The organism is Chryseobacterium sp. CG10_8, assembly GCF_058117085.1.
The window spans coordinates 1-43546 of the sequence record NZ_JBYVEB010000013.1 but is presented as its reverse complement, the minus strand read 5'-3'; the positions used below and the strand labels follow the sequence as shown (position 1 = coordinate 43546).

Annotated in this window: 39 protein-coding genes; 31 read left to right on the top strand and 8 right to left on the bottom strand. The window is 36.3% G+C overall.

Translation table 11 applies throughout. The features are described from left to right. Window positions 1-206 precede the first annotated feature (206 nt). Window positions 207-4856 carry a DNA polymerase III subunit alpha gene (dnaE, locus tag AC4AGG_RS04200; RefSeq protein ID WP_489770731.1) on the bottom strand — a complete coding sequence of 1550 codons (4650 nt, stop codon included), beginning with the start codon at window positions 4854-4856 and terminating at the stop codon, window positions 207-209. Window positions 4857-5087: 231 nt separating this feature from the next. On the opposite strand from dnaE, the gene AC4AGG_RS04195 reads away from it, so the two are divergent. Beyond that, complete coding sequence (locus tag AC4AGG_RS04195) at window positions 5088-7157, top strand: alpha-ketoacid dehydrogenase subunit alpha/beta (RefSeq protein WP_489770730.1); 2070 nt, start codon at window positions 5088-5090, stop codon at window positions 7155-7157. A gap of 369 nt (window positions 7158-7526) precedes the next feature. Here the strand turns inward: AC4AGG_RS04195 and AC4AGG_RS04190 are convergent, their stop codons facing one another. From AC4AGG_RS04190 to tnpA, 4 genes are all read right to left on the bottom strand, one after another. Beyond that, window positions 7527-7970, bottom strand: a complete 444-nt coding sequence (locus AC4AGG_RS04190; protein ID WP_489770729.1) for a hypothetical protein — start codon at window positions 7968-7970, stop codon at window positions 7527-7529. A 158-nt stretch (window positions 7971-8128) separates the two neighbouring features. Beyond that, entirely contained in the window at window positions 8129-9133 is a 1005-nt protein-coding gene (locus tag AC4AGG_RS04185) for a glycosyltransferase family 2 protein (protein ID WP_489770728.1), read from the bottom strand. Window positions 9134-9324: 191 nt separating this feature from the next. Beyond that, on the bottom strand, window positions 9325-10485 hold the full coding sequence (locus AC4AGG_RS04180; protein ID WP_489770727.1) for a THUMP domain-containing class I SAM-dependent RNA methyltransferase: 1161 nt from the start codon (window positions 10483-10485) through the stop codon (window positions 9325-9327). 196 nt (window positions 10486-10681) lie between these two features. Further along, on the bottom strand, window positions 10682-11146 hold the full coding sequence (gene tnpA, locus AC4AGG_RS04175) for an IS200/IS605 family transposase (protein ID WP_489770726.1): 465 nt from the start codon (window positions 11144-11146) through the stop codon (window positions 10682-10684). 41 nt (window positions 11147-11187) lie between these two features. Here tnpA and AC4AGG_RS04170 point away from each other — a divergent pair, with 41 nt between their 5' ends. Both AC4AGG_RS04170 and AC4AGG_RS04165 read left to right on the top strand, forming a co-directional pair. Further along, complete coding sequence (locus tag AC4AGG_RS04170; protein WP_489770725.1) at window positions 11188-11913, top strand: class I SAM-dependent methyltransferase; 726 nt, start codon at window positions 11188-11190, stop codon at window positions 11911-11913. Then, on the top strand, window positions 11910-12599 hold the full coding sequence (locus AC4AGG_RS04165) for a ZIP family metal transporter (RefSeq protein ID WP_489770724.1): 690 nt from the start codon (window positions 11910-11912) through the stop codon (window positions 12597-12599). The genes AC4AGG_RS04170 and AC4AGG_RS04165 overlap by 4 nt, the downstream gene beginning before the upstream one ends. A gap of 49 nt (window positions 12600-12648) precedes the next feature. Here AC4AGG_RS04165 and AC4AGG_RS04160 read toward each other — a convergent pair whose 3' ends face one another. Next, window positions 12649-14067 (bottom strand): OmpP1/FadL family transporter, encoded by a 1419-nt coding sequence (locus tag AC4AGG_RS04160; protein WP_489770723.1) that lies wholly within the window; start codon window positions 14065-14067, stop codon window positions 12649-12651. A gap of 27 nt (window positions 14068-14094) precedes the next feature. Beyond that, window positions 14095-15066 carry a prolyl-tRNA synthetase gene (locus AC4AGG_RS04155; protein ID WP_489770722.1) on the bottom strand — a complete coding sequence of 324 codons (972 nt, stop codon included), beginning with the start codon at window positions 15064-15066 and terminating at the stop codon, window positions 14095-14097. A gap of 143 nt (window positions 15067-15209) precedes the next feature. Here AC4AGG_RS04155 and proS point away from each other — a divergent pair, with 143 nt between their 5' ends. The 3 genes from proS to AC4AGG_RS04140 all read left to right on the top strand — a co-directional run bounded on the left by proS (window position 15210) and on the right by AC4AGG_RS04140 (window position 18842). Further along, complete coding sequence (proS, locus tag AC4AGG_RS04150) at window positions 15210-16685, top strand: proline--tRNA ligase (RefSeq protein ID WP_489770721.1); 1476 nt, start codon at window positions 15210-15212, stop codon at window positions 16683-16685. Between the two features lie 144 nt (window positions 16686-16829). Continuing rightward, window positions 16830-18173 carry a DUF937 domain-containing protein gene (locus tag AC4AGG_RS04145; protein WP_489770720.1) on the top strand — a complete coding sequence of 448 codons (1344 nt, stop codon included), beginning with the start codon at window positions 16830-16832 and terminating at the stop codon, window positions 18171-18173. A 66-nt stretch (window positions 18174-18239) separates the two neighbouring features. After that, window positions 18240-18842: an IMPACT family protein gene (locus AC4AGG_RS04140; protein WP_489770719.1), complete on the top strand. Its 603-nt coding sequence runs from the start codon at window positions 18240-18242 to the stop codon at window positions 18840-18842. Here AC4AGG_RS04140 and AC4AGG_RS04135 read toward each other — a convergent pair. Continuing rightward, window positions 18839-19534, bottom strand: coding sequence for a zinc metallopeptidase (locus AC4AGG_RS04135; RefSeq protein ID WP_489770718.1), 696 nt, complete (start codon window positions 19532-19534; stop codon window positions 18839-18841). The genes AC4AGG_RS04140 and AC4AGG_RS04135 overlap by 4 nt on opposite strands. Window positions 19535-19637: 103 nt before the next feature. Here AC4AGG_RS04135 and AC4AGG_RS04130 point away from each other — a divergent pair, with 103 nt between their 5' ends. From AC4AGG_RS04130 to AC4AGG_RS04010, 25 genes are all read left to right on the top strand, one after another. Further along, a complete protein-coding gene (locus AC4AGG_RS04130; RefSeq protein ID WP_489770717.1) occupies window positions 19638-20762 on the top strand; it encodes a GNAT family N-acetyltransferase in 1125 nt (374 codons plus the stop codon). 13 nt (window positions 20763-20775) lie between these two features. Beyond that, complete coding sequence (locus AC4AGG_RS04125; RefSeq protein ID WP_489770716.1) at window positions 20776-20967, top strand: hypothetical protein; 192 nt, start codon at window positions 20776-20778, stop codon at window positions 20965-20967. A 109-nt stretch (window positions 20968-21076) separates the two neighbouring features. After that, the gene (locus AC4AGG_RS04120; RefSeq protein WP_489770715.1) at window positions 21077-21448 is read left to right on the top strand and encodes an NADH-quinone oxidoreductase subunit A; all 372 of its coding nucleotides are present in this window, start codon (window positions 21077-21079) and stop codon (window positions 21446-21448) included. A gap of 32 nt (window positions 21449-21480) precedes the next feature. Next, on the top strand, window positions 21481-22038 hold the full coding sequence (locus AC4AGG_RS04115) for an NADH-quinone oxidoreductase subunit B (RefSeq protein WP_489770714.1): 558 nt from the start codon (window positions 21481-21483) through the stop codon (window positions 22036-22038). Between the two features lie 2 nt (window positions 22039-22040). Next, a complete protein-coding gene (locus AC4AGG_RS04110; RefSeq protein WP_489770713.1) occupies window positions 22041-22535 on the top strand; it encodes an NADH-quinone oxidoreductase subunit C in 495 nt (164 codons plus the stop codon). 66 nt (window positions 22536-22601) lie between these two features. Then, entirely contained in the window at window positions 22602-23825 is a 1224-nt protein-coding gene (gene nuoD, locus AC4AGG_RS04105; RefSeq protein ID WP_489770712.1) for an NADH dehydrogenase (quinone) subunit D, read from the top strand. A gap of 130 nt (window positions 23826-23955) precedes the next feature. After that, complete coding sequence (locus tag AC4AGG_RS04100; protein ID WP_489770711.1) at window positions 23956-24465, top strand: NADH-quinone oxidoreductase subunit NuoE family protein; 510 nt, start codon at window positions 23956-23958, stop codon at window positions 24463-24465. Window positions 24466-24553: 88 nt separating this feature from the next. Next, on the top strand, window positions 24554-25906 hold the full coding sequence (gene nuoF / locus AC4AGG_RS04095; RefSeq protein ID WP_489770710.1) for an NADH-quinone oxidoreductase subunit NuoF: 1353 nt from the start codon (window positions 24554-24556) through the stop codon (window positions 25904-25906). Window positions 25907-25930: 24 nt separating this feature from the next. Further along, complete coding sequence (locus tag AC4AGG_RS04090; protein WP_489770709.1) at window positions 25931-26764, top strand: hypothetical protein; 834 nt, start codon at window positions 25931-25933, stop codon at window positions 26762-26764. A gap of 63 nt (window positions 26765-26827) precedes the next feature. Beyond that, entirely contained in the window at window positions 26828-27850 is a 1023-nt protein-coding gene (locus tag AC4AGG_RS04085; protein ID WP_489770708.1) for an NADH-quinone oxidoreductase subunit G, read from the top strand. 23 nt (window positions 27851-27873) lie between these two features. Then, window positions 27874-28935 carry an NADH-quinone oxidoreductase subunit NuoH gene (nuoH, locus tag AC4AGG_RS04080; RefSeq protein WP_489770707.1) on the top strand — a complete coding sequence of 354 codons (1062 nt, stop codon included), beginning with the start codon at window positions 27874-27876 and terminating at the stop codon, window positions 28933-28935. Between the two features lie 115 nt (window positions 28936-29050). Next, entirely contained in the window at window positions 29051-29599 is a 549-nt protein-coding gene (locus tag AC4AGG_RS04075; protein WP_489770706.1) for a NuoI/complex I 23 kDa subunit family protein, read from the top strand. Continuing rightward, window positions 29599-30096 (top strand): NADH-quinone oxidoreductase subunit J family protein, encoded by a 498-nt coding sequence (locus AC4AGG_RS04070; RefSeq protein ID WP_489770705.1) that lies wholly within the window; start codon window positions 29599-29601, stop codon window positions 30094-30096. The genes AC4AGG_RS04075 and AC4AGG_RS04070 overlap by 1 nt, the downstream gene beginning before the upstream one ends. Before the next feature lie 4 nt (window positions 30097-30100). After that, window positions 30101-30430 carry an NADH-quinone oxidoreductase subunit NuoK gene (nuoK, locus tag AC4AGG_RS04065; protein ID WP_489770704.1) on the top strand — a complete coding sequence of 110 codons (330 nt, stop codon included), beginning with the start codon at window positions 30101-30103 and terminating at the stop codon, window positions 30428-30430. Window positions 30431-30436: 6 nt separating this feature from the next. After that, window positions 30437-32332, top strand: a complete 1896-nt coding sequence (gene nuoL / locus AC4AGG_RS04060) for an NADH-quinone oxidoreductase subunit L (protein ID WP_489770732.1) — start codon at window positions 30437-30439, stop codon at window positions 32330-32332. A gap of 2 nt (window positions 32333-32334) precedes the next feature. Next, the gene (locus AC4AGG_RS04055) at window positions 32335-33828 is read left to right on the top strand and encodes a complex I subunit 4 family protein (protein WP_489770703.1); all 1494 of its coding nucleotides are present in this window, start codon (window positions 32335-32337) and stop codon (window positions 33826-33828) included. A gap of 179 nt (window positions 33829-34007) precedes the next feature. Then, the gene (locus tag AC4AGG_RS04050; protein ID WP_489770702.1) at window positions 34008-35396 is read left to right on the top strand and encodes an NADH-quinone oxidoreductase subunit N; all 1389 of its coding nucleotides are present in this window, start codon (window positions 34008-34010) and stop codon (window positions 35394-35396) included. Window positions 35397-35472: 76 nt separating this feature from the next. Beyond that, window positions 35473-35928 (top strand): NUDIX domain-containing protein, encoded by a 456-nt coding sequence (locus tag AC4AGG_RS04045; RefSeq protein ID WP_489770701.1) that lies wholly within the window; start codon window positions 35473-35475, stop codon window positions 35926-35928. Window positions 35929-36092: 164 nt separating this feature from the next. Continuing rightward, window positions 36093-36713 (top strand): TetR/AcrR family transcriptional regulator, encoded by a 621-nt coding sequence (locus AC4AGG_RS04040; protein WP_489770700.1) that lies wholly within the window; start codon window positions 36093-36095, stop codon window positions 36711-36713. A gap of 14 nt (window positions 36714-36727) precedes the next feature. Beyond that, the gene (locus AC4AGG_RS04035; protein WP_489770699.1) at window positions 36728-37972 is read left to right on the top strand and encodes a TolC family protein; all 1245 of its coding nucleotides are present in this window, start codon (window positions 36728-36730) and stop codon (window positions 37970-37972) included. Between the two features lie 84 nt (window positions 37973-38056). After that, window positions 38057-39028 carry an HlyD family secretion protein gene (locus AC4AGG_RS04030; RefSeq protein ID WP_489770698.1) on the top strand — a complete coding sequence of 324 codons (972 nt, stop codon included), beginning with the start codon at window positions 38057-38059 and terminating at the stop codon, window positions 39026-39028. A gap of 209 nt (window positions 39029-39237) precedes the next feature. Continuing rightward, window positions 39238-40152, top strand: coding sequence for an ABC transporter ATP-binding protein (locus tag AC4AGG_RS04025; protein ID WP_489770697.1), 915 nt, complete (start codon window positions 39238-39240; stop codon window positions 40150-40152). 107 nt (window positions 40153-40259) lie between these two features. Further along, window positions 40260-41003, top strand: a complete 744-nt coding sequence (locus AC4AGG_RS04020) for an ABC transporter ATP-binding protein (RefSeq protein ID WP_489770696.1) — start codon at window positions 40260-40262, stop codon at window positions 41001-41003. 112 nt (window positions 41004-41115) lie between these two features. Next, window positions 41116-42222 (top strand): ABC transporter permease, encoded by a 1107-nt coding sequence (locus tag AC4AGG_RS04015; protein ID WP_489770695.1) that lies wholly within the window; start codon window positions 41116-41118, stop codon window positions 42220-42222. Window positions 42223-42366: 144 nt separating this feature from the next. Continuing rightward, window positions 42367-43488 carry an ABC transporter permease gene (locus AC4AGG_RS04010; protein ID WP_489770694.1) on the top strand — a complete coding sequence of 374 codons (1122 nt, stop codon included), beginning with the start codon at window positions 42367-42369 and terminating at the stop codon, window positions 43486-43488. Window positions 43489-43546: the final 58 nt, after the last annotated feature.

Below are 43546 nucleotides of genomic sequence, written 5' to 3'. Positions count from 1 at the left end.
ATTTTTTTTAATAATTAAGTTTAGGGTAAATATATAAAATTTATGCATGAAACAGCAAATATTTTATTTAATTACTAACTTTATCAGTAGTTTTACTTCAAAAACGTATAAATAATAAAAATATAATCTACAAGATAAAAAAAATCAGCATAAATTAAAAGACTCACCTTGACTAAAAAAATCAAAAAAATTTACACTTAGTCTTTCTAATTAAGATAGATCCTATACTTATCTACTTCATGAAAAATATTGAGAAGTTCTTCCTTGATGACTAAATGAGATTGCAAAGTATGTAACTCAATAAAATTTTGATTTTGAGAATCATATACTTCAAATTTAATCTTACCCGAACCTTCCTGTTGAAGTAAGTTCTTCTTAAAAAACTCAATATCGTCTTCCCTCAAGTCGTCAAGATTAACAACCACCGTCAATTCCTTAGCAAATGCTTCAATTGCTTCTTTTAATTCTGAAACATCAACCACGTTCAAGAAAACACGTCCATCTTTAGAAATTGAAAATTTAACCTTCAAGATAACGAATCTTTGTAAATCCAATCGATCTCTTAATCGAAGATAATCTTTGTCTCCAAGCCTGAAGCTATAACTTCCAGAGTAATCTTCCAACGTAAGGAATGCCACTTTTTCGCCACTTCTAAATCCGTCTCTGACCGTATATTCGGTAATCAATCCAGAAACCGTAAGCTCTCTAAGACTATCATTAATTTTTCTTTTCTCTTTCCAATCTTTGGTTTCCTCAAAAAGCCTAATTTGGTCTGGTCCGAAATTTCGGTCTCGATAAGCATCCAGTTCATCCAAATTAAGAAATCCAAATTTTCCTCTTGGCTCAACAACTTTGATTTCCTCTTCTATAATATCATCACCTTCTTCTAAGGTAGTTTCCAAATCCAAAATTTCATCTTCTGTCTCCTCTTCTTCTGAAGTGAGAATTTTCTTTTCAATCTTTGCTAAAGATTCATCTTCAGGAATAATAGTGTCTATTTTTTCAAGATTTTGTTTTTTGGAGAACATCCCCTGAATAAACTGATACTGAAATTTGAATTCATCCAAGGGATGCGCAGAAATATAGAATCCAATAATCTCCTTTTCCTTGTTAAGCTGGTGCATATTCTGCCATTCTGGACAAGGATTAATTTTCGGAAGTTCAATTTTAACTTCTTCGGCAAAGTCTGCAAAAAGGGAATTTTCCATTTCATTTTGACTATCCTGAAAACTTTGTCCATACCTCAACAAACGTTCGAGAACAGTACGATTTGCCTGGTCGATATCAAAATATTGTGCTCGGTGATATCTATCCAATTCATCGAATGCTCCTGCAATCACCAAACTCTCTACTACCCTCTTGTTAATCTGCGAGTACGGAATTCTTTCAAAAAAGTGAAATACATTTTCGAACTTTCCATTTTTCCTTTCCAAAGTAATCGCCTCACTCGGTCCTTCCCCGATTCCCTTAATTGCTCCAAGTCCAAATCTAATTTGACCATTCGCATTAACAGAAAACTGATACTGACTTTCATTAACATTCGGCCCCAAAACATCAACCCCAATATTTTTACAGTCCTCCATAAAGAGGGTTATCTGCTTGGTATTATTGAGGTTGTGCGTCATCACACTCGCCATATATTCTGCGGGATAATTGGCTTTAAGATAAGCGGTTTGATAAGCAATCAATGCATAACAAGTAGAGTGAGACTTATTAAAAGCATATTCAGCGAAAGCTTCCCAGTCCTTCCAAATTTTGTTCAATTTTTCTTCATCTAATTGATTGGCTTTTCCACCTTCAACGAACTTGGGATACATCTTGTCCAAAACATCTTTCTGCTTCTTACCCATCGCTTTTCTCAAGGTATCCGCTTCACCTTTGGTAAAGTTGGCTAATTTCTGAGAAAGCAACATTACCTGCTCCTGATAAACGGTAATTCCATAGGTTTCAGCAAGGTATTCTTCACACTCAGCAAGGTCATACTGAATTTCCTCAAGACCATGCTTCCTATTGATAAAGTTCGGGATATATTTAATCGGACCTGGCCTATACAAAGCGTTCATCGCAATAAGGTCGGCAAAGTTAGTTGGTTTAAGCTCCCTCATGTATTTCTGCATTCCGGGACTTTCATACTGGAAGATACCTACTGTTTTTCCTTCTTTGAATAGCTGATAAGTTTTTTCGTCATCCAAAGGAATTTCGTCTGGATTAATATCCACACCATGACGGTCTTTGATTAAAGTAATAGCATCTTTGATAATACTCAAAGTACGAAGTCCCAAAAAGTCCATCTTCAAAAGACCTGCACTTTCTGCAACCGAATTATCAAACTGAGAAACAAGAATATCCGCATCTTTCGCAGCCGTGGTAATAGGAACCAAATTAGAAATATCTTCTGGCGTAATAATTACACCGCAGGCGTGGATTCCCGTATTTCTGACTGCTCCTTCCATCTTTTGAGCCGCAGCCAAAACATCGTAACGAGCATCACTCTTATCCTCCAGAATCTTCTTCATTTCGTCCACTAAAACCTTGTCTTCTGGAGCTAATTTTTCGTATTTTGAAAAAGCTTTGGCGATATTCATTCCTGGAGTAGGCGGAATAAGTTTCGCAATATTGTTGGTATCAGGAATCGAAACATCCAAAACACGACCTGCATCTTTAATTGCAGATTTTCCTCCCAAAACCGAATAGGTTATAATCTGCGCAACATTACTTTGACCATATTTTTCCACTACCCATTTAATGATTCGGTCTCGTCCTTCATCATCAAAATCGATATCAATATCGGGCATAGACACCCTTTCAGGATTAAGAAAACGCTCAAAAAGGAGTTGATATTCGATGGGGTCAACATTGGTAATTCCAGTACAATAAGCAACCGCAGAACCTGCAGCAGAACCTCGACCAGGACCTACCCAAACACCCATTTTTCTTGCTTCATTACAGAAATCCTGAACAATCAAAAAGTATCCTGGATAACCTGTCTTTGCGACAACTTCTAATTCGAAGTCCAAACGCTCTGCAATCTCTGGGGTAATTTCTTTATATCGTGCTCTCGCACCTTCATAAACAAGATGACGGAGAAAAGCATTCTCCCCTCTTTTCCCTCCATCTTTTTCGTCCTCTGGATCTTGAAACTCTTCAGGAATTTCAAATTTTGGAAGCAAAACATCCCTTTTTAAAGTATAAGGTTCAAATTTTTGTAAAAACTCGGTATAAGATTCGAACGCATCAGGAAAATCACGAAAAGCAGACTTTAATTCGGTTTCGCTTTTAAGATAATAATCCGTTGTTGGCAATCCTCTCCTTTTTCCAAATCCCTTTCCAACAGGCGTTGTTAATTTTTCACCATCTTTGATACAGAACAAAATATCCTGAACATTGGCATCCGATTTTTCGGTATAATAAGTCTCGTTCTGAGCTAAAATTTTAATTTCATGTTGGTCAGCAAACTGAAGCAAAACTTCGTTAAGATGCTCCTCTTCTTCCGCACCATGATTCTGAATCTGAACATAAAAATCATCACCGAACGCTTGTTTCCACCAAAGAAATACTTCCTCTCCTCGTTGCTCTCCATATTCCAAAATCGCACTCGGAATATCCCCATTAATTCCCGCAGAAACGGCAATCAAATTTTCTTTGTACTCCTCAATCATCGTCTTGGAAATCCTTGGAACTCCAAAATAGAAACCATGAACATACCCTAAACTCGAAAGTTTGGCCAAATTTTTATACCCTTTAAGATTCTTTGCTAACAAAACAATATTCGTTCTTCGGTCTGGGTCATCCTTCGTAAACTGTTTTTGCTCTGGTCTATCAGAAAGATAAAACTCACATCCCAGAATAGGAATCAGCTCTTTTTTTCGTGGTTCTGGTTCATCGAATTTTTTACCTTCTGCTTCAGCTTCCTCCTTTTTTTCCAACCATTTTTGATAGTCACCTTTAATTTTAGAATTAGCTTTTTCTACTTCCGAAACAAACTTGAAAGCACCCATCAAATTCCCCAAATCGGTCATTCCCACCGCAGGAAAATTATTCTTCAAAGCCTGATCGACCAACTGCGAAATCGAAGTCGAAGACTGCAAAGAACTATAGATACTATGATTATGAAAATTAAAATAGTCCCCTAAATCAATATCAGCAGCGTCTCCAAAATCCGATTTTTTCTTTTTGGACTTATTGACTTGCTTTCGAATTTCGATTTTGAAAGGGGTAATAGGGTTAGGATTTTTAGTCCTAAACGCCGTAATCGAAGTTTCAGGTAGTTTGAGGTCAGTAGCTTCAATAACTCCAATCCTCAACATTTCGAAAAACACTTGCGCCGTCGCATTAACGTCGGCAGCAGCATTGTGCGCTTCATCAAATTTTTCTCCGTAAAGTTTTTCGTAGATTTCCTCCAGCTTAGGAGATTTATAGCGCCCACCTTTTGCTGGAATAGCGCAGAAATCCGTACCAAAAATCATGGTATCGGCTTTCGGAAGGTCTTGTAGCTGGTTTTCAACTTGCTTTCTGAAAAACTCGGCACCAATAATTTTGTAATCGAACTCTACATTTTGTCCAACACCAAATTTTGCCTTTTTTAAAACTTCATTAAATTCAATCAAAACCTCCTCCAAATCGCGACCTTCTTCCTTCGCCATTTTTGTAGTAATCCCGTGAATTCTTGAAGCATTGAAGGGAATATCATAACCTTCTGGTTTAATGATATAATCCTTATTCTCAATCAATTCTCCAGCTTCATCATGCAGTTGCCAAGCAATCTGCACCATTCTTGGCCAATTGTCAGAGTCCGAAACGGGAGCGTTAAAATTCTGCGGTAAACCTGTGGTTTCTGTATCAAAAACTAAATACATTCTAAAATTTAAAATTTGGTGTTGAAAATTCCCTTTCTTTGAAGGGGTGGATTTCGAACTTGTTAGAAAGACGGGGGTAGTTTTAAACTAAAAAGCACCCCAAATTCTTCTTAATTTTGGTAAAAATAAACGAAAAAAAAGTCAAATAAAAATTGGATTTTCCACAAAGGTTACTAACCCTTTATTTCAAAAGATATTTCAGCATTTCAAAAAAAAAGTATATTTGTGACAATGGAAACTACTGAAAGAAGAATCAACCAAGAAATTTCGCTAAAAGCCTATGAACACATGATGTTAGCCAAAGCCATGGCCGACATTTATGAGGAGAACAGACCTATAACAAAGTACGTTCATAGTACCTCCAGAGGTCACGAGGCCATCCAATTGGCAACTGCGTATCATTTGACAAAAGACGATTGGGTTTCGCCGTACTATCGTGATGAGAGTATGCTTTTGGGAATTGGATTTCAACCTTATGAGTTAATGCTACAACTTTTAGCAAAAAAGGATGATTATTTTTCTGGAGGACGTTCCTATTATTCGCATCCATCAAGTTTGCAGGGTGACAAACCAAAAATTATTCATCAAAGTTCCGCAACAGGTATGCAAGCCATTCCAACCACTGGCGTAGCGCAAGGAATTAAATATATTCAAGATTTTAACCTTCAAACCTTCGAAAACAATCCAATTGTTGTTTGTAGTTTTGGAGACAATTCGGTGACAGAAGGAGAAGTAAGCGAAGCTTTTCAATTTGCTGCACTTCATCAATTACCGATTATTTTTTTGGTTCAAGATAACGAATGGGGAATTTCGGTAACCAAAGAAGAAGCAAGAACCTCCGATGCCTACGATTTCGCTGCCGGTTTTGTTGGGTTAAATAGAATGCGTGTTGACGGTACCGATTTTGTCGAAAGTTACGAAGCCATGAAAAAAGCGGTAGACTTCGTTAGAAACGAGAGAAAACCGATGCTCGTTTGTGCAAAAACTGTTCTGATCGGACACCACACTTCTGGCGTCAGAAGAGAATTTTATCGAGATGACGCCGACTTAGAAAAACATAGAGCTAAAGACCCAGGAATTATTCTTAAAAATTATCTTTTGGAAGAAGGATTAGAAGAAGAATATCTCAAGCAAATAGAAAGAAAATGCCGTCAAGAAGCAGAAGCAGCTTTTCAAAAAGCTATTGAAGCAGAAGACCCAAAACCAGAAACAGTTGAAGATTTTGTATTTGCTCCAACGCCAATCACCGAAGAAACCGGAACAAGAAATCCAGAAAACGGTGAAAAAATCGTGATGGTAGACGCAGCCATTCACGCGATTCAAGAATTGATGTGGAAACATCCCGAAGCCCTATTATACGGTCAAGACGTCGGTGAAAGAATTGGTGGTGTTTTCCGCGAAACCGTGACTTTAGGAAAAAAATTTGGAAGCAAAAGAGTTTTCAATACCGCAATTCAAGAAGCTTATATCATTGGTTCTACCGCAGGAATGAGTGCTGTTGGTCTTAAACCTATTGTAGAAGTCCAGTTTGCAGATTACATCTATCCAGGTATCAATCAATTAATTACCGAAATTTCCAAATCTTCTTATTTAAGCCAAGGAAAATTTCCGGTGAGCAATATCATTAGAGTTCCGATTGGAGCTTATGGCGGTGGTGGTCCTTATCACAGTGGAAGTGTCGAAAGTATTTTGGCGAATATTAAAGGGATTAAAATCGCTTATCCAAGTAACGCAGCAGATTTCAAAGGTCTTTTGAAGGCAGCTTACTACGATCCAAATCCAGTGGTAATGTTGGAACATAAAGGTCTCTATTGGAGCAAAGTTCCGGGAACGGAAGACGCTAAAACAGTAGAACCTGCGGAAGACTATATTTTACCTTTTGGAAAAGGAAATATTGTCCTAAACGCCAATGAAACCGAAATCCAAAAAGGCAGAACTCTCGTTGTCGTAACCTATGGAATGGGCGTTTTTTGGGCAAAAGAAGCTGCAAAAAATTTCGAGGGAAGAGTAGAAATCATCGACCTTAGAACGTTGATTCCTTTGGATGAAGAATTAATTTTTGAAAGAGTAAAATTACACAGTAAATGCATCGTATTGACGGAGGAACAAATCCAGAATTCGTTTGCAGAAGCTTTAGCACACCGAATTACAAAAACTTGCTTCAAACATTTGGATGCGCCAGTTGAAGCCATGGGTTCTTTGAATCTACCAGCAGTCCCAATCAACTTGGTTCTTGAAAAAGAAATGCTTCCCAATGCAGAAAAAGTTGCAAGAAAAATTGAGGAGGTTTTAGGATTTTAAATTCTGAAAAAATCAAATACAACTTTCGTCAGTTCAGTAGAAAAATTTAAAGAATTTTTGTATCGAGAACTGTAATGAATCTACTTCTTGATACACTTCACTTCGTTTCGTTACTCGAAGTGACGAACGCTGTCATTCCGAGCAAAACACAGTGAAGCGTAGGAATCTAAAAGATTGCTTCGTTCCTCGCAATGACAAGCTCTACCCTTTATAAAAATGCGCTGGAAAAGCAACTTCGGGTTTTTGTCTTATAATATTAAAGCCTTAAATTGATATTTTCGGTCTCCTTTTTAGAACAACCTGAAAAATAAAAAGAAAAAAGAGCAAAATTTTCAAATTCTATTTTTTAACCACTAATATCTATTCTTTCTAACGCGGGTAAAAAGGGTAACCATTTTTAGTAACTTTTTGTAGATAAATAAGATCTTCATTTAATAGTTCGTTATTATAATGGGAAGTGATTTTCTTCATTTTTTCTAAAATCTCAATACCATTTTTCCTATCATAAAAATACCTTTCAATTATATCATCTTTATTTACTTTAACCAATAGAAACGACTCCCATTTATCGTATTTTCTTACTTTTGAATAAGAAGAAATTTTTTCAATTTTCATTAAATCTTCTTTTTCTATTTGATAATAAACTTCGGGGAAACTGTTCACATTCGGCTTCTTATTTGTAAGAACAACGACTGGAGATGGACTATCTTCCGGTCTTACATATCTTACCATTACTTGATAATCATTAATATTTTCGATTTCATTTTTAGAACAACTTAACAATACAACTAAAGCAATGAGTAAATATTTCATATTCTATTTTTTTACCATCAATATCAATTTACGTATTCGATCTGTCGAATAGACATTAATAATTACCATTTGAAAATGGTATCAGATCTTAAAATGATTATAATTTAAAAAGATAAATTATAATCATTTATTTCTCTTTGAATAGATTATTTTATGACTTACCCCTTATAAAAATGCGCTGGAAAGGCAACTTCGGGTTTTTGTCGAAGAATATTAAGTTTGAACCACGATTTCAGAAAACCGTAACCGTAAGAAAACATTTGGATAAAGGTGGAAATGACCGCCATTCCTGCAATGCTGATATTTTTGGTTTTCCATAAGGCGTGAAAGAAAATTAACCAGACATACAGGCCATACATCGCCAAAACAAAACCTTTTCGCAAAAAGAAATATTCTACAATACCAACAACAAACCCGATTAAGAAGAGTGAAGGAAAGGCAAATGAAATTTTCACATAATTAGGATGTCTTTGATTAAGTATCGGTCTTGCACAACCAAACTGATAAACTTGCTTCGAGAATTTTCCGAAATCAACTCTCCTCTTGTGATAGACACCAATATTATCAAAAAAAGCAGTTGTATAGCCATTTTCCCAAAGTGTCATTGACAAATCCGGATCCTCTCCTATTCGCATTTCGGAGAAACCACCAACTTTTTGGAACACCGATTTTTTGACACCCATATTGAAACTTCTTGGCTGAAATCTCGTCACCGCTTTCTTACTTCCGCGGACGCCTCCTGTCGTAAAAACCGATGTCATGGAATACGAAATTGCCTTTTGCATCAGATTAAATCCTTTATGCGCTTTATCTGCTCCTCCAAAAGCATCACATGGAATCGTTTCGATATTTCGTTTGATATTTTCGATGTAATCCTTTTCTACAATAACATCCGAATCAACAAAAAGCAGCCAATCATTGCTTGCTCTTTTAGCTCCATAATTTCTCGTTAAACCAGGACCTGAATTGGTCTTCCTAAAAAACTGAATATTCAGTTGATCTTGAAATAATTCAACAGTTGGTAAAAGCGGAATTAGCGAACCATCATCAACAATAATCACTTCGAAATCCTTATCCGTCTGAAAAGAAAGAGACTGTAGCAATTCGAAAAGCTCGTCTTTTCGGTTAAATATCGCGATAATAATGGAAATAGAATTTTTCAAATATAAAAATTTAGCAAGTGAACCAATGTAATAATTATTTTTATGTTTTAAAATTAACTCAAGTTTGTCATTCAGAGGAACGAGGAATCTCAATCAATCTTTAAAATGTTTGGTTGCTTCTTTATCATCATTCCTTTTGGACTTAGGAAGAAGATTGAGAAGATTACAAATAAAATCTTAAATATCCCAAATCATTCCTCTAATTTATGCACTTTCTTTGTTCCCTCATACATTTCGTATTGCAAAAATCTTGTTTCTAATTTCCCGTTAAACAATTTTATTTTTCGAGAAGGTCGAAGTCCAATCTTCTTCACCGCCTCCAAATCGGATGAAATCAACCAAGCCAAAGTGTTAGGATAACTTTGCTTGAAAGTGTCACCAATTTTCTTGTAGAACTCCTCATCATTAATCTTCAAACGCTCATCGTAAGGAGGATTAAAGACCATTAACAAAGGAAAAAGTTCTTTTTTTGAATCAAAGAAATCTTGTTTCCTTACTTCAATAACCTCTTCTAATTCGGCAACTTCAATATTCTCGCGAGCCGCATTAATTGCTCTTGCATCAATGTCGTAACCAACAATTTTCCCAGTGAAATCTTTAATTTTATTAACTCTAAAATCTTTAATTTTCTGGAATAATTCCGCATCATAGTTTTTCCAGTTTTGGAAACCAAATTCTTTACGGAAAATCTGTGCAGGAAGCCCCAAAGCAATCATTGCTGCCTCAATCAACAAAGTACCTCCTCCACACATTGGATCAAGAAAATTTCCTTTTCCGTCCCAACCCGCCAGTTGAAGCATCGCAGAAGCCAAGACCTCATTAATAGGAGCTTCACTTTGTGCCTTTCTATAACCTCTTTTAAATAGAGGATCCCCTGACGAATCCAAAGAAATCGTCACCAACTCTCTATCAATATGAAGATGAAACTTAATATCAGGGGTTTTGGAATCAACACTTGGACGCTCTTTATAATTATTTCTAAAATAATCAACTATAGCATCCTTCATTTTAAGAGCCATAAACTGAGAATGTTTATACCTTTCTGAATAAACCGTAGCATCAATTGCAAAAGTCTGATTGACATCCATAAATTGATTCCATTTGAAATTCACCAACTTATGATAAAATTTATCTTCATTAAAGGCTTTGAATTCCATAATCGGAACCAACACTTTCACCGCCAGTCTCGACGAATAGTTGATTTTATATAGAAAGCCCAAATCGCCCTCGCAATTGACTGCGCGATTCTTGATTTCCACGTTTCTACCTCCTAATTGTTGAATTTCTTTGGCTAAAACTTCCTCCAATCCGAAAAAAGTTTTTATCTGTATTTGTAAGTTATCTATATCCATTATTTTGCAAAGATACATATTTCAAGAGGTCGCTCCTACGGAGCTCATCGATTAACAAATCAAATTATTCTACAAAGAGTAGGCTTCTACGAAGCCGCCTCAAAACCGAGATAATACTGCTTCGAAGAAGCCTACTCTTTGTAGCTACTTGGTGTATGTTGAAAGGGGGAGCTCCGTAGGAGCGACCTCTCTAAAGCTAATCATAAAATTCGAACAAATAATTCGCATCATATTCGATTCCGAAGTTCTCTAAAATCTTCAGATATTCTTCTTTAAAACTCTGCTTCTTATGATGTTCTTCTTGATTCAAAATATAGTGGCAAACTTGGTCAACTTGACTTTTGGAGTATGAAAATGCACCATATCCCTCCTGCCAATTAAATTTCCCTCGAAACCAATTTTGTTCATTTATAAATTTTGACGAACCTGATTTTATATCTCTCACAATTTCTGAAAGGGACAAATTCAAATTATGAAAAGATAACAACAAATGAATGTGGTCAGGATTAGCATAAATTGCAAGTACCTTTTGTTTTCGATTATTGACAATACCGCAAATATATTTTTCTATCTCTTCACGTTTGGTAGGTTGTATAAAATTATGTCGACCTTCCACCGAAAAAACAATCTGAATAAAAATCTGAGAATAAGTATTTGCCACTTCACTTCTGTTTTAAAACAAATTTAATCTATTTTTGCAGAATGAAATGGTTCGAATCTTGGTTTGACACACCTTATTATCATCTCCTGTATCGCAATCATGACTTTGCTGAAGCAGAAGAATTCATTACCCTATTAACCCAATTTTTACAACTTCCCGAGCATTCCAAAATCATTGATTTAGCCTGCGGAAAAGGGCGACATTCGGTATTTCTCAACAAATTAGGATACGACGTTTTGGGTTTAGACTTATCCAAACAAAGCATCGAATTCGATAAAAACTTCGAAAACGACTCGTTGAAATTTCGTGTTCATGACATGAGAAATCCAATTGAGGGACAGAAAGTGGATGCTGTTTTCAATTTATTCACCAGTTTTGGATATTTTGATGATGCAGAAGACGATAAAAGGGTTTTTCATTCGGTAAGTAACATCTTGAATTCGGGTGGCTTTTTTGTCCTTGACTTTTTGAATCCATACTTTGTCAAAAGTAATCTTGTAGAACAACAAACCATTTCGAGAGATAATATTGATTTTCATATTAATAAAAAAATAGAAAACAACTTCATTATCAAAGATATAAAATTTGAAGATCAAGGTCAGGACTTTCACTTCTTTGAAAAAGTAAAACTTCACACACCAGAAAAAATATTAACCTACGCAGAAGACTTTGGTTTTGAAAGGCAGATGATTTTTGGCGACTATAGACTCAATCAATTCGACAAAGAACTGTCACCTCGTTGCATCAACATATTTAAGAAAAAATGATCATCATTTTACTCATATTAAGTGTATTAGTAGGTGTTTTGCTGGGAAAATTCTTCGGTAACAGAGAGGCTTTTGCCAAAAATCTATTGGTGGTGAGTGCTGGATTTTTGATAACGATTTGCCTTAACGAAGTTTTCCCAGAAGTCTATCATGACCATCATCAGAACATTGGCATTTGGGTGATTGGAGGCGTATTGCTCCAAATGTTTTTAGAAAACTTAACCAAAGGTTTTGAACATGGTCACTTCCACCATCATAACGAAAACGGAATTTTGCCTTTGACATTAATGATTGGTTTATTCATCCATGCTTTTATTGAAGGGATTCCTTTGAGTAACGAAACTGATTATCTTTCGCCTTATTTGCAAGGTATTATTATCCATAACATTCCGATTTCTTTTATTTTGGGAGCATTTCTTTTCCAAAGTAAGAAGTTTTCGGCGTATTCTTGGTTCATCATTCTACTTTTTGCGATGGCTTCTCCAATGGGATTGCTTCTTGGTAAAAATTTCGATGAAAATTTAAGGCCCTATTTCCTTGCTATTGTTGGTGGTATTTTTCTTCATATTTCATCTGTTATCATCTTCGAAAGCAACAAAAACCATAACGTGGACTGGAAGAAAATTGGATTGGTGATTTTAGGCGTTGCCTTTGCTCTATTGACGCATTACGGACACGACCATTAAACAAAAAAGCTCCGAAATTCGGAGCTTTATATATTTTATTTTCGAAAGTTTAGAACTTCCATCCAAATGTAATAAAGTAGTTGTTTTTAACACTTTTAACATCAGAAACTGCACTTACCTCCGCATCGACTACATCGTATACACCGTAATATCCGCTTCCATAACTTGCATTACCATATAAAAATGGATTAGAGTAATTGGAAGTTATATTTTGATAAGTAGCGTCGATAAAGAAAGAACGGAAATCATATCCGATACCTATACCAAATTTATCGCGGGAACCTAATACAAAATCTTCAATTCCAACTTGTCCAGAACCACCATTATTGTTATAAACGGCAGTAGAAACAGTATCAAAAGGAGAATTCTGATGCGCATAACCTCCTCTCAAACGAAATGCTTTGATTCTATACTCAGCACCGACTTTAACTTCGGAAGAATTCTTATAAAGTTCATTATAAAAATCATTAATCTCGACTTCAGCAGGTCCCTCCTCTCTATAATATGGCTTAGTTAAACCAAGGGTATAATCGACATTGATTGAAAAGTTTTTACTTGGAACCGCAGCTGCACTGAAAGTAGCCGTCATTGGAGAACGAAAGTTTCTGCTTTCTGCATAATTGTCATAATACACCCCAGAACTTAGACTATTGTACTCACTATACGCACGCTCAATACCCCACCAAGTTGGCGTTTCTATTGCTGCTCCTAATCTGAAATTCTTACCTAATTTTCCAATCACACCAAAGTTCATTGAGAATCCGCTTGCCTGTTCTGCAAATGGAGTATATTGTTTGTCGTAAATATCATAATAAGAATCATAAGCAGAATAAAATTCAGCAAAATCGCGTTGATTAATATCACTTGCATGAATATTAATACCCGTTCCAATGTATAGACGATTATCGTAATTGGCTCCAACACCAAAGGACATTCTCATCTGAGCTCCTGTTCTGTCATAACCATGTCCATTATAAGTGTAGCTATTAGTAACAGTTGCATCACTTGGCAAAACCTCCTGAATAACAATCTTAGAATTCCCAGGCGTCTCAACGTAATTATCTAGCGACTGAGTCGAATAACTAACCGCCAAATTCACAAATTTCCATTTGCTTTCTGTAAGTAATTGGAAGGATGCGATTCCACTTGCGTTACCTAGATCTCCATAGGTATTTCCGTAACTGTAACTATTACCAGCCAAAGAACTTCTATTTCTATAATTCTCAATTGCAAGAGTGACAGAAACGTCACCTGCAATTGCTACTCCGAGACCAGCTGGGTTATTAAGCAAAGAATTGGCATCTCCACCTAAAGCTCCAGTTGCTCCTGCCATCGCATTATACTTCGATGATCCAAACATCGAGTTATTAGAGTAGACATCACTTGAGTTCTTAATCGTAGAAATATCTTGAGCATTGGCGAAACTAATCACACCAACGCTCAAAATTGTCATCGTTTTTTTTATCATTATCTTTTTAAAAATTAGATTTCAAAATTATCTTCTACCTCCGCCTGATCTTCCACCTCCCATTGAAGGTGATGAAGAACCTCCTCTAAATCCACCACTAGAACCACCGCTAAATCCTCCTGAACGCATTCCAGAAGAAGAAGAACTTCTTGGAGTACTATATGATGGTGTGGATGTACGAGGAGTGGAGTATCCTCTATTAGGTGTGCTGCTTCTCGGAGTTGCACCTTGCATTGTTCTTGTTCTTGTATATCCAGAACCTTGAGTCCCTACATTTCTTGTAGTGGGACGATAGGCAGAATTTTGACCAGCAGATCTACGATTACTTACTGAGTTGGCGTTTCTATAAACTCCTCCTTGATTTTGGTAACTATTATAAGATCTTCCATTGGCTCCACTTCTTCTGTAAGCATAAGGACTACCATAGTAACCACCATAATAAGGATATCCATAATAGCCTCCGTAGTATCCTCCGTAATAACCACCATAACCCCAATAAGAGTTATAATAAGGAGAACCCCAATATCCCCAAGGAGAACCCCAATATCCCCAACCAGTGTTCCATCCAAAACCTATACTGAAACCAAATCCACCTCCCCAATAAGGGCTATAATATCCCCAAGGAGAACCCCAGTATCCCCAATAATCACTATAATAATTGGTTTCAGAACCTGTATAAACTCCCCAATCAGAATCATCAGATGTTTGAGAATCCCAATTGTCATATTTATTTTTCTGGTTTTCGATATTCCTATTAGTTTTAGCAATCACTCCGTCATCAGCAGTATAGTCATATACTTCTCCCACTTGATTGCCAGTTTCGTTAAGGATAACTCCCTCTGGAAGCGTGTCCGTTTCCGGGTCATAATAGACACCGTCGGTTTCACTATATCCTCCAACCTGAGTCGAACAAGAAGCCAACAACGCTGCTCCAGCAAGAAGCAATGTCCAATTAGATCTAAGTTGGCTAAGAAAATTGAATTGTATAATTTTTTTCATGATAATGTGAAAAGATTTTATTTGATTTATATTTGCACTTTATACCAAAAACATACCAAACCGCAGTTTGAAATTTTCAATAAAATTACATTTTATTTTTTAGATAACGGTATTGGGCAAAAGTTAAAAATAAAAATTAAAAAATGGCAAAAATTACTTCAAGAAGTGAAGATTATAGTAAATGGTACAACGAATTAGTCGTAAAAGCTGACCTAGCTGAGAACTCTGGAGTTCGTGGCTGCATGGTGATTAAACCTTATGGATTTGCGATTTGGGAAAAAATGCGTGATCAACTGGATAAAAGATTCAAAGAAACTGGTCATCAAAATGCTTACTTCCCCATCTTTGTGCCGAAAAGTCTTTTTGAAGCGGAAGAAAAAAATGCAGAAGGCTTTGCCAAAGAATGTGCAGTTGTTACGCATTATAGACTAAAAACTGACCCTGAAAATCCACATAAATTAATTGTCGATCCCGAAGCTAAGTTAGAGGAAGAGCTTGTAGTAAGACCGACTTCTGAAGCAATTATTTGGAACACTTATAAAAACTGGGTTCAATCATATCGTGACCTACCTATTTTGATTAATCAATGGGCCAACGTTGTACGTTGGGAAATGAGAACGAGACTTTTCCTAAGAACTGCAGAGTTTTTATGGCAAGAAGGACATACAGCACATGCTACAAAAGCTGAAGCTTTAGAAGAAACCGAAAAAATGTTAGAAGTTTATGCAGAGTTTGTAGAAAATTTCATGGCAGTTCCTGTTATCAAAGGTATCAAAACAGAAAATGAGAGATTTGCAGGCGCAGAAGAAACCTACTGTATAGAAGCTTTGATGCAAGATGGAAAAGCACTACAGGCCGGAACTTCTCACTTTTTGGGACAAAATTTCGCTAAAGCATTTGATGTTAAATTCACTAATAGAGAAGGACAAACGGAATTTGCTTGGGCTACCTCTTGGGGAGTTTCTACTAGATTGATGGGAGCTTTAATTATGGCGCATTCTGACGACAATGGACTTGTACTTCCACCGCTATTAGCTCCAATCCAAGTGGTAATGATTCCTATTTTCAAGGGACAAGATCAGTTGGATGAAATCAACCAAGTAGCTTGGGAAATTGAGAAAAAATTGAAAGCAAAAGGTATCTCTGTTAAATATGATAACGATGACCAAAACAAACCAGGTTGGAAATTCGCAGAATACGAATTAAAAGGAGTTCCTATTAGAATAACTTTAGGGCCAAGAGATCTCGCTAATAGTCAAGTTGAAATTGCAAGAAGAGACAATCTTACTAAAGAAATTTTACCAATTGATGGCATCGAAGAAAAGTTGGCAAACTTATTGGATACCATGCAGCGAGAAATATATCAGAGAGCACTTGATTTCCGAGAAAGTAACATAACAAAAGTTGATACTTACGAAGAATTCAAAAGAGTATTAGAAGAAAAAGGTGGTTTTATTTCGGCGCATTGGGACGGTACTTCTGAAGAGGAAGAACAGATTAAGCAAGAAACCAAAGCTACAATAAGATGTATTCCATTGAATAATGAGCAAGAACAAGGCACTTCACTAATCAGTGGAAAACCTTCAAAACAAAGAGTCATCTTTGCCAAAGCCTATTAAATTATTCACAGAATAACATTCAATAAACTCAAAACTCTTTAACATTTTCTCAAAAAAGTTAGAGAGTTTTTTTATATAAAACAATTTATATTAAAAAAAACATATATTTGACAAACATAAATCTTTTAAAAAAAATAAACTATTATGTCATTAAACATCATTGATTTAATTAAAGGACAGTTAGGTCCTGCATTGGTTTCTCAAGCTGCAACGCAATTAGGAGAAAGCGAGTCCGGAATTTCTAAAGCAATCAGCGGATTACTTCCAGCTGTACTTGGTGGGTTAGCAAATAACTCAAATAATTCTTCGGTTGTAGATTCAATTACTGGAGCTGCATCAAGCGGATTATTAAGCAATTTGTTAGGTGGAACTTCTAACAATTCTCTAATTACATCTGTACTTACTGCAATTTTTGGAGACAAAATTGGCGGACTTGTTCAGTCAGTATCTAGCTTTGCTGGAATTAGCGAATCTTCTTCCAACTCTTTGTTAAACATGGTTACTGGTGCTACACTAGGATCTGTAGGAAAATATGCAAGTGATAATAACTTGGATGGAGCAGGAATTTCTTCACTTTTATCAGAGCAAAAAACTGGAATTTCTTCATTGCTTCCAGCAGGTCTTTCTCTTGGTTCTTTAGGACTAGGAAGTCTATTTGGGGGAGCAACTGATACCGCTAAAGAAGTAACCGGAGCTGCAGCTGCTGCCGTTACTGGGGCTACTGACAAAGTTACTGACACTGCAAAAGATGTTGCTGGCGCTGCAGGAGCTGCCGTTTCTGGAGCTGCTGGAAAAGTAACCAATACATTTAACGGTGATAACAATAATGACAACGGAGGTGGAAGTTCTTTCTGGAAGTGGTTACTCCCTTTACTATTATTAATTGCTGGAGGATGGTTCCTTTGGAAACAATGTGAGAAAAAAGAGACTACAACAACTGTGGAATCTGAACTTGTTGAGATGGACTCTGCTAACGCTCCTGCTGATAGCACGGGCGCAGCTGAAGGTGCAATAGCAGATGTTACAAGAGAAACTACTACTGTAACACTTCCTGATGGAAAAACTCTAAATGCCTTCAAAGGTGGTATTGAAGACCAAGTAATCGCTTTCCTTAACTCTGATGAGTACAAAAACGCTGATGAAGCTGCTCTTAAAGGAAAATGGTTCAACTTTGATAACTTAAATTTCGAGTTTGGAACAACAACACTTACTCCAGAATCAAAAGTTCAGTTAGAAAACCTTAAAGCTATCCTTGCTGCTTTCCCAGATGCCAAAATCAAAATTGGTGCTTATACTGACAAAAAAGGTGATGATGCTGGAAATCTAAAATTATCTCAGTCAAGAGCTGATGCTGTAAAAGCTGCAGTTAACTCTCCGCAAGTCCTGGAAGCAAAAGGATACGGTGAAGAAATTGCTAAAGTTGATGAAAATGCTTCTGATAAAGAAAGAGAAGCTGATAGAAAAACAGCTATTAGATTCGAAAAATAAATAGAATACCATAAATTCTAATAGAATCGCTCAACTAAAGTTGGGCGATTTTTTTATTTTTACCAAATGTTTTCCTTCAAGACTATTAAAAATCCTGTTAATGACATCCTTCTAAAAGAAAAGGGAAGCAAATTTATTGGATATGCATTTTCTGTTAGCAGTATCACGGAGATTACCGAACAACTTCTTCATATAAAAAAACTTCATCCAAAAGCAACACATCACTGCTACGCTTTCCGCGTCGGAATCGAAGGCGAAAACTATAGAGCCAATGATGATGGAGAACCCTCTGGAAGTGCGGGATTACCAATCTATAATCAGCTGTTGGCTCACGACCTAACCAACACTCTTTTGATTGTCGTTAGGTATTATGGTGGAACTAAACTTGGCGTGTCTGGATTAGTCAAAACTTATAAAGAATCCGCAAAGCTAACTTTAGACCATGCTGAAATCATTACAAGTGAACTAGAAAGCGCCATTGAGCTTCATTTTCCTTTTTCTGAACAGAATATCATCTTTACCTTACTTAATAAGTTCCATGCTAATATTATAGATTTTGACGCACAACAAAATTGTAAAATCAAAGCAAAAATAAAAACATCAGAAAAAGAAAACATCTCGAAAATACTTTCCGAGATGCCTTATATTAAATATGATATTTCTGATTAGTCTCTACTATTTCCTCCCATCAACATCATAACGAAGTAAATCAATTGAGCCAGCGATCCTAGAGCTGCTACTAGATATGTTCTAGCGGCCCATTTCAAAGAATCTTCCGCTCCTTCATATTCTTTAGCATTTGCCAAAGTTCCTGAAGACCTTAACCAAGCCAAGGCTCTATTACTTGCATCATATTCAACAGGAAGCGTTACAATAGCAAACAAAGTTGTAATCGCAAACAAAATTACACCTATTCCCAAAACTAACTTCCCACCTACGATACTCATTGCCATCATAATCATCCCTGCCATGAAGACAAACTGCAAAAGATTAGAACTAATATTAACAACAGGAACCATCTTGGACCTTAATTGTAACATCGAGTAACCTACCGCATGTTGAACTGCGTGCCCACATTCGTGAGCAGCAACAGCCGCAGCCGCAGCATTTCTTTGCATGTAAACAGCCTCAGAAAGATTGACGGTTTTGTTTGCTGGATTATAGTGATCTGTCAGCTGTCCAGGAACCGAAATTACCTGCACATCATTGATTCCGTTATCGCGTAGCATCTTTTCTGCAACTTCTTTCCCTGACATTCCGTTTTGTAAATAGACCTTAGAATAATAGGCAAATTTTGACCTCAGTTTGTTCTGAACAATCATACTGATAATAAAAATCGCTCCAATAATTAAGTAATACATAATATTAATGTTATTTTTTTGATAATATATTGCTGTAAAAAGCATGCCAAACCAAAGTCAGAAAAAATAAAGAATTATATTTGCGACTAGAAAGCAAAATTGGATGTCAGAAGTTAAAATTATAGAGGTAGTTTCCAAGGATGATTTACAAAAGTTCATCCATTTCCCTATGCTGCTATATAAGGATAACTCCAACTATGTGCCACCATTGATTAAAGATGAGATGGACATTTGGAATGAAGCAGAAAATCCAGCATTACAATATTCCGTTGCAAAGAAATTTCTTGCTTACAAAAATCAACAAATTGTCGGCAGAATTGCCGTAATCATCAATCATAAAGAAAAAAAAGAGCTCAACATCAGCAAAGTACGCTTTGGATGGTTTGATTTCATTGACGACAAAGAAGTTTCTTCTGCTCTCATCAATGTAGCTAAACAATTTGCAATTGAAAACCAAATCCACCAAATAGAAGGACCTATGGGCTTCACCAATTTGGATAAGGCCGGTATGCTGACTAAAGGATTCGACAGGTTAGCAACAATGATAGGACTTTACAACTTTCCTTATTACCCAAAACATCTTGAAGAATTAGGTTTCAATACAGAAAAAGAATGGGTGGAATACGAAATTATTTTTCCTGACAGCCTGCCTGAAAAAATTACAAAGTTCAGCCAAATTGTCACAGAAAAATTTGGATTAAAAGTTTTAAACTTTAAAAACAAACAAGAATTACTCCCTTACGTGGACCCGATGTTCCGTCTTCTGGACGAGACCTACAAACATCTTTCTACTTATACCCCGATTACCGAAGAACAAATTACAACATATAAAGAGAAATATTTTGACTTCATTAACAAGGATTTTATAATTTGTATTGTTGATAACAATAATCAACTCATTTCATTTGCGATAACAATGCCTTCCTACTCCAAAGCTTTGCAAAAGGCAAAAGGAAAAATACTCCCTTTCGGTTGGTGGCATTTCTTGAAGGCTAACAGAAAAAATGATCGCGCTAACTTCTATCTCATTGGCATCCACCCTGACTATCAAAAACGTGGGATCACCTCCATTATCTTCAAAGAAATTTATAATACCTTTAGAAAAAAAGGAATCCGACATTTGGAGACTAACCCAGAGTTAGTGGAAAACAAAGACATTCAATTATTATGGCAAGACTATAATCCCGAAAATCACAAAAAGAGAAAAACCTTCTCATTGAAATTTTAAAAAAATAACCAAAATGAAAAACTACATTCTCGTCTATGGTATATTAGTTATCGCATTCATCATCTACAATATTTTTTTCATTGTAAAGGATGAGAGAATCGACACTATTATTAATATTCTTATTGTAAGTATTGTGGTTTTATACACGGGATTTATGGCATTTGTTTTACTTCGAAAAATGAAGAAAAACTCCCATAAACACTAGTAAGAGTTGGACATATCGCAAGAATCCAAATTTATCTACTTTTTTTAGGCAATAATTTCGGTTTTCGTTCGATAATCCTTAAATTTGCAGATTAAGAAATTAATCACTCATGAATTTACCGGAAAATTACATCCCGATTATCATACAAGCATTTGTGGGACTGAGTTTTGTTGGAGTTTCTTTGTTAGGTGCCCATTTTTTAGGACCAAGACAAAAAGCCAGTACCAAAACCAAGAATGCAAGTTTCGAATGCGGTATCGAAGTAGAAGGAAATGCGAGAACACCTTTTTCTATTAAGTATTTCTTGACCGCAGTTTTGTTTGTGCTATTCGATATTGAAATCGTTTTCTTCTATCCGTATGCTGTTAACTTCCGAGAATTCGGGACAGAAGGTTTCATTGCTGTTCTTGCTTTCGTGGCTGTTTTCTTTATGGCATTTATTTACGTTTGGAAAAGAGGAGCGCTTGACTGGGATCGTTAATATTTCAATTCAATTTTAAAAGAAAAAAAAGAATGTCTGATAAAAAACCGGTTATAAAAACAGATGCACCAGCTCCTGAAGGTCTTGAAGGAGAAGGGTTTTTCGTAACAAAATTAAGCACTGTGATAGGAATGGCAAGAAAGTTTTCTCTTTGGCCACTTCCTTTTGCAACTTCATGTTGCGGTATCGAGTTTATGGCAACCCTTAACCCTACCTATGACGCTTCTCGTTTTGGAATGGAAAGAAACTCTTTCTCCCCAAGGCAAGCTGACTTATTAATGGTTTGTGGAACTATTTCTAAAAAATTAGGACCTGTTTTAAAACAAGTTTATACCCAGATGGCAGAGCCAAAATGGGTTATTGCTGTTGGAGCATGTGCTTCCAGCGGTGGTATTTTTGATACTTATTCGGTTTTGCAAGGAATTGATAAGATTATCCCTGTTGACGTGTATGTTCCGGGATGTCCGCCAAGGCCAGAGCAAATCATCGAAGGTTTTATGCAAGTACAAGCTCTTGCTGAAAGCGAAAGTATCAGAAGAAGAGACTTGCCAGAATATCAACAATTATTAGAATCTTACGATATCAACTAAAGATGGATAATCAATTTGTTTTAGAAGCACTAAAAAGAGAATTCTCTGAGTCTGTACTCAAGGTAGAAGAACCTTATGGGCTTTTGACTTTAGAAGTTAAAAAGGAGGATGTGAAGAAAATGATTCACCATTTGAAAGAATCCTCTTTGGAATTCACTTTTTTGACTGATATCTGTGGAATTCATTTCCCTGAATTTCCAGATAAGGAATTGGAAGTCATCTATCATCTTCATAACCTAAAAACTGGAGTAAGACTTCGTCTTAAAGTTTTTATGGCGAGAGAGAATGCGGAAGTTGATTCCTTAGTAGAGATTCATGCTGGAGCCAACTGGATGGAAAGAGAAACTTTTGATTTCTATGGAATCAAATTCAAAGGTCATCCTGATTTAAGAGCTATTTTGAATATGGAAGACCTTGGTTACCACCCAATGCTGAAAGAATATCGCTTGGAAGATGGAACAAGAACAGATAAGAACGATACCATGTTTGGAAGATAATTATCAATGATAGACGATGATTGATAAATGATCAATTATCACCAATCAATTATCAATTATAAAAAAATGAAAGACAACGCACTATCTAATATCATCAATCAATACGATTCCAAAGAGCAAATAGATGGACAAATCTATACGCTTAACTTAGGGCCAACTCACCCTGCGACTCACGGAATTTTTCAAAACGTATTGACTATGGATGGAGAAAGAATTCTTCATTCCGAACAAACAGTAGGATATATCCACCGTGCATTTGAAAAAATTTCTGAAAGAAGAAATTTTGCTCAGATAACGACATTGACAGACCGTTTGAACTATTGCTCTGCTCCTATTAATAACTTCGGATGGCATATGACTGTTGAAAAATTGGCAGGTATCGAAGTTCCGAAGAGGGTAGATTACATGCGTGTCATCATGATGGAATTAGCGAGAATTGCAGACCACTTGGTTTGTAACGGGGTTACAGGAATGGACGCTGGTGCGATTACTGGTCTTACGTATATGTTCCGCGATAGAGAAAAAATTTATGATTTGTACGAGCAAGTTTGTGGAGCTCGTATGACAACTAATATTGGAAGAATTGGAGGTTTCGAAAGAGATTTCACTCCAAAATTTCACGAGTTAATTCAAGATTTTATTAAAAATTTCCCTAAAAGATTTCAAGAGTTCTGCAACTTGTTGGAAAGAAACAGAATTTTTATGGACAGAACCATTGGTGTTGGTCCTATTTCAGCGGAAAGAGCTTTGAGTTATGGATTTACAGGCCCTAACCTTAGAGCGGCAGGTGTAGATTACGACCTTCGTGTGGCTGCGCCTTATTCTTCTTATCAAGATTTTGATTTCATCATTCCTGTAGGTACGGCAGGTGATACTTATGACCGTTTTATGGTTCGTCAGCAAGAAGTTTGGGAATCTATTAAGATTATCAAACAAGCTTACGAAAACTTACCTGACGGCGATTTCCACGCAGATGTTCCAGATTTCTATTTACCAGAAAAGGCGGACGTTTATCGTAACATGGAAGCATTGATTTACCATTTCAAAATTGTAATGGGAGAAACTGAAATTCCGAAAGGAGAAGTATATCATTCCATTGAAGCAGCAAATGGAGAATTAGGATTCTATTTGGTAAGTGATGGAGGAAGAAGTCCATACAGACTGCATTTCAGAAGACCTTGCTTTATTTATTATCAAGCATATCCTGAGATGATTCAAGGACAAATGATTTCCGATGCGATTGTTACCATGTGTAGCATGAATATCATCGCTGGGGAATTGGATGCATAGAGAAAGTATAGATTTTAGATTATAAATTTTAAATTAATCTAAAGTCTTAAAATATAAATGAATTTCAAAATTGATAAGATTCTTAGAACTCAGATTTTCATCTAAAATCTAAAATCTAAAATCTTTAAATATGAGCGAAACAATAGCTTTTAAACCTGAAACATTAGCACAGGTACATAAAATTATCGCAAGATATCCGGAAGGGAGACAAAAGTCAGCCTTGATTCCGGTTTTGCATGTCGCACAGAAAGAATTTGGTGGTTGGTTAGATGTTCCAGTGATGGATTATGTTGCCTCTATATTGAATATCAAACCAATTGAAGTGTATGAAGTAGCAACTTTCTACACGATGTTCAATATGAAACCAGTTGGAAAATATGTTTTAGAAGTTTGTAGAACAGGACCTTGTATGGTTTCTGGAAGTGAAAAAATTCTAAATCACATTCGTACCAAATTGAATATCAAAGACGGAGAAACAACAGCAGACGGACTTTTCACACTGAAACCTGCGGAATGTCTTGGAGCTTGTGGATATGCGCCAATGTTGCAGTTAGGCAAATTTTATCACGAAAATCTAACCATAGAAAAAGTGGACGAAATCTTAGAACTTTGCAAACAAGGTGCGGTAGCTTTGGATTAAGAAAAATTCTAAATTTTAGATTTTAAATTGAATAAAAATTAAAATAAGGCTAAAAGCAATTCGCCAAAAGCCATAAGTATAAAAGACAATGAGTAAAAAACTTTTACTTAAAGACGCACATATAGAAGGGATTCGCTACTTCGATGTATACCGCAAACAAGGTGGTTATACGTCTGCGGAAAAAGCCCTTAAAATGACTCCAGAAGAAGTTTTGGAAGAGGTTAAAACTTCTGGATTAAGAGGTCGTGGTGGAGCTGGTTTCCCAACTGGTCTCAAATGGAGTTTCTTGGCTAAGCCAGAAGGTGTCCCAAGACACTTAGTAGTCAACGCTGACGAATCCGAACCTGGGACATTCAAGGATAGATATTTAATGGAATTTCTTCCTCATCTTTTGATTGAAGGAATGTTGATTTCATCTTTCTGTTTAGGTTCCAACACTTCTTACATCTACATTCGTGGAGAATATTCTTGGATTCCAGACATTTTGGAAGAAGCCATTGAAGAAGCTAAAAAAGCAGGATTTTTAGGTAAAAATATTTTAGGAACTGGTTTCGATTTAGAAATTTATGTTCAACGTGGTGCTGGAGCTTACATCTGCGGTGAAGAAACTGCTCTACTTGAATCTTTAGAAGGAAAAAGAGGAAATCCAAGACTAAAACCACCTTTCCCTGCTGTTAAAGGACTTTGGGAAAGACCAACCGTTGTTAACAACGTTGAATCTATCGCAGCAGTGGTGCCTATCATCGATATGGGTGGCGCTGAATATGCTAAAATTGGTGTAGGTAGATCTACAGGAACTAAATTAATTTCTGCTTGCGGAAATATTAATAAACCAGGTGTTTATGAAATAGATATGACCATTACGGTGGAAGAATTTATCTATTCTGATGAATATTGTGGTGGAATTAAAGATGGTAAAAAATTAAAGGCTTGTATCCCTGGAGGAAGTTCAGTTCCAATTGTACCAGCTAATCTTTTACTTAAAACAGTTAGTGGAGAACCTCGATACATGAACTATGAATCCCTTGCTGACGGTGGTTTTGCTACAGGAACTATGATGGGTTCAGGAGGTTTCATCGTGTTAGATGAAGACCAATGTATTGTAGAACACACCATGACATTAGCAAGATTTTATGCACACGAAAGCTGTGGACAATGTACTCCATGTAGAGAAGGAACTCCTTGGATGTATAAAATTTTGAAAAAAATAGAGAACGGACAAGGGACTATGGAAGACATTGACTTGCTATGGGATGTACAAAGAAAAATAGAAGGTAACACCATTTGTCCATTGGGTGACGCAGCAGCATGGCCTGTTGCAGCAGCGATTCGTCATTTTAGAGATGAGTTCGAATGGCATATCAAAAACCCAGAACTTTGTTTAACAAAAAATTATGGAATAGCACATTATGCAGACCCTATTCCAACAGTTGAACATTAAAAAAACATAATAAAAAATATCACAATGAAGAAGATTTTTGTAGGATTGTTAGTCGCTCTTTTAGGATTTAATTTTAGTTTCGGACAAGAAGAAACGCCAAAAGTAAAACCAGAACCTCTTACCAAGAAAGGACAAATGTTTGTTTTTTGGGGATGGAACAGAGCGGGATTTACCAATTCTGATATCCATTTTAGAGGAGCTGACTACGATTTTACCTTACATGATGTGACTGCTAAAGACAGACCATCTGAAATTAGCATGGCTTATATTGATCCGAGTAGAATATCAATCCCACAGTTCAACTTCAAAGTAGGATATTTTATTAAAGATAATTTAGCTTTAGTTTTTGCTCAGGATCATATGAAATATGTGATGGATCAGGATCAGACAGTGGATATTTCAGGATATGTAACCAATCCGACCTATGCATCGATGATTAATAATGGTAAGATTGATTTAACAGACGGTGAGTTCTTGACTTTTGAACATACAGATGGGCTCAATTATACCAACTTTGGTCTGGAAAAATATAAGCAGATTTTGGATCATAAGAAATTTGATATTTCCTGGGGTTATGGAGCTGGTTTAGGAGTTTTGATTCCGAAAAGTAATGTATCCTTAATGGAGAATGAGAGGAGCGATCGTTTTCACGTTGCTGGATTTGGTTTAGATGCGAGAACTAACCTTAACTTGGTATTTTGGAAACATTGGATGGCAAGAATTGAAGGCAAAGTTGGTTACATCAATATGCCAGACATTAAGACCACACTTAACAATCAGCCGGATAAAGCATGGCAAGATTTCATGTTTTTCCAGTTTAATTTTGGGATAGGTTATACCTTTAACACCAGAAAATAACAGACAATTGTCTGATTTTAAATAAAATTAAAAGCATTTTGCTTACCGCATAAAGCGAAGAATATGAGCGAAGAAGTTAAAAAATTTAAAATTACCGTGGACGGACAAACCGGAGAGGTTTTGCCTGGGACTACGATTCTTGACGCTGCAAGACAAATTGGAGGAAAATCAGTACCTCCAGCAATGTGTTATTACAGCAAATTGGAGCACAGTGGAGGACGTTGTAGAACTTGTTTGGTTGAAGTTTCCAAAGGTTCTGATGCTGATCCACGCCCAATGCCAAAATTGGTAGCAAGCTGTCGTACAACGGTAATGGATGGGATGGAAATCAAAAACCTTACCTCCGAAAAAACTCAGGAAGCAAGAAAAGCGGTTACCGAATTTTTATTGGTAAACCATCCTTTGGACTGCCCTATTTGTGACCAAGCAGGAGAATGTCATCTTCAAGATTTGGGTTACGAGCATGGTGTTGAAAGCACCAGAACTGAGTTTGAAAGAAGAACTTATGATGCGGATGATATCGGTCCTCACATCAAACTAAATATGAATCGTTGTATTCTTTGTGCAAGATGTGTACTGACCGCTAATCAATTGACGGAACAACGTGACCATGGAATCCTTTTCCGTGGAGATCATGCTGAAATTTCAACATATCTGAATAAAGCTTTGGATCATGACTTCATCGGAAATGTTATTGACGTTTGTCCTGTGGGAGCTCTAACGGATCGTACTGCTCGTTTTGCAAGTCGAGTTTGGTTTACAAAACCAATGGACGCGCATTGTACTTGTGGAAAATGTTCTGGAAAAGCAGTTGTATGGATGAAAGGTGACGAAATCGTAAGGGTAACCGCAAGAAAAGATCAATGGGGAGAAGTAGAAGAATGGATTTGTGATACTTGTAGATTCGAAAGAAAAGATCCAAAAGACTGGACTATTGAAGGACCAAGACATATCGACAGACACTCGGTTATTTCACTTAATCACTATCAGAAACCTCAAGACGAGCTGATTATGATTGACAATCCCGATGCCAAAGAAATAAGTGTAAACGATAAAAACGATAGAACCGAAAGCGATTTTGTATAATTCGGAAGCAACTCATATTTACTATGGATTTACTCATTTTTAAAATTATCTTAGTACTGGTACTTTTCCTTGTATCGCTTGCTGTAGCAGCGTATTCCACTTGGGGAGAAAGAAAAGTAGCGGCTGCTTTACAAGACAGAATTGGACCTAACAGAGCAGGGCCTTTTGGACTTTTGCAGCCTTTGGCTGATGGTGGCAAATTCTTTTTCAAAGAAGACTTTACCCCAGCTGGAGCGGACAAATTTCTTTTCATACTTGGTCCATCCATTACGATGTTCATTTCCTTAGTTACTGGAGCTGTAATTCCTTGGGGGAAAGCGCTTAACATTGGTGGCGTTGCTTACGACTTACAAGTGGCAAGCATTGATGTAGGTGTTTTGTTCTTAGTAGGGATGGTTTCTATTGGTGTATATGGAATGATGATCGGAGGTTGGGCATCTAACAACAAATATTCTTTGATTGGTGCCATCCGTGCTTCTTCTCAGATGATTTCATACGAATTAGCAATGGGATTGGCTTTGTTATCCATCATTATGATGAGTGGCTCCCTTGATCTAAAACACATTACAGAATTACAAGGAGGTGGAAAATTATATGGCCTCGTCAATCTTGACGGAATGAACTGGAATATCTTCTACCAGCCTTTTGCATTTATCATTTTCTTAGTTGCAGCTTTGGCTGAAACCAATCGTCACCCATTCGATTTACCTGAATGTGAATCCGAATTGGTTACTGGATATTCTACAGAATATTCTTCCATGAAATTAGGATTATATCTCTTCGGAGAGTATGTTAATATGTTTATCTCCAATGCTTTAATTGCTACATTGTTTTTTGGTGGTTATAATTATCCGGGAATCAATTGGGTAACTGAAAATTGGGGAGAAAACACAGCAGCTATTATTAGTATTTTTGCCTTTTTAGGTAAAGTGATAGTGGGAATCCTGATCTTTATGTGGATTAGATGGACCATCCCAAGATTCCGTTATGATCAGTTAATGCATTTGGGTTGGAAAAAGCTCATACCAATGGCTTTGATTAACTTAATCATTACTGGAGCTGTAATATTGTATTTTACAAATTAATAAGAGGGTTTGAGAATTTGCAGAAATTGAATCTTCTCATACAATAAAGTTTAAAATTAAGATAAAGGACAAGATTAGTCTAATGTCTAACATCTAATATCTATAATTCACTTGAATGAAACTTACAAATAGATCCAAAGTAGTATCCAATAAGGAAATGACCTTTTCCGAAAAAATCTACCTCCCTTCAATTGTTAAGGGAATGGGTATTACTTTGAAGCACGCCTTACAAGGTTCTAAAGGAAAAGTTTACTCTTATCCTGAAGTCCACAAACCTCGAGCTGTCATTTGGCGAGGTCAACATGTGTTGAAGAGAGATGAAGAAGGAAGAGAACGTTGTACCGCTTGTGGTCTTTGTGCGGTTGCGTGTCCTGCGGAAGCCATTACCATGACTGCAGCTGAAAGAACCAAAGAAGAAAAAAATCTCTATAGAGAAGAAAAGTATGCTGCTATCTACGAAATTAATATGTTGAGATGTATTTTTTGTGGAATGTGTGAAGATGCTTGTCCAAAATCTGCCATCTACCTTACCGACCGATTGGTTGATGCAGAAAATAATCGGGGTTCATTTATCTACGGTAAAGATAAATTGGTTGAGAAGATTAACGAGCGAATTGATATTACAGGACGTCAATCCGAGAAACAGAAAAAAGCAGTGAAATAATGGAACAGATTATATTTTTTGTAGTTGCTGCTATCGCAGTTTTAAGTGCCGTTTACTTTGTTTTTGCTCGAAATCCACTTTATGCAATTTTGTCGCTGATTGTAACCATGTTTTCAATCGCAGGATTGTATATCCTTCTGAATGCACAATTCTTAGGAATAGTACAGATTATCGTCTATGCAGGAGCTATTATGGTATTGTTCCTTTATATTCTGATGATGCTTAATCTTAATAAAGAAGATGAAAGTAAAAAGAAAAACCTACTAAAATTTGTAGGAATTTTTTCTGGCGGAATTTTATTAGTGGGGATGTTAGGAGCTTTCAGAGGTCTTCAGCAAGACCTTACTGCTAATTCTAATGTAGATTTTACGGTTGGCTTAACGAAAAACTTGGGAAGATTACTCTTTAAAGAATATGTTCTTCCGTTTGAACTTGCTTCCATCCTGATTCTTGCAGGTATTGTTGGGGCTGTATTAATCGGTAAAAAAGATTTATAAAATTATGGGAGAAGTTAATACATTTATTCAAAGCGTACCTCTTAATTATTTTATTGTACTTTCTATTTTCCTTTTTTGTTTAGGAGTATTGGGAGTATTAGTAAGAAAGAACGCTATTGTTATCTTAGGAAGTGTGGAGCTTATGCTTAATTCTGTAAATCTTTTGTTAGCTGCATTTTCGAGTTACAAGGGAGACGGAAACGGACAGATATTGGTATTCTTTATCATGGTGGTTGCTGCAGCAGAAGTTGCTGTTGGACTTGCAATTATTGCCATGATGTATAGAAATACAAAATCTGTTGATGTTAGTATTTTTAATAAACTTAGAGGATAAAATATGATGGAACAATTGATATTTTTAATAGTACTTCTACCACTCGCAGGATTTTTGATTAACGGACTTTTTGGAAAAAACTTACCTAAAGTCTTGGTCGGAAGTATTGCAACATTAGTGGTTTTTACTTCTTTTATCCTTTCGGTGTACCTATTTATGAATTTCAGCGCAGAAGATAAACCTATCATTGCAAAAGCATTCGAATGGTTTACTATTGCTAAAGTTCCGGTAGATTTCAGTTTCCAAATAGATCAATTATCATTGATGATGATGATGATTATCACTGGGATAGGATCATTGATACACCTCTACTCTATAGGATACATGAGCCATGATAAAGGATTCTATAGATTCTTTGCTTACCTTAATCTCTTTATCTTCTCGATGTTACTTTTGGTAATGGGAAGTAATTATTTGATTCTTTTCATTGGATGGGAAGGTGTAGGATTGTGCTCATATCTATTGATTGGATTCTGGTTCAAAAATGTTGAATATGGAAAAGCGGCAAGAAAAGCTTTCATCATGAACCGAATCGGAGATTTAGGTTTACTATTGGGAATCTTTATGATTGCTTATTATACTGGTTCAGTAGATTATTTGACCGTTTCTCAAAAAGCCGGAATGTTTACATTGGACAGCAATATTATAATTTTTATCACTGCTTCATTATTTATTGGTGCGGTTGGTAAATCTGCTCAAGTTCCTTTGTACACTTGGTTACCAGACGCAATGGCTGGACCAACACCAGTTTCTGCATTAATCCACGCAGCAACGATGGTTACCGCAGGTATTTATTTGGTGGTAAGATCTAATTTCTTATTCTCTCTTGCACCAACAGTAATGAACGGAATTCTTTTCGTTGGATTATTGACAGCCGCAATGGCAGCGTTCTACGCATTGAGACAAAACGATATCAAAAAAGTATTGGCATATTCCACTGTTTCTCAGTTAGGATTTATGTTTGTGGCTTTAGGAGCAGGTTCTTTTACAGCTGCGATGTTCCACTTAATGACTCATGCTTTCTTCAAAGCTTTATTATTCTTAGGAAGTGGTTCTGTTATTCACGCTATGAGTGGAGAACAAGATATGCGCTTTATGGGAGGTTTAAAGAAATACATTCCAGTAACACATTGGACATTCCTCATCGGAACTTTTGCGATTTCGGGAATGCCTTTCTTATCCGGTATGATTTCCAAAGATGAAATCTTGGTGACTACTTTCGGAAAGAGTCCTATATATTGGGTAATTCTATTTGCAATTGCAGCTTGTACGGCTGTATATATGTTCAGATTGTATTATCTAACTTTCCATGGAGAGTTTCGTGGTACTGAGGAACAAAAACATCACCTACATGAAAGTCCAATGAATATGACTTTGCCATTAATCGTCTTGGCAATACTTTCAGTGGTGGGTGGTTTCATCAATTTGCCTCACTTCATTGGACATGGAAAATTTCAATTTCTTCATCATTGGTTAGAACCTTTGTACGTGAATGGAGAAAATGTAGGCGAAGTTCCTTTCGCTACCGAAATGATTCTTTTGGGAGTTACCATTGCGATGTTCTTTATCGTTTGGTTCTTGGTGAGAAATGCTTACGTTACCAAAGGTAAATTGGCACAACCTGAAGAAAATTATGTTGGGTGGGAAAAACTTTCGTCACACAAATTATATATTGATGAAATCTACAATGCTTTGTTTGTGAAAACAGCAGAAGGATTAGGAAAAGCAGGAAAAATGTTTGACAACTCTGTGTTGGACAAAATTGTAGACTTCGTAGGAGAAGGAGCTGAAGACAGTGGAAAATTCATGAAACGTATCCAAAACGGAAACGTAGAGAATTATGTCCTTATCATGTCTCTGGCGATTGGAATTATATTGATTGTTAACTTTTTATTACCTTAATAATGTCGTATCACTTATTAACATTATTACTAGTCCCATTAGTGGGTTCCGGATTACTGTTCTTTTGGAAAGATAAATCAGCGAAAACAGTGGCTTTTGTTATTGCGATGATTCAGATGCTAATAACTTTTTGCATTGTTTCCGATTTTAATTTTCAACCAACCGTAAACGAAACGCTTACGCACGAAATCCGTTACGAATGGATTAAAAGCATTAAGAGTAGTATTCATTTTGGAATAGACGGAATGAGCATGTTGATGTTATTACTAACCAACATTCTAACACCGCTTATTATCTTGTCTTCATTTAATGACAAAAAAGGATTCCCTCACTCCTTCTACGCATTGATTTTGTTGATGCAGTTTGGACTGATTGGAGTATTCACTTCATTAGATGGATTGCTATTCTACATTTTCTGGGAAGTTACTCTTATCCCAATCTGGTTTATTGCTGGAATCTGGGGTCAAGAGAATAAGAGATTTCAATTTACAACCAAGTTCTTCGTATATACTTTTGTAGGTTCTTTGTTTATGCTTGCGGGTCTGATTTATATTTATCAGTTCTCTAAGTCTTTCGAACTTATCGATATGTACAACGCTGTACTTGACCTTAATCAACAAACGGTTATATTCTGGTTTATTTTCTTCGCTTTTGCGGTCAAATTACCAGTATTCCCTTTCCATACTTGGCAACCTGACACCTACACCTACTCTCCAACTGCGGGGTCGATGCTGTTATCAGGAATCATGTTGAAAATGGCGATTTTTGGACTATTAAGATATTTGCTACCTATTACTCCTTTAGCTATAGGCGGAATTTCAGGATATATTGTAATTATTTTAGCGGTGATTGGTATCCTTCATGGAGCTCTAATCGCTCTTATCCAAACCGATGCTAAAAGAATTATCGCTTACTCCTCATTTTCTCACGTAGGATTGATGGTAGCAGGGATTTTTGCTTCAGCAATATTGGTGAGCAAAGGAATTGTTACTAGTGAAGGTGGTGAAGGCGCCATGATACAAGCTTTTGCTCATGGTATTAATGTGGTAGGTCTATTTTATTGTGCGGATATATTGTTCCAAAGATTCCAAACAAGAGATATCCTTCAGATGGGTGGACTGGCAAGAGTAGCTCCAAAATTTGCGATTTTGTTTTTAATTATTGTTTTAGGTTCTGTGGCTGTTCCGTTGACCAACGGATTTGTAGGAGAATTTATTTTAATTAAATCCATTTTCGACTTTGATGTAGTTGTTGCTTTAATTGCTGGAATTACCATTATTTTGGGAGCTGCATATCTTCTAAGATTCTATGGTAAAGCCATGTTTGGTGAAGGAAACGAAGAAAGATTGGCAAGTGTAAAAGACCTTAGCAATGTCGAATTCTCCGTTTTAGCGAGTATCGCAGTATTGGTATTGTTATTTGGGGTATTTCCACAACCAATTTTGGAAATGGTAAAAACTCCGTTGGCGTTTATCTTTCAATCAATGTTGAATTAAATTTCAGATGTTAAACATTAACTTTTGAAATTAAAAATTTAAGAATTTAAAAAAATAAGAGATGAAATAGTAAAGAGAATGAGGCGTAAAGACCTGAAAGAATGAAGATTGAAATCTGAAATCTGAAGTCTAACATCTGAAATCTCAAATCTAAAATCTCGAAATCTCAAATATTAATTATGAGTGTTTTAGTTGTTGTTTTTATCACTGCTGTTTTGGCCTTATTTTCTGGAGTGTACAATCACGGAAAATATGCTCGATATATTGGTATCGTAGGTCTATTGGTTGCATATTGGGCAAGTTTTCAACCAGAGTGTTCGTTCTTTGAGCAATACTCTTCCATGTACATCTATGGAAAGAATGCAGCAATATTTACCAAGATTTCAATTCTTGTAACATTGCTTATTTTCTTCTTGGGAGGATTTGCATTTAGCAATCATAGAAGCCATCAGAGCGAATTGTATGCATTGATGCTCTTCTCGCTTTGTGGTGGAATTGTACTTTTTGGATTCCAAAACTTGGTTATGCTTTTCATCGGAATCGAAATCCTTTCTATTCCACTTTATGTAATGGCAGGAGCTAACAAAACAGATCTGCGCTCTAATGAAGGGTCTCTTAAGTATTTCTTAATGGGAGCTTTTGCAACAGGTTTCCTATTATTAGGGATTGCTTTAATCTATGGCTCAGCCGGAAGTTTTGATTTGACTGCTGTCAAAACCTATGTACAAGGAAACGCTTCCGACATGGTGCTCATTATGGGATTGGTATTAATGATTGCAGCAATGGCTTTCAAAGTTTCTTTGGCGCCTTTCCATATGTGGAGTCCAGATGTTTATCAAGGAGCTCCTTCCCTAATCACTGCTTTTATGGCGAGTGTGGTTAAGATTTCGGCATTTTATGCATTATTCAGCCTATTAGCAATTACATTTGTGGATATCGCAGGTGAATGGATTAATATCATTGGTGTTCTATTAATCATCACCTTGTTATTGGCAAACGTTATGGGATTGGCTCAGACCAATGCAAAAAGAATGTTGGCTTATTCTTCCGTTTCGCACGCAGGATATTTGGCTTTAATTTTCTTTGGACTAAATGACCAGTCTGTTAATAATTTAGCATTCTACTTATTCGCTTATTCATTATCAACTATCGGTGTGTTTATGTGTCTTATTTGGGTAGAAAAACTGAAAAGAGAAACTTCCTACGGGGCTTTCAAAGGATTGGCTAAAACCGAACCTCTATTGGCAACAGCAGCAGCAATCTCTATGCTTTCAATGGCTGGGATTCCATTAACAGCAGGTTTTATGGCCAAGTTTTCTTTGTTCTCTCAAGCAATGGCTTTCCCAAAAATGGGTCCATTCATGGTTTTGATGGGAGTACTTGGTTCTGCAATATCAATCGCTTACTATCTAAGATTAATCATTGCAATGTTCTTCTTCAAAGAAAGCAGCTTCAAAACTTCTGAAAAAGTAACCATCACTTACAATATCGTGGCTGTATTTATCATTGTAGCCATCGTTGCATTAGGTGTCTATCCAGATTTATTTGGAATGGAATTCATCAGATAATCAAATCACTTGATATAAAACTCAAAAACGCAGTCACTTTTGGTTGCGTTTTTTTATTTTTGAATATTCTTACAAAATGTCCGTTCTCCACAAAATAGCACATAAAATTTACTCCTCGATTTGGAAAGTCTTCAAACCGCAATCCGTTGGGGTCCGAGCGATTCTTATTAGAGACGGAAAAGTGCTTTTGGTCAAGCATTCGTATCACAATTCTTGGTTTCTTCCAGGTGGTGGACTAAAGCGTAACGAAACCTTCGAAGACGGACTTAAAAGAGAGTTGAAAGAAGAATTGGGAATTACTTTTACAACATCAAAACTTCACGGTGTCTATAACAATTTCTTTGAAGGCAAAAGCGACAGCATTATTATTTTCTTAATTGAAGAATTTCAATTCAATCCCATCAAAAATGGAGAAATAGAAAGCTTTCAGTTTTTTGATGCCCATCAACTTCCACAGAATACTTCTCCAGGAACTCGTCGCAGAATAGAAGAATTAAATTCCTCTACTCCGCCTTTTGTTGGGATGTGGTAAATCATCAAAGTCAGCAGGCTTTTAATCCTATATATTTTGAATTTAATTTAAACCCTTAAAACAAAATCGGGTTTAAAATCTGAAAAAATAAATTTAATCAAATGATTAAATAATTTGTTTAAATCAAAATATTAAATTAATTTTGTTTTATCAAATCACATAAAATGTCTGAAAAAGAAGTCATTAAAGAACTCTCAACAGAAGCTAAAATCCTTGAAGCAGCGCAAAAAGTCTTCACAGAAAAAGGATTTTCTGGAACCAGAACTCGAGATATTGCCGAGGAAGCTGGAATTAATTTAGCCTTACTCAACTACTATTTCAGAAGCAAAGAAAAACTCTTTGGACAAGTAATGAAGCTGAAAGTAGCGGAATTGTTCGGACATATCATTCCCATTCTTACCGATAACACCACAACTCTGGAGGAAAAAATTGATTTGGCGAGTGAACAGTATTTTCAGATTCTTTCAAAAAATCCAAATCTCCCCGTTTTTATTTTGAGCGAAATTCAAAAGAAAAACTCAGGAATCGAAACTTCAATTCCATTAAAAAAAGCGATTCGAGATTCTAATTTTGTAGCTCAAATTAGAGAGAAACAACCAGATCTTTTACCCATCCATTTTGTACTGAATTTTCTTGGGATGACCATTTTTCCTTTCATCGCCAAATATGTTTTCATGCATTTTGAATTGACCAATGAAGAAGAATTCCGCACGTTCATCGAAGAACGCCGAAAACTGATTCCCTTTTGGACTAAGACTCTTTTGGAGACTCCAATTAAACTTTGATACCACCAACAATTATGAAAAATCTAAAATATATCGTCCTTCTGCTCTTTTTTTCAGCGCAAGCGCAGACTCTTACTTTGGAGGAATGCTATACTTTAGCAAAGGCAAATTATCCGTTAATCAAGCGCAACGAACTTATCAGTAAATCAAAAGATTATACGATTGAAAATGCTGGAAAAGCTTGGTATCCACAAATTAATATTGGAGGACAAGCAAGCTATCAATCGGATGTTACGGCATTCCCTAACCAATCCAGCGCAGGAATTCAACCATTGAGCAAAGACCAATACAAGGTGTATGCGGATATCAATCAAACCATTTATGACGGTGGAATTACTTCAAATCAAAAGAAATTAGCTTCTCAGCAAGCTGAAATCGATCTAACCACAAACGAAGTTGAGCTGGACAAATTAGAAGAAAGAATCAATCAATTATACTTTGGAATTCTTCTAACCGATGCGCAAATTCAACAAATTGAACTGACCAAATCCGATGTACAAAATGGACTCAAAAAAGCTGAAGCCCAATTAAAAAATGGAACCATTTTCCGAAGTAATGTGGATGTGATTAAAGCTCAACTTTTGACTCTGGACCAAAGGCAAATCGAACTACAAGCAACCAAGAAAAGCTTTATCCAAATGTTGTCGCTTTTCGTTCAAAAGAATTTGGATGAAAATACTTCTTTAACTACCCCAGAAAAACTCCTGATTTCCGAAACTAACAATCGTACTGAACTCAAAGTCTTTGATGCGCAAAAACAATATTTAGAAACTCAAAAGTCTTTAATTAAATCTAAAAATCTACCAAAATTAAGTGCTTTTGGACAAATCGGTTACGGAAAACCAGGGTTTAACATGTTGAAAAACGAGTTTGATGATTTCTATATTGGCGGAATACGTTTGAACATTCCAATTTCGGGTTTTTATACCAAGAAAAACGAATTATCACTCATCGAAACGCAACAACAAGACTTGGAAATTCAACGTGAAAATTTCTTATTCAATCAGAATTTTCAAACTGTTCAAAATAATAACGACCTCCAAAAAATCCAAAATTTAATGGATAAAGATGATGAACTGATTCAGTTGAGGATGAGCGTTAAAAAAGCAAGTTTGGCGCAATTAGACAACGGAGTCGTAACGACTTCCGACTATCTCCGAGAAGTCAACGCTGAAGACCAAGCAAGAACACAGAAAATCCAACACGAAATTCAATATCTTTTAACTCAATATAATCTCAAAGCACAGTATAATCAATAGTCACGAGTTTCGTGTTTGGCGCGTCTCGCGCCTCGTAACTCGAAACAAAAAAATACTGACGAAAACAATAAACAAACGAATAAAATGAAAACCTATATCCTCCCTCTCCTACTTTTAGCAGTTTTTTCCTGCAAGAATTCTGAAGACTCCTACGATGCAACGGGAACTTTCGAAAGTGACGAATTGATGGTGGTTGCGGAAGCTAACGGAAAAATTTTAGAATTAAAACTGGAAGAAGGTCAACAGCTCACAGAAAACCAACAAATCGGAATCATCGATGGCAAAGGTGTCGAACTTCAAAAGGAGCAAATTCTGGCTTCCATTGAAGCCATCGATGCCAAAACCAATTCAGCAACGCCTCAGATTCAGGTTTTGCAAAGTCAATTACAATCGCAGAATGCCCAAATTGCTGTTTTGCAAGAGCAATTGCAAACCGCAGTTCGCGAAAAAAACCGTACTTCAAATTTGGTTAAAGCAGACGCGGCGACGCAAAAACAATTGGATGACGCAAATTCGCAAGTTGCTGTAATTCAAAAGCAAATTAATGTTGCCAAATCCCAACTGCAATCCATTAATCAACAAATAGCCTCCACAAAAGACCAGATTTCTATTCAAAACAGAGGAATTCTTAGCGAAAAAAATCCAACCGAAAAACGTGTGGCTCAAATTGACGAACAACTGAAACACAACATCATCACAGCACCCATCAATGGAACCGTTCTCACGCAATACATGTACAAAGGCGAATTTGCAACGACCGGAAAACCCATCTTCAAAATTGCCAACCTCAACGATATGATTCTTCGGGCGTACTTAACAGGTGACCAACTGACAAAAGCTAAAATCGGTCAGACAGTGAAAGTTCTGGTTGGCGCTGGTGATGAAAAGTCAAAAGAAATTTCTGGAACGATCGAATGGATTTCCCCAAAATCTGAATTTACTCCAAAAACTATTCAAACCAAAGACGAAAGAGCCAACCTTGTTTATGCCACCAAAATTAGAGTCAAAAATGATGGTTCTATTAAGATTGGAATGTATGGGGATGTGAAATTGTAAGGGAGCTGGATGATGGAAGAAGGATGAAAACTATCAACATTGTCATTCTGAGCGGAACAACGTGGAGTCGAAGAATCTATGAAATAAGTATAAACTAAAACGAGATGTTTCGACTCCGCTTCACTTCACTCAACATGACAAACATACTGTCATTCTGAGCGGAACAACGTGAAGTCGAAGAATCTTAAAACTGGCAACAACAAAAAGAAATGATTAATGTAAAAGAAATATCAAAATCTTACGGCAAAAAAAACGACATGGTTTTGGCGGTTGACCAAATCACTTTTTCTGTGGAGAAAGGTGAGATATTTGGTTTAATTGGTCCTGATGGAGCAGGTAAAACATCGATATTTCGGATTTTGACTACACTTCTTCTGCCCAACTCTGGGTCGGCGGAAATTGACGGTTTAGATTGCGTGAAAGATTACAAACAAATCCGGAAAATTTTAGGCTATATGCCTGGAAAATTCTCGTTGTATCAAGATTTGAGTGTTGAGGAAAATTTAGAATTTTTCGCGAGTGTATTTAATACCACTATTCAAGAAAATTACTATTTAATCAAAGATATTTATCGGCAAATCGAACCATTTAAGACCAGAAAAGCAGGCAAACTTTCAGGTGGAATGAAACAAAAATTAGCCCTTTGCTGTGCATTAATTCATAAACCAACAGTACTGTTTTTAGACGAGCCTACTACAGGAGTTGATCCAGTTTCAAGAAAGGAATTTTGGGAAATGCTGAAAAAACTAAAAACCCAAGGCATCACGATTGTTGTTGCTACCCCTTACATGGAGGAAGCCGATTTGTGTGACCGAATTGCACTGATGCAACACGGAAAAATTTTGAAAATCAACACTCCGCAAAAAATTTGTGACAGTTTTCCAAAAGACTTATTTGAAGTAAAAACTGAAAGCATCCCTATTTTATTAAAAACATTAAAAGCCAATGAATCCACCAAAAATACCTATGCTTTTGGAGAATTTGTTCATGTTGCGATAGATAAAGACTCTAATTATAGTAAAGATAATCTACTTAAATTTTTACAAGAAAACAATTTTAAATATATAGAAATCAACAAAATAGAAGCTACCATTGAAGACTGTTTTATAGAACTGCTTCAATAATAATGGAGAATGGAAAGTTGAAAATGAGGGAAGAGGGATGAGGGGTGAAGGAAGACAAATGAAAATTTTCAATTCTCAATTTTCAACTTTAAATTAAATAAAAAACAATGCAAGAAAAAGCCATTATAGCGCACCAATTAACCAAAGTATTCGGGGATTTTGTCGCCGTTGACCATATTAGTTTTGAAGTCAACAAAGGCGAAATTTTCGGTTTCCTTGGCGCGAACGGTGCGGGAAAAACCACCGCGATGCGAATGCTGATTGGTCTTTCCACACCAACTTCTGGCGAAGCAAAAGTGGCGGGTTTTGATGTGTATAAAAACCCTGAAGACATCAAAAAAAACATCGGCTATATGAGTCAAAAATTCTCCTTGTACGAGAATTTGACAGTAGCCGAAAATTTAGAATTCTTTGGTGGAATCTATGGAATGAGACTGAAAGAAGTCAAACAAAAAAGTCAAATCCTCATTGATGAATTGGGACTCGAAAAGGAGAAAAACAAGTTGGTATCCGAACTTCCTTTGGGATGGAAACAAAAGTTAGCCTTCTCGGTGGCCATTTTTCATAACCCTGAAATTGTATTTCTGGATGAACCGACTGGAGGTGTTGATCCCGTGACAAGACGGCAATTTTGGGACATGATTTACGAAGCTTCTTCTAATGGAATCACCATTTTCGTAACCACACATTACATGGACGAAGCGGAATATTGCAACCGCGTTTCGATTATGGTAGACGGAAAAATTGGTGCTTTGGACACGCCAGAAAATTTGAAGAAAAGTTTTGGCGTCAAAACAATGGATGAAGTCTTCTTCCAGTTAGCGAGAGGCGCGAAAAGAGGAGCAGATTAAAAACAAATGGAGAATTGAAAGTTGAAAATGAAAAATGATGGAAGACAGAAGATGGAGGAAGGAAGACAAATGAAAACTTTCAATTGTCAACTCTCAATTTTTAATTAAAAAAATGAAACAGTTATATACTTTTATACGTAAAGAATTTTGGCATGTGTTTCGGGATACACGCATCCTAATGATGCTTTTTGCATTGCCGATTATTCAGGTTATTTTGTTTGGATTTGCGCTTTCCAACGAAATAAAAAATACGGGAGTGGCCGTGTTTGACCAAGATAAAAGTACTGCTTCAACCACTTTGATTTCTAAAATTTCTCAAAACAAATTTTTTGATATTAACCGAACCTTGAATTCCGACAAACAGTTTCAGGAAGCTTTTAAAGATGGAAAAGTGAAAATTCTCCTCGTAATTCCGAGTGATTTTTCCGAGACTTTAACCCAAAATCATAAAGCTCAAATCCAAATTTTGACCGACGGAACCGATATCAATCTCGGTAATCAAATTACGGGTTATTTAGAAAATATAATTCGAGATTTCTACGGAAATCTTCAACCAAACACCATTCAAACTTATCGAATTATTCCAGAAGTTCGGATGTTGTACAATCCGCAATTAGAAGGTGCGCCTAACTTTGTCCCAGGCGTTATCGCTTTAATTTTATTGATTGTTTGCGTGATGATGACGGCCATCGCCATCGTGAAAGAATACGAAACAGGAACCATGGAAGTACTTTTGGTTTCGCCTATGAAACCGTCATTTATCATTATTTCAAAAGCAGTTCCTTACTTTATTTTATCCATGGGAATTCTATTGGTGATTTTATTCCTAAGTTATATCCTTTTGGATTTACCCATCAAAGGAAATTTTCTTATGTTAATGGTCGTGAGTATCATTTTCATTATGACGAATTTACTCATCGGAATTTTAATTTCAATCGCTGTAAAAACACAACAACAAGCCATGCTGTTTTCTTTGATGGGAACCATGCTTCCAACATTGATGTTGAGCGGTTTTATGTTCCCAATAGAAAATATGCCGTTCCCACTACAAATCATCACCAATATTATCCCCGCAAAATGGTATTACATAATGATTAAAAACATCATGGTTAAAGGCGTTGGCTTCGAAATTTATTGGAAAGAATTTTTGATTTTGACAGGAATGATGACCGCCCTGTTTTTGGTTGCCGTAAGGAATTTTAAAATAAGACTCGAGTAAATGAAGGAAGAAGAAAGATGGAGGATGGATGTTAAAACACTGTCATTCTGAGCGTAATGAAATGGAGCCGAAGAATCTTAAACATAAAAGTTGTTTCCACTCCACTGTGTTACGCTCAACATGACAACTTTCAATTAAATAAGAATGAGACAGTTACTATTTTTACTTCGTAAAGAATTTCGGCAAATCTTCCGAAACAAGTCGATATTGGCTATGATTTTCATTGGCCCCATGATGCAATTGATTGTATTGCCTTTGTCTGCAAGCTACGAAATCAAAAATATCAACTTAGCGGTTGTTGACCACGACCATTCAACTTTTTCCAGAGCTTTGGTTCAGAAAATAACGAGCGGAAATTACTTTCAACTTCAATATTTTGGGGAAAATTATCGTGAAGCTTATGACGTTTTGGAAAAGGAGAAAGCTGACCTCATTTTGGAAATTCCCAATCAGTTTGAAAAAACTTTGGTTAAAGAAAATCAAGAAAAAGTTTCGATTTCAATTAATGCCATTAATGGGGTGAAAGCTGGATTGGCAGGAAGTTATTTGACCAAAATTTTGCAAGATTTCAATCAGGATATTCTCTTAAAATTATCTCCAGAACTGATGGAAGCTACCAAAGAAAATGGCATGGAAATAAGGAGTTCAGTTTGGTTTAATCGGCATTACAATTATCGTTTAGCTTTAGTTCCAGGAATTTTAGCCTTTCTCGTTACTATGATAGGCGGAATGCTCTCGACCCTCAACATCGTCTCCGAAAAAGAAATCGGAACCATCGAACAAATCAACGTTTCCCCTATCAAAAAATCGACTTTTTTCCTTGGAAAACTGATTCCATTTTGGTTTTTGGGTCTTATTATGTTCTCGATGGGATTAATGGTTTCGAGGTTTGTTTATGGAGTAGAAATCGAAGGCAGTTTGCTTCTCCTCTACTTTTTTGTCGCCATTTATTTAATCGGAATTTTAGGATTTGGGCTTCTGATTTCGACGTACAGTGATACGCAACAACAAGCGATGTTTACGCTGTTCTTTTTCATCATGATTTTCAATATCATGAGTGGATTGTACACCCCGATTGAAAGTATGCCAGATTGGGCTCAGAAACTCACTTACCTTAATCCTTTAAGATATATTATTGAAGTTGTCCGACTCATTATGTTGAAAGGTAGTACTTTCATGAATCTGCTTCCACAATTTTTCGCCATAGTTGCCATGACTATTATTTCTAACCTTTGGGCGGTATATAATTATAAGAAAACTTCTTAAATGGAAAGTTGAGAATTGAGAATGGAAAATTGAGAAAAAGTAAATAGAAATAAAACTT

Coding starts and splice junctions, on each gene's coding strand:
- AC4AGG_RS04015 (WP_489770695.1), top strand. CDS start 41,116: ATGAAACAGTTATATACTTTTATACGTAAAGAATTTTGGCATGTGTTT.
- AC4AGG_RS04030 (WP_489770698.1), top strand. CDS start 38,057: ATGAAAACCTATATCCTCCCTCTCCTACTTTTAGCAGTTTTTTCCTGC.
- dnaE (WP_489770731.1), bottom strand. CDS start 4,856: ATGTATTTAGTTTTTGATACAGAAACCACAGGTTTACCGCAGAATTTT.
- AC4AGG_RS04160 (WP_489770723.1), bottom strand. CDS start 14,067: ATGATAAAAAAAACGATGACAATTTTGAGCGTTGGTGTGATTAGTTTC.
- AC4AGG_RS04020 (WP_489770696.1), top strand. CDS start 40,260: ATGCAAGAAAAAGCCATTATAGCGCACCAATTAACCAAAGTATTCGGG.
- nuoF (WP_489770710.1), top strand. CDS start 24,554: ATGAGTAAAAAACTTTTACTTAAAGACGCACATATAGAAGGGATTCGC.
- proS (WP_489770721.1), top strand. CDS start 15,210: ATGGCAAAAATTACTTCAAGAAGTGAAGATTATAGTAAATGGTACAAC.
- AC4AGG_RS04125 (WP_489770716.1), top strand. CDS start 20,776: ATGAAAAACTACATTCTCGTCTATGGTATATTAGTTATCGCATTCATC.
- AC4AGG_RS04110 (WP_489770713.1), top strand. CDS start 22,041: ATGGATAATCAATTTGTTTTAGAAGCACTAAAAAGAGAATTCTCTGAG.
- AC4AGG_RS04140 (WP_489770719.1), top strand. CDS start 18,240: ATGTTTTCCTTCAAGACTATTAAAAATCCTGTTAATGACATCCTTCTA.
- AC4AGG_RS04070 (WP_489770705.1), top strand. CDS start 29,599: ATGGAACAGATTATATTTTTTGTAGTTGCTGCTATCGCAGTTTTAAGT.
- AC4AGG_RS04145 (WP_489770720.1), top strand. CDS start 16,830: ATGTCATTAAACATCATTGATTTAATTAAAGGACAGTTAGGTCCTGCA.
- AC4AGG_RS04120 (WP_489770715.1), top strand. CDS start 21,077: ATGAATTTACCGGAAAATTACATCCCGATTATCATACAAGCATTTGTG.
- AC4AGG_RS04155 (WP_489770722.1), bottom strand. CDS start 15,066: ATGAAAAAAATTATACAATTCAATTTTCTTAGCCAACTTAGATCTAAT.
- nuoD (WP_489770712.1), top strand. CDS start 22,602: ATGAAAGACAACGCACTATCTAATATCATCAATCAATACGATTCCAAA.
- AC4AGG_RS04075 (WP_489770706.1), top strand. CDS start 29,051: ATGAAACTTACAAATAGATCCAAAGTAGTATCCAATAAGGAAATGACC.
- AC4AGG_RS04025 (WP_489770697.1), top strand. CDS start 39,238: ATGATTAATGTAAAAGAAATATCAAAATCTTACGGCAAAAAAAACGAC.
- AC4AGG_RS04170 (WP_489770725.1), top strand. CDS start 11,188: ATGAAATGGTTCGAATCTTGGTTTGACACACCTTATTATCATCTCCTG.
- AC4AGG_RS04115 (WP_489770714.1), top strand. CDS start 21,481: ATGTCTGATAAAAAACCGGTTATAAAAACAGATGCACCAGCTCCTGAA.
- AC4AGG_RS04055 (WP_489770703.1), top strand. CDS start 32,335: ATGTCGTATCACTTATTAACATTATTACTAGTCCCATTAGTGGGTTCC.
- AC4AGG_RS04010 (WP_489770694.1), top strand. CDS start 42,367: ATGAGACAGTTACTATTTTTACTTCGTAAAGAATTTCGGCAAATCTTC.
- nuoH (WP_489770707.1), top strand. CDS start 27,874: ATGGATTTACTCATTTTTAAAATTATCTTAGTACTGGTACTTTTCCTT.
- AC4AGG_RS04090 (WP_489770709.1), top strand. CDS start 25,931: ATGAAGAAGATTTTTGTAGGATTGTTAGTCGCTCTTTTAGGATTTAAT.
- AC4AGG_RS04045 (WP_489770701.1), top strand. CDS start 35,473: ATGTCCGTTCTCCACAAAATAGCACATAAAATTTACTCCTCGATTTGG.
- AC4AGG_RS04190 (WP_489770729.1), bottom strand. CDS start 7,970: ATGAAATATTTACTCATTGCTTTAGTTGTATTGTTAAGTTGTTCTAAA.
- AC4AGG_RS04130 (WP_489770717.1), top strand. CDS start 19,638: ATGTCAGAAGTTAAAATTATAGAGGTAGTTTCCAAGGATGATTTACAA.
- AC4AGG_RS04165 (WP_489770724.1), top strand. CDS start 11,910: ATGATCATCATTTTACTCATATTAAGTGTATTAGTAGGTGTTTTGCTG.
- AC4AGG_RS04050 (WP_489770702.1), top strand. CDS start 34,008: ATGAGTGTTTTAGTTGTTGTTTTTATCACTGCTGTTTTGGCCTTATTT.
- nuoL (WP_489770732.1), top strand. CDS start 30,437: ATGGAACAATTGATATTTTTAATAGTACTTCTACCACTCGCAGGATTT.
- AC4AGG_RS04035 (WP_489770699.1), top strand. CDS start 36,728: ATGAAAAATCTAAAATATATCGTCCTTCTGCTCTTTTTTTCAGCGCAA.
- AC4AGG_RS04180 (WP_489770727.1), bottom strand. CDS start 10,485: ATGGATATAGATAACTTACAAATACAGATAAAAACTTTTTTCGGATTG.
- AC4AGG_RS04040 (WP_489770700.1), top strand. CDS start 36,093: ATGTCTGAAAAAGAAGTCATTAAAGAACTCTCAACAGAAGCTAAAATC.
- AC4AGG_RS04195 (WP_489770730.1), top strand. CDS start 5,088: ATGGAAACTACTGAAAGAAGAATCAACCAAGAAATTTCGCTAAAAGCC.
- AC4AGG_RS04100 (WP_489770711.1), top strand. CDS start 23,956: ATGAGCGAAACAATAGCTTTTAAACCTGAAACATTAGCACAGGTACAT.
- nuoK (WP_489770704.1), top strand. CDS start 30,101: ATGGGAGAAGTTAATACATTTATTCAAAGCGTACCTCTTAATTATTTT.
- AC4AGG_RS04085 (WP_489770708.1), top strand. CDS start 26,828: ATGAGCGAAGAAGTTAAAAAATTTAAAATTACCGTGGACGGACAAACC.
- AC4AGG_RS04135 (WP_489770718.1), bottom strand. CDS start 19,534: ATGTATTACTTAATTATTGGAGCGATTTTTATTATCAGTATGATTGTT.